Source organism: Vibrio sp. R12-SW3-ISO1 (genome assembly GCF_059834005.1).
Genome location: NZ_JCBDGK010000038.1, coordinates 57,672 through 115,342 on the forward strand (window position 1 = coordinate 57,672; position 57,671 = coordinate 115,342).

The 57,671-nt window shown below is 50.2% G+C and carries 46 protein-coding genes and 1 other RNA gene (2 of these 47 cut by a window edge); 34 read left to right on the forward strand and 13 right to left on the reverse strand.

Features of this window, described 5'->3' with window-relative positions; all coding sequences use genetic code 11:
* The 3 genes from infB to truB form a co-directional block, all read left to right on the forward strand.
* Nucleotides 1–2,107 carry the 3' portion of a translation initiation factor IF-2 gene (infB, locus tag AC6R0R_RS09320; RefSeq protein WP_500626490.1) on the forward strand. Its footprint begins 605 nt before the window's first position, so only the last 2,107 of its 2,712 coding nucleotides appear in the window; the start codon falls outside the window, past its left edge; its stop codon occupies nt 2,105–2,107.
* Nucleotides 2,108–2,216: 109 nt separating this feature from the next.
* Nucleotides 2,217–2,618 carry a 30S ribosome-binding factor RbfA gene (gene rbfA, locus AC6R0R_RS09325; protein ID WP_334554273.1) on the forward strand — a complete coding sequence of 134 codons (402 nt, stop codon included), beginning with the start codon at nt 2,217–2,219 and terminating at the stop codon, nt 2,616–2,618.
* Entirely contained in the window at nt 2,618–3,562 is a 945-nt protein-coding gene (truB, locus tag AC6R0R_RS09330) for a tRNA pseudouridine(55) synthase TruB (protein WP_334554275.1), read from the forward strand. The genes rbfA and truB overlap by 1 nt, the downstream gene beginning before the upstream one ends.
* 77 nt (nt 3,563–3,639) lie before the next feature.
* Here the strand turns inward: truB and AC6R0R_RS09335 are convergent, their stop codons facing one another.
* From AC6R0R_RS09335 to gltB (AC6R0R_RS09355), 5 genes are all read right to left on the reverse strand, one after another.
* On the reverse strand, nt 3,640–4,080 hold the full coding sequence (locus tag AC6R0R_RS09335; RefSeq protein WP_500626491.1) for a DUF1499 domain-containing protein: 441 nt from the start codon (nt 4,078–4,080) through the stop codon (nt 3,640–3,642).
* Between the two features lie 43 nt (nt 4,081–4,123).
* On the reverse strand, nt 4,124–5,536 hold the full coding sequence (locus tag AC6R0R_RS09340) for an FAD-dependent oxidoreductase (RefSeq protein WP_500626492.1): 1,413 nt from the start codon (nt 5,534–5,536) through the stop codon (nt 4,124–4,126).
* Nucleotides 5,537–5,550: 14 nt separating this feature from the next.
* Nucleotides 5,551–10,014, reverse strand: a complete 4,464-nt coding sequence (gene gltB / locus AC6R0R_RS09345; protein WP_500626493.1) for a glutamate synthase large subunit — start codon at nt 10,012–10,014, stop codon at nt 5,551–5,553.
* A 398-nt stretch (nt 10,015–10,412) separates the two neighbouring features.
* Nucleotides 10,413–11,882, reverse strand: coding sequence for a glutamate synthase subunit beta (locus AC6R0R_RS09350; RefSeq protein WP_334554283.1), 1,470 nt, complete (start codon nt 11,880–11,882; stop codon nt 10,413–10,415).
* Complete coding sequence (gene gltB / locus AC6R0R_RS09355) at nt 11,882–16,420, reverse strand: glutamate synthase large subunit (protein ID WP_500626494.1); 4,539 nt, start codon at nt 16,418–16,420, stop codon at nt 11,882–11,884. Before gltB (AC6R0R_RS09355) ends, AC6R0R_RS09350 begins: the two co-directional genes overlap by 1 nt.
* A 513-nt stretch (nt 16,421–16,933) precedes the next feature.
* Between gltB (AC6R0R_RS09355) and mnmL the strand changes: the two genes are divergently transcribed.
* The 3 genes from mnmL to AC6R0R_RS09370 all read left to right on the forward strand — a co-directional run bounded on the left by mnmL (nt 16,934) and on the right by AC6R0R_RS09370 (nt 20,805).
* The gene (mnmL, locus tag AC6R0R_RS09360; protein ID WP_500626495.1) at nt 16,934–17,878 is read left to right on the forward strand and encodes a tRNA modification radical SAM protein MnmL/YtqA; all 945 of its coding nucleotides are present in this window, start codon (nt 16,934–16,936) and stop codon (nt 17,876–17,878) included.
* Nucleotides 17,879–18,011: 133 nt separating this feature from the next.
* The gene (gene arcB, locus AC6R0R_RS09365) at nt 18,012–20,354 is read left to right on the forward strand and encodes an aerobic respiration two-component sensor histidine kinase ArcB (protein ID WP_500626496.1); all 2,343 of its coding nucleotides are present in this window, start codon (nt 18,012–18,014) and stop codon (nt 20,352–20,354) included.
* A gap of 4 nt (nt 20,355–20,358) precedes the next feature.
* Complete coding sequence (locus tag AC6R0R_RS09370; protein ID WP_500626497.1) at nt 20,359–20,805, forward strand: hypothetical protein; 447 nt, start codon at nt 20,359–20,361, stop codon at nt 20,803–20,805.
* Nucleotides 20,806–20,885: 80 nt separating this feature from the next.
* On the opposite strand, the gene tolC is transcribed toward AC6R0R_RS09370, so the two are convergent.
* Nucleotides 20,886–22,211: an outer membrane channel protein TolC gene (tolC, locus tag AC6R0R_RS09375; RefSeq protein ID WP_500626498.1), complete on the reverse strand. Its 1,326-nt coding sequence runs from the start codon at nt 22,209–22,211 to the stop codon at nt 20,886–20,888.
* 231 nt (nt 22,212–22,442) lie between these two features.
* On the opposite strand from tolC, the gene nudF reads away from it, so the two are divergent.
* The 6 genes from nudF (at nt 22,443) to parC (ending at nt 29,322) form a co-directional block, all read left to right on the forward strand.
* Complete coding sequence (gene nudF, locus AC6R0R_RS09380) at nt 22,443–23,078, forward strand: ADP-ribose diphosphatase (protein ID WP_500626499.1); 636 nt, start codon at nt 22,443–22,445, stop codon at nt 23,076–23,078.
* Between the two features lie 16 nt (nt 23,079–23,094).
* Complete coding sequence (locus AC6R0R_RS09385; protein WP_334554536.1) at nt 23,095–23,535, forward strand: DUF1249 family protein; 441 nt, start codon at nt 23,095–23,097, stop codon at nt 23,533–23,535.
* 9 nt (nt 23,536–23,544) lie between these two features.
* Nucleotides 23,545–24,366: a 3',5'-cyclic-AMP phosphodiesterase gene (cpdA, locus tag AC6R0R_RS09390; protein WP_500626500.1), complete on the forward strand. Its 822-nt coding sequence runs from the start codon at nt 23,545–23,547 to the stop codon at nt 24,364–24,366.
* Between the two features lie 2 nt (nt 24,367–24,368).
* On the forward strand, nt 24,369–24,950 hold the full coding sequence (gene yqiA / locus AC6R0R_RS09395; protein WP_500626501.1) for an esterase YqiA: 582 nt from the start codon (nt 24,369–24,371) through the stop codon (nt 24,948–24,950).
* Between the two features lie 205 nt (nt 24,951–25,155).
* Nucleotides 25,156–27,036 (forward strand): DNA topoisomerase IV subunit B, encoded by a 1,881-nt coding sequence (gene parE / locus AC6R0R_RS09400; protein ID WP_500626502.1) that lies wholly within the window; start codon nt 25,156–25,158, stop codon nt 27,034–27,036.
* A 3-nt stretch (nt 27,037–27,039) separates the two neighbouring features.
* Nucleotides 27,040–29,322, forward strand: a complete 2,283-nt coding sequence (gene parC / locus AC6R0R_RS09405; protein WP_500626503.1) for a DNA topoisomerase IV subunit A — start codon at nt 27,040–27,042, stop codon at nt 29,320–29,322.
* A gap of 91 nt (nt 29,323–29,413) precedes the next feature.
* Here parC and degS read toward each other — a convergent pair whose 3' ends face one another.
* The 3 genes from degS to zapG all read right to left on the reverse strand — a co-directional run bounded on the left by degS (nt 29,414) and on the right by zapG (nt 32,586).
* Nucleotides 29,414–30,481 carry an outer membrane-stress sensor serine endopeptidase DegS gene (gene degS, locus AC6R0R_RS09410; RefSeq protein WP_487901332.1) on the reverse strand — a complete coding sequence of 356 codons (1,068 nt, stop codon included), beginning with the start codon at nt 30,479–30,481 and terminating at the stop codon, nt 29,414–29,416.
* A 153-nt stretch (nt 30,482–30,634) separates the two neighbouring features.
* On the reverse strand, nt 30,635–32,002 hold the full coding sequence (locus tag AC6R0R_RS09415; RefSeq protein ID WP_334554305.1) for a DegQ family serine endoprotease: 1,368 nt from the start codon (nt 32,000–32,002) through the stop codon (nt 30,635–30,637).
* Nucleotides 32,003–32,118: 116 nt separating this feature from the next.
* Nucleotides 32,119–32,586 (reverse strand): Z-ring associated protein ZapG, encoded by a 468-nt coding sequence (zapG, locus tag AC6R0R_RS09420; RefSeq protein ID WP_487901331.1) that lies wholly within the window; start codon nt 32,584–32,586, stop codon nt 32,119–32,121.
* Between the two features lie 151 nt (nt 32,587–32,737).
* Here zapG and zapE point away from each other — a divergent pair, with 151 nt between their 5' ends.
* From zapE to sspB, 8 genes are all read left to right on the forward strand, one after another.
* Nucleotides 32,738–33,844 carry a cell division protein ZapE gene (gene zapE / locus AC6R0R_RS09425; RefSeq protein ID WP_500626504.1) on the forward strand — a complete coding sequence of 369 codons (1,107 nt, stop codon included), beginning with the start codon at nt 32,738–32,740 and terminating at the stop codon, nt 33,842–33,844.
* 247 nt (nt 33,845–34,091) lie between these two features.
* Complete coding sequence (gene rplM / locus AC6R0R_RS09430; protein WP_005372872.1) at nt 34,092–34,520, forward strand: 50S ribosomal protein L13; 429 nt, start codon at nt 34,092–34,094, stop codon at nt 34,518–34,520.
* A 15-nt stretch (nt 34,521–34,535) separates the two neighbouring features.
* Nucleotides 34,536–34,928 carry a 30S ribosomal protein S9 gene (gene rpsI, locus AC6R0R_RS09435; protein ID WP_005436094.1) on the forward strand — a complete coding sequence of 131 codons (393 nt, stop codon included), beginning with the start codon at nt 34,536–34,538 and terminating at the stop codon, nt 34,926–34,928.
* A gap of 339 nt (nt 34,929–35,267) precedes the next feature.
* Complete coding sequence (petA, locus tag AC6R0R_RS09440) at nt 35,268–35,861, forward strand: ubiquinol-cytochrome c reductase iron-sulfur subunit (RefSeq protein ID WP_334554311.1); 594 nt, start codon at nt 35,268–35,270, stop codon at nt 35,859–35,861.
* Nucleotides 35,861–37,126 (forward strand): cytochrome b, encoded by a 1,266-nt coding sequence (locus AC6R0R_RS09445; RefSeq protein WP_334554312.1) that lies wholly within the window; start codon nt 35,861–35,863, stop codon nt 37,124–37,126. Before petA ends, AC6R0R_RS09445 begins: the two co-directional genes overlap by 1 nt.
* The gene (locus tag AC6R0R_RS09450) at nt 37,123–37,860 is read left to right on the forward strand and encodes a cytochrome c1 (RefSeq protein ID WP_487901329.1); all 738 of its coding nucleotides are present in this window, start codon (nt 37,123–37,125) and stop codon (nt 37,858–37,860) included. Before AC6R0R_RS09445 ends, AC6R0R_RS09450 begins: the two co-directional genes overlap by 4 nt.
* Nucleotides 37,861–37,956: 96 nt before the next feature.
* Complete coding sequence (gene sspA / locus AC6R0R_RS09455) at nt 37,957–38,592, forward strand: stringent starvation protein SspA (RefSeq protein ID WP_334554316.1); 636 nt, start codon at nt 37,957–37,959, stop codon at nt 38,590–38,592.
* An 8-nt stretch (nt 38,593–38,600) separates the two neighbouring features.
* The gene (sspB, locus tag AC6R0R_RS09460; protein WP_334554318.1) at nt 38,601–39,071 is read left to right on the forward strand and encodes a ClpXP protease specificity-enhancing factor; all 471 of its coding nucleotides are present in this window, start codon (nt 38,601–38,603) and stop codon (nt 39,069–39,071) included.
* 95 nt (nt 39,072–39,166) lie between these two features.
* On the opposite strand, the gene AC6R0R_RS09465 is transcribed toward sspB, so the two are convergent.
* The 4 genes from AC6R0R_RS09465 to AC6R0R_RS09480 are packed head-to-tail and all read right to left on the reverse strand — an operon-like array spanning nt 39,167 to nt 42,512.
* A complete protein-coding gene (locus AC6R0R_RS09465) occupies nt 39,167–39,748 on the reverse strand; it encodes a BON domain-containing protein (RefSeq protein WP_500626505.1) in 582 nt (193 codons plus the stop codon).
* A 3-nt stretch (nt 39,749–39,751) separates the two neighbouring features.
* Nucleotides 39,752–40,342, reverse strand: a complete 591-nt coding sequence (locus tag AC6R0R_RS09470) for a phosphoheptose isomerase (RefSeq protein ID WP_334554322.1) — start codon at nt 40,340–40,342, stop codon at nt 39,752–39,754.
* 3 nt (nt 40,343–40,345) lie between these two features.
* Entirely contained in the window at nt 40,346–40,756 is a 411-nt protein-coding gene (locus AC6R0R_RS09475; protein WP_500626506.1) for a YraN family protein, read from the reverse strand.
* Nucleotides 40,698–42,512: a penicillin-binding protein activator gene (locus AC6R0R_RS09480; RefSeq protein WP_500626507.1), complete on the reverse strand. Its 1,815-nt coding sequence runs from the start codon at nt 42,510–42,512 to the stop codon at nt 40,698–40,700. The genes AC6R0R_RS09475 and AC6R0R_RS09480 overlap by 59 nt, the downstream gene beginning before the upstream one ends.
* 63 nt (nt 42,513–42,575) lie before the next feature.
* Between AC6R0R_RS09480 and rsmI the strand changes: the two genes are divergently transcribed.
* The 14 genes from rsmI to ftsA all read left to right on the forward strand — a co-directional run.
* Nucleotides 42,576–43,436: a 16S rRNA (cytidine(1402)-2'-O)-methyltransferase gene (gene rsmI, locus AC6R0R_RS09485; RefSeq protein WP_500626508.1), complete on the forward strand. Its 861-nt coding sequence runs from the start codon at nt 42,576–42,578 to the stop codon at nt 43,434–43,436.
* Nucleotides 43,437–43,517: 81 nt separating this feature from the next.
* Nucleotides 43,518–43,921: RNase P RNA component class A (gene rnpB, locus AC6R0R_RS09490), an RNA gene on the forward strand.
* 183 nt (nt 43,922–44,104) lie between these two features.
* Entirely contained in the window at nt 44,105–45,055 is a 951-nt protein-coding gene (gene rsmH, locus AC6R0R_RS09495) for a 16S rRNA (cytosine(1402)-N(4))-methyltransferase RsmH (RefSeq protein ID WP_500626509.1), read from the forward strand.
* A gap of 6 nt (nt 45,056–45,061) precedes the next feature.
* Nucleotides 45,062–45,379: a cell division protein FtsL gene (ftsL, locus tag AC6R0R_RS09500; RefSeq protein WP_500626510.1), complete on the forward strand. Its 318-nt coding sequence runs from the start codon at nt 45,062–45,064 to the stop codon at nt 45,377–45,379.
* Nucleotides 45,376–47,103 (forward strand): penicillin-binding transpeptidase domain-containing protein, encoded by a 1,728-nt coding sequence (locus AC6R0R_RS09505; protein ID WP_500626511.1) that lies wholly within the window; start codon nt 45,376–45,378, stop codon nt 47,101–47,103. Before ftsL ends, AC6R0R_RS09505 begins: the two co-directional genes overlap by 4 nt.
* 12 nt (nt 47,104–47,115) lie before the next feature.
* A complete protein-coding gene (murE, locus tag AC6R0R_RS09510; RefSeq protein WP_500626512.1) occupies nt 47,116–48,594 on the forward strand; it encodes a UDP-N-acetylmuramoyl-L-alanyl-D-glutamate--2,6-diaminopimelate ligase in 1,479 nt (492 codons plus the stop codon).
* Nucleotides 48,591–49,949, forward strand: a complete 1,359-nt coding sequence (locus AC6R0R_RS09515) for a UDP-N-acetylmuramoyl-tripeptide--D-alanyl-D-alanine ligase (RefSeq protein ID WP_500626513.1) — start codon at nt 48,591–48,593, stop codon at nt 49,947–49,949. Before murE ends, AC6R0R_RS09515 begins: the two co-directional genes overlap by 4 nt.
* Entirely contained in the window at nt 49,946–51,028 is a 1,083-nt protein-coding gene (gene mraY, locus AC6R0R_RS09520) for a phospho-N-acetylmuramoyl-pentapeptide-transferase (protein ID WP_334554339.1), read from the forward strand. Before AC6R0R_RS09515 ends, mraY begins: the two co-directional genes overlap by 4 nt.
* Before the next feature lie 39 nt (nt 51,029–51,067).
* A complete protein-coding gene (gene murD, locus AC6R0R_RS09525; RefSeq protein ID WP_500626514.1) occupies nt 51,068–52,411 on the forward strand; it encodes a UDP-N-acetylmuramoyl-L-alanine--D-glutamate ligase in 1,344 nt (447 codons plus the stop codon).
* 13 nt (nt 52,412–52,424) lie between these two features.
* A complete protein-coding gene (gene ftsW / locus AC6R0R_RS09530) occupies nt 52,425–53,618 on the forward strand; it encodes a cell division protein FtsW (RefSeq protein WP_487901320.1) in 1,194 nt (397 codons plus the stop codon).
* On the forward strand, nt 53,605–54,669 hold the full coding sequence (murG, locus tag AC6R0R_RS09535) for an undecaprenyldiphospho-muramoylpentapeptide beta-N-acetylglucosaminyltransferase (protein WP_500626515.1): 1,065 nt from the start codon (nt 53,605–53,607) through the stop codon (nt 54,667–54,669). Before ftsW ends, murG begins: the two co-directional genes overlap by 14 nt.
* Before the next feature lie 9 nt (nt 54,670–54,678).
* The gene (gene murC / locus AC6R0R_RS09540; protein ID WP_500626516.1) at nt 54,679–56,139 is read left to right on the forward strand and encodes a UDP-N-acetylmuramate--L-alanine ligase; all 1,461 of its coding nucleotides are present in this window, start codon (nt 54,679–54,681) and stop codon (nt 56,137–56,139) included.
* A gap of 179 nt (nt 56,140–56,318) precedes the next feature.
* Nucleotides 56,319–57,101 (forward strand): cell division protein FtsQ/DivIB, encoded by a 783-nt coding sequence (locus AC6R0R_RS09545; RefSeq protein WP_334554348.1) that lies wholly within the window; start codon nt 56,319–56,321, stop codon nt 57,099–57,101.
* Nucleotides 57,094–57,671, forward strand: partial view of a cell division protein FtsA gene (gene ftsA / locus AC6R0R_RS09550; protein WP_487901317.1) — the 5' portion only. It continues 685 nt past the right edge of the window; only the first 578 of its 1,263 coding nucleotides appear in the window; the start codon lies at nt 57,094–57,096; its stop codon lies beyond the right edge, outside the window. The genes AC6R0R_RS09545 and ftsA overlap by 8 nt, the downstream gene beginning before the upstream one ends.

Consider the following 57,671-nt stretch of genomic DNA (forward strand, 5'->3'; position numbering starts at 1 on the left):
TCAGGAAGAAGAAGCTAAGCGTAAGGCTGAAGAGGAAAGTCAGCGCCAGCTTGAAGAAGCTCGCGAATTGGCTGAGAAGAATAAAGAGCGTTGGTCTGCTGCTGAAAAGAAAAAGGGTGATATGGAAAATACAGATTACCATGTAACGACTTCAACCTACGCACGTGAAGCCGAAGATGAAGCAGATCGCCGTGAAGAAGCGGGTCGTCGTCGCAAGAAGAAGAAACTCTCTAGCAAAAACGATGATCAAGAACGCAACGCTCGCCCTGGACGTGGTAAAGGCCGCGCGAAAGGTCGTCTAGCGAAGCCTTCTTCTATGCAACAAGCGTTCGACAAGACCGCTTCGGTTGCAAAAGCAGACGTTGTGATTGGTGAAACCATCGTGGTTTCTGAACTGGCAAACAAGATGTCAGTGAAAGCAACAGAAGTGATTAAAGCGATGATGAAGATGGGCGCAATGGCGACCATCAACCAAGTGATTGACCAAGAAACAGCGCAATTGATCGCTGAAGAAATGGGTCATAAGGTCGTGTTGCGTAAAGAGAATGAGCTTGAAGAAGCGGTTCTAAACGATCGTGATAGCCACGCTGAAGCGACACCTCGTGCGCCAGTTGTGACCATCATGGGTCACGTTGACCACGGTAAAACATCGACGCTTGACTACATCCGTCGTACACACGTGGCTTCAGGCGAAGCGGGTGGTATTACCCAGCACATCGGTGCTTACCACGTAGAAACTGAAAACGGTATGATTACCTTCCTTGATACTCCTGGACACGCGGCGTTTACCGCAATGCGTGCTCGTGGTGCTCAAGCGACGGATATCGTTGTTCTTGTGGTTGCAGCAGACGATGGCGTAATGCCACAAACGGTTGAGGCTATCCAGCACGCGAAAGCGGCAGAAGTGCCTCTAATCGTTGCAGTGAACAAGATCGATAAAGAAGATGCGAACCCAGATAACGTTAAGAATGAGCTTGCTCAGTACGACGTTATTCCTGAGGAGTGGGGCGGCGAGAACATGTTCGTTCACATCTCTGCGAAACAGGGTACCAACATCGACGGTCTTCTAGAAGCGATCCTTCTTCAGTCTGAAGTTCTTGAACTTACAGCTGTGAAAGAAGGCATGGCGTCTGGTGTTGTGGTTGAATCGCGTCTAGATAAAGGTCGCGGTCCAGTGGCTACAGTACTGGTTCAGTCAGGTACCCTAAATAAAGGCGACATCGTTCTTTGTGGTCAAGAATACGGCCGTGTTCGTGCAATGCGCGACGAGCTAGGTCACGAGATTACTGAAGCTGGTCCATCTATCCCTGTGGAGATTCTAGGTCTATCTGGTGTTCCTGCATCAGGTGATGAAGCAACAGTAGTACGTGATGAGCGTAAAGCACGTGAAGTCGCTAACTACCGCGCTGGTAAGTTCCGTGAAGTGAAACTGGCTCGTCAGCAGAAATCCAAACTTGAGAACATGTTCTCTAACATGGCTGCAGGTGAAGTGGCTGAGCTGAACGTGGTACTAAAAGCGGACGTACAGGGCTCGGTTGAAGCAATTGCAGACTCACTACTGAAACTTTCTACTGACGAAGTGAAAGTGAACATCGTGGGTTCTGGTGTGGGTGGTATCACAGAGACTGATGCAGTACTGGCTGAAGCGTCTAACGCTATCATCCTAGGCTTTAACGTACGTGCGGATGCATCAGCTCGTCGTGCGATTGAAGCGGCAAGTGTTGACCTACGTTACTACTCAATCATTTACCAATTGATTGACGAAGTGAAACAAGCAATGGGCGGTATGCTTGCTCCAGAATTCAAGCAAGAGATCATTGGTCTTGCTGAAGTACGTGACGTATTTAAGTCACCGAAACTGGGCGCAATCGCTGGTTGTATGGTCACGGAAGGCGTGATCAAGCGTAACAACCCAATCCGCGTACTACGCGAAAACGTTGTTATCTACGAAGGTGAGCTTGAGTCCCTACGTCGCTTTAAAGATGACGTTCAAGAAGTTAAGAACGGCTACGAATGTGGTATCGGCGTTAAGAACTACAATGATGTTCGCGTCGGTGACCAAATCGAAGTCTTCGAAACAGTGGAAATCAAACGTACACTGGACTAATTGACTAACATTACTCTCAAAGGTCGAAAGACGAGAGCAATGGGTTGTTGAATACACCATGGGGGGCTGGCTTGACCATCCCCCCATTCTTTCTAACGTGAGAAAAGAGATGTCAAAAGAATTTAGCCGTACTCAGCGCGTTGCGCAGCAGTTACAAAAAGAATTGGCGATGATCCTCCAGCGTGAAGTCCGTGACTCACGTCTGGGCATGGTGACCATTTCCGATGTCGAAGTGTCACGTGATTTAGCCTACGCCAAAGTGTTTGTCACCTTCCTGTGTGTTGGCGAGCAAACCCCAGAATCGTGTCTGGCAGCACTGCGTGAGCACGAAGTACACATCCGTATGATGTTGGGCAAGCGTATTCGTCTGCGTCTGACACCAGAAATCCGCTTCCATTACGACAACACCTTAGTTGAAGGTATGCGCATGTCTAACCTCGTCAGTGAGGTGATTAGTCAAGACAAACGCAAACAACACGACGCAGGTCGTGATGAAGAGGAAGAGAACTAATGGCACGTCGTCGTAAAGGTCGTCCTATTGATGGTGTGATCCTATTGGATAAACCCACAGGGATTTCATCCAACGACGCACTGCAAAAGGTCAAACGCATCTACTTTGCGGAGAAAGCAGGCCATACCGGGGCGCTCGATCCTCTGGCAACCGGCATGCTGCCGATTTGTTTGGGCGAAGCGACCAAGTTTTCTCAGTTCTTGCTCGATTCGGACAAGCGATACCGAGTGATTGCCAAGCTGGGCGAGCGAACCAACACCTCCGATTCAGATGGAGAAGTGGTCGAAACGCGTCCTGTGAATGTGGATCTCCCTACGCTCGAAGCATGTATCGACAAGTTCCGCGGGGAATCAGACCAAGTACCGTCAATGTTCTCGGCCCTGAAATATCAGGGTAAGCCGCTGTATGAGTATGCTCGTCAAGGCATTGAAGTTCCTCGCGAAGCGCGCAAGATCACCGTGTACGAGATTATCCTCCACCGCTTCGAAGGCGATGAAGTCGAGATGGAAATACACTGCTCGAAAGGCACTTACATCCGCACTATCGTAGACGATCTTGGCGAAATGCTAGGTTGTGGCGCGCATGTGACCATGCTGCGTCGCACGGCGGTCGCTAACTACCCGTACGAGAATATGGTGACGCTAGAGCAGCTTAATGAGCTTCTTGAACAAGCGCATCGTGAAGAGCGCGCGCCGCGTGAGTTACTTGACCCGCTGTTGCTCCCGATGGACACCGCTGTTGAAGATCTGCCTGAGGTGAACTTGATTCCTGAATTGGCCGATCTCGTCATGCATGGTCAGCCTGTGCAAGTTTTCGGCGCTCCGACAGAGGGTACGGTTCGCCTGACGAAAGGTGAAGAGAAGTGTTTTATCGGCGTTGGTGAAATGAACGACGACGGTAAGATTGCGCCAAAGCGTCTCGTCGTATTCAGAGACCCGGTTTAATACCGATATAAGCCTCTCTCAACGACAAAAAACCGAAGCACTATCAGCGCTTCGGTTTTTTATTTTAAGCGTCTTGGTTACTCTATGAGCCCTTCGGCTTTCAGGATGTCACGAAGTTGTTCTGCGCGTTTGCGATTGACGCCAAAATCAGAGTAACCCACACGCGACTCTGAGCGCACTATTAGCGCTCCGTCGGTCATTTTTAGCTCCAAGTCATCGACGAAACGCAGGATTTTTGAGGTGCACTCAATACGTAAGTAACCTTCATCGCTGACCGCAGTTTTTGCGCCGGGTAATTGCAGGGCGGCGCGCTCAATCGCATCGATGTTGGCCTCTTTAGTCAGAATAAAGGGTGCGAGAGAAAACTTCTCTCGCGTATCCTGAGTAGAGACACAATTAGGTTTGTCACCACAGGGCTCGGCGCTTCTGTCTGTCATTGTCGTCACTCCTTGGCTGCAACCCGCAAGAGCGATGGACGCGAGCAGCAGAGTGGTTAGGGTTTGCCATTGAGGTTTCATTGGTACTCCTTACTAAGAGGGCGCTTCACGGACTTTAAGAAGGTTATACTTCTAGAAAGTCTAAGATACCTTCTGCGGCTTTGCGTCCTTCATCGATGGCCGTGACCACAAGATCGGAGCCGCGCACAGCATCACCACCAGCAAAAATCTTCTCGTTACTGGTCTGGTAACGGTAAGTTTGTTCAGATGCCGCTTTAATTCGGCCCCACTGATCCAGCTCTACACCGTAGGGTTCTAACCAGCTCATTTGGTGCGGTTGGAAACCAAACGCCATAATGACTGCATCGGCGGCCAGTACGTGTTCGCTGCCTTCGACCGGCTCTGGGCGGCGGCGCCCAGCAGCATCTGGTTCACCCAATGCCGTTTTGACCACCTTGACCCCAGTGACCTGACCGCTTGCGTTGACTTCTAACCCCAAAGGCTGAAGGTTAAACATAAAATCTACCCCTTCTTCTTTAGCGTTTTTCACTTCGCGCCTTGAGCCGGGCATGTTTTCTTCATCACGGCGATAAGCACAAATCACGTTTGCAGCACCTTGGCGGATAGAGGTGCGTACACAGTCCATCGCGGTGTCTCCCCCGCCGAGGACGACGACATTTTTCCCGGCCATATCAATAAACGGTTTGTCGTCTTTAAGGTCCATCACTTTATAGGTATTGGAAATCAAAAACGGCAGCGCGTCATACACGCCAGGCGCGTCTTCATTCTCAAGTCCAGCGCGCATATTTTTGTACGTACCCACCCCTAAGAAGACCGCATCGTAGTCGTTAATCAGCTCACTCATTTGAATGTCTTTACCGACTTCGACATTAAGACGGAACTCAACACCCATGTCACTAAAGATACGACGACGGTTTTCCATCACCCCTTTTTCTAATTTAAAAGAAGGGATACCAAAGGTGAGCAGCCCGCCGATTTCTGGGTAGCGATCAAACACGACCGGTTTCACGCCATTTCTGACTAACACATCGGCTGCTGCGAGACCTGCAGGGCCCGCGCCTATGATGGCGACTTTTTTATCCGTCCACTCGACTTTAGACATGTCGGGCTTCCAGCCCATTTCGAACGCTTTGTCCGTAATGTATTTTTCAATATTGCCGATGGTCACCGCGCCAAAGTCATCATTGAGGGTACAGGAGCCCTCACAAAGACGGTCTTGCGGGCAGACGCGTCCACATACCTCGGGCAAGCTGTTGGTTTGGTGAGACAGCTCAACGGCTTCAAGGATACGCCCTTCATTGGCGAGCTTTAGCCATTGCGGAATGTAGTTGTGAACCGGACATTTCCATTCACAGTAAGGGTTACCACAATCTAAGCAGCGATCCGCTTGGGCAGTCGCTTGCTGCTTGGTAAAGGGTTCATAAATCTCGACAAACTCTATCTTACGGATCTTAATCGGTTTTTTAGCCGGGTCGACACGCTGGACATCGATAAATTGGTATACGTTCTGGCTCATACATCCTCCATGACTTATTGTGCTTGAACGCGAAGTTCAGCAGCGCTACGACTTTGGTGACCAAGCAAGGTATTCAGATCCGCTGCTTGAGGTTTAACTAGGTAGAACTTCGGAATCCATTCATCAAAGTTCGCTAGGATATGCTCGGCGTGTGCCGAACCGGTTTCCTCCAAGTGCTCGGCAATTAAGCCGCGTAGATGCTCTTGGTGGATATAGAGGTCGGCCAACGAAATCGCTTCTACCGACTCGTTATTCACTCGCCCTGCAAAGTCTTGATTATTATCTAGTACATAAGCAAAACCGCCCGTCATACCCGCGCCGAAGTTGACGCCTGTCGCGCCAAGAATCGCGACGATGCCACCAGTCATGTATTCACAAGCGTTATCACCCGCGCCTTCGATGACGGCAATGGTACCTGAGTTACGCACCGCAAAACGCTCACCCGCCGTTCCTGCAGCAAACAGTTTGCCGCCTGTCGCGCCATATAGGCAGGTATTGCCTATGATGGTCGCTTCATGGCATTTGAAGGCCGTACCCAAGTGAGGTTTGATGACCAGTTTGCCACCTGCCATCCCTTTACCCACGTAATCGTTGGCATCACCCGTGAGGATTTGTTCAACGCCGCCAGCGTTCCAGACACCAAATGATTGACCCGCTGTACCATCAAGGTAAATCTTGATGGGTGTGGCAGCCATGCCTTGGTTGCCATAGCGTTTGGCGATTTCGCCCGACAGACGTGCGCCCACTGAGCGATCGGTATTGATGACATTGTAGAAGAAGCTTGCGGGCTGCTGCGCTTCGATTGCGCTCATCGCATCATCGACCATCTGTTGGTTTAAGTGCGCTTTGTCAAACGGCGCGTTCGGCTCAGTCCAAAACAGCGGATGGCCTTCTGGAGAAACCGGCGCTTCGAGGATATTCGATAGATCCAGTTTTGCTTGTTTCGCCGTCATCCCTTCCACCGCTTGCAGCAGATCGGTGCGACCAATCAGATCCGTGAGTTTTTCAACGCCTAATTCGGCGAGTAAGCCTCGCACTTCCTCAGCAAGGCCGGTGAAGTAATTCATTACCTGTTCGGGTAGGCCTTTGAAGTACTGATTACGCAAGGTTTCGTCTTGTGTCGCGACGCCCGTAGCACAGTTGTTTAAGTGACAGATACGCAGGAATTTACATCCCATCGCAACCATAGGCGCAGTACCAAAACCAAAACTCTCCGCACCGAGGATGGCCGCTTTGACCACATCGAGACCGGTTTTTAAACCGCCGTCGACTTGTAGGCGAATTTTATGACGCAAACCATTTGCGACCAGCGCTTGTTGGGTTTCCGCTAGACCGAGCTCCCATGGGCTGCCCGCGTATTTCACTGAGGTGAGTGGGCTGGCGGCGGTTCCGCCGTCGTAGCCAGAGATTGTGATAAGGTCAGCGTAAGCCTTTGCCACACCGGTGGCGATAGTGCCCACTCCCGGCTCAGAGACCAACTTAACGGAAACCAAGGCCTTTGGATTGACCTGTTTCAAATCGAAAATCAGCTGTGCCAAATCCTCGATGGAGTAAATGTCATGATGAGGTGGAGGTGAAATTAGGGTCACACCTTGGACGGAATAACGCAGTTTGGCAATTTCTGCCGTCACTTTGTGTCCGGGCAACTGACCACCCTCTCCGGGCTTGGCACCTTGCGCTACTTTGATTTGCAACACATCAGCATTGGTTAGGTAGTGGGGCGTAACGCCAAAACGGCCTGAAGCAACCTGCTTAATGCGTGAGTTTTTCTCGGTACCAAAACGGCGAGGATCTTCACCGCCTTCCCCAGAGTTGGAGTAGCCGCCTAGTCGGTTCATCGCCGTAGCCAGCGCTTCGTGCGCTTCGGGGCTTAGAGCGCCAATGGACATGGCGGCAGAGTCGAAGCGCTTGAATAGCTCCGTTGTTGGCTCAATGCGCTCAAGTGGCAAAGGCGTCTCGGCTTTTTTCAACGTCATCAAGTCACGCAGCATGGCAACCGGGCGCTCGTTTACTTGCTTGGCGTAGCTTTGGTAATCTTGGCTCTCGCCAGAGCGCACCGCTTTTTGCAATGTGCCGACGACATCCGGGTTGTAGGCATGGTATTCACCACCATGTACGTATTTTAGTAGCCCGCCGTGGTCGATAGACTTACGCTTCGCCCACGCTTTGCGTGAGAGATTAAAGAGGTCTTGTTGGAAGTCGTCAAAGTTGGCCCCTTGAATACGAGTAGTGACGCCTTTAAAGCACAATTCGACCACGTCTTTGTGTAAGCCGACCGCTTCAAACAGCTGCGAGCAGCGATAAGAGGCCACGGTTGAAATGCCCATCTTGGACATGATCTTATACAGGCCTTTATCAATACCGTATTGGTAATTCTGCATCACTTCTCGGTAGCTCTTCTCTACCGCACCGTCATCAATGAGTTTGCCTAGCGCTTCGTAGGCCAGGTAAGGGTAGACAGCAGTGGCGCCGAAACCGAGTAGTACCGCGAACTGGTGTGGGTCGCGCGCAGTCGCCGTTTCGACGATGATATTGGCATCACAACGTAAGTTGGCATTGATAAGACGGGTTTGTACCGCACCCACTGCCATGGCTGCAGGAATCGGCAAACGGCCTTTGACTAACGCGCGGTCTGACAACACCACTAACACCGTTCCTTCACGCACGACTTGCTCTGCCTGTGCACATAAATCATCAATCGCTTGTTTGAGATCTTTCTGAGTCGGATCGTAGTTGATGTCTAAAATGGTGTTGCGGTAGTGGTCATCATCAAGCCCAAGCAACTGCTGCATGTCTGAGTAGAGTAGAACCGGAGAGCCAAACGTGACTCGATGGGCGTGACCATCGGTTTCACAAAAGACATTCATCTCTTGGCCGATACTGGTCGCCAATGACATCACGTGCTTTTCGCGCAGTGGGTCGATAGGCGGGTTGGTCACCTGAGCAAATTTCTGTCTAAAGTAATCGGTCACTAAGCGCTCTTTGGATGACAGCACTGCCATTGGCGTGTCATCACCCATAGAGCCGACGGCTTCTTGCCCCATATCGCCGAGTACGCGCAGCACTTGATCGACTTCTTCATTGCTCATCGCAAACTGCTTTTGATACGTTTTTAAAAGATCGTTATCGAAGCTGCGTTGGCCGACTTGATCGTCTGATAACTCAGCAAATGGCGTCAGCTTGCGAACGTTGTGCTCCATCCATTCGCGATAAGGGTGACGGCTCTTGAGATCGTTGTCTATCTCGCTCGATTGCCACAACTTGCCTTGGCGCGTATCGATCACCAAGAGCTCACCGGGGCCGACACGACCTTTTTTCGCCACTTCATCTGGGGCGTAGTTCCAAATGCCGACTTCAGAGGCGAGGGTGATCAGCTTATCTTTAGTGATCACATAGCGGGCAGGGCGCAAACCATTGCGGTCTAAGTTACACGCCGCGTAGCGTCCATCGGATAGAACGATGCCTGCTGGGCCATCCCAAGGCTCCATGTGTTTGGAGTTGAAGTCATAGAATGCGCGCAGATCGGCATCCATATCTGGGTGGTTTTGCCATGCAGGCGGCACGAGCATACGCATCGCGCGGAAGATATCCATTCCACCAGCAAGGAACAAGTCCAGCATATTGTCTAGACTCGAGGAGTCTGAACCGGTTTCATTGACAAAAGGTGCCGCCGTTTGCAAATCCGGAAGAAGCGGCGAGGCAAATTTGTACGCACGTGCGCGCGCCCACTGGCGGTTGCCTTCAATGGTGTTGATTTCACCATTGTGCGCCAGGTATCTAAACGGCTGCGCCAATGGCCAACGAGGTTGGGTGTTGGTAGAAAAGCGCTGGTGGAACAAACAGATAGCCGATTCCATGCGCAGATCCGCTAAGTCGAGGTAAAAGCGCGGTAAGTCTGCTGGCATACACAGACCTTTGTAGACAAGGACCTGAGTCGACAAGCTACAAATGTAAAAATCGCTGTCATCGTGAATCTGTTTTTCGATGCGGCGGCGTGCAATATAGAGGCGGCGTTCAATGTCGCGCTCACGCCACCCTGCCGGTGCTGAAATAAACACCTGTTGAATGTTCGGTAATGAGTTTAAGGCGATGGGACCAAGGACCGCAGAGTTGGTTGGCACTTCGCGCCAGCCAGCGACTGATAAGGTTTCTTTGGCTAACTCTTTGTTAATGATGTCTTTTGCAGATTGTGCTTTGACAGGATCTGGGCTGAAAAAAATCATCCCGATGGCGTATTGCTTACCGAGATTGAAACCTTTCTCTTTGGCGATCAGACGCAGATAGGAATCGGGTTTTTGCAACAACAACCCACAACCATCGCCGGTTTTTCCGTCGGCGGCGATGCCACCACGGTGGGTCATGCGATCCAATGCTGAAATTGCGGTACGAACTAGCTTGTGGCTAGGTTCACCTTCCATGTGTGCAATTAAACCAAATCCACAGTTGTCTTTTTCAAGACGAGGATCATATAGAGCCATTGCAATTCTCCCTTTGCTTCGCTGTCTTCCAGACAGTACTACCAACGTATCCAGCTTGAACTCAAAAAGGGTTGGTAAATATGACTAACTATGCTTTCAAATTGTTAAATTTTGCATAAATATACACAAAATTATCTTTTATTATTTTACAAAATTGGATGAATTCATTTTCATCGACTTCACAACGTATAGCTTATGATGAAAAAGGTCAAGTTTTTGGTGAATGATCACGCTAGGCGACTATTTACCAAGTAATTGACTGAAAAAAGTGCGCCAAATCAGAGGGATAGAATTCTTGTTGTTACATTTTTGTAACAATGAAAATGTGAGGGATAAAAAAAGACCAGCACAATGTGCTGGTCAACTGGATAGGTTTGGAAGGATGTCAGTGTAAGCGGTTATGCAGAGAGCATAAGTGAATCCGCTTTCGCTTCAAGGTGGGTTCCCCCCATCAGGTACTGGTCGATAGCACGTGCACACTCTCGACCTTCATTGATACAACGTACCACCAAAGATTGGCCGGTACGCATATCACCTGCGGCAAAGACACCCGCTTGATTGGTGGCGAAGTCTTGTGTGGCGACGTTGCCACGCTCATCAAGCGCTACATCAAGCTGAGCAAGAACGCCGGTCGGTTCTGGATGCAAGAAACCCATTGCCAAGAACGCCATATCACATGGAATCACGCGCTCACTGCCTTCGACTTCTTTGAAGCTCGGGCGCTCGCCCGGTTTTGCGTCTTGCCAAACAATGTCAGCGATACGCAGACCGGTGACGTCACCTTGGTCATTACCGATAAACTCTTTGGTCAGAATATTCCAGTGACGATCAACGCCCTCTTCGTGTGAAGTCGAGGTACGTAGGATCATTGGGTATTGTGGCCAAGGCATGTTCGCTGGACGTTTCTCAGGCGGAATCGGCATGATTTCCACCTGGGTGACGCTGGCAGCGCCGTGACGGTTAGAAGTGCCGACACAGTCTGAACCTGTATCACCACCACCAATCACCACCACGTGTTTACCGGCGGCATGAATCTCTTCACCTTTGAGATCCATGTTGTTGGCGCGGCGGTTATTTTGTGCGAGGAACTGCATCGCAAAGTACACACCGTTAAGCTCGCGCCCCGGGACTGGCAAGTCGCGCGGTACGGTTGAACCACCGGTGAGCAACACCACATCGTACTCTTGACGAAGCTGCTGAGCGTTGACATCAACACCCACGTGTTGGTTGACTTTAAACTCAACGCCCGCTTCGGCCATCAGATTGATCTTGCGATCAATCACTTCCATGCTCAGTTTAAAGTCTGGAATGCCAAAGCGTAGCAATCCGCCCACTTTTTCATCACGCTCAAACACGGTGACACTATGGCCGGCGCTGTTCAGCTGCTCGGCTGCTGAGAGACCCGCCGGGCCACTACCGATGATCGCCACCGTTTTACCTGTGCGAGAGCGTGGCGTTTTCGGTTTGGCGTACCCTTCACGATACGCCGTTTCTACGATGGTTTTCTCAATGTTACAGATGGTGATAGGGTCTTGGTTGATCCCCAATACACATGCACTTTCACACGGCGCAGGGCAGACTCGACCAGTAAACTCTGGGAAGTTATTGGTGGAGCTTAGAATGTTCCACGCCTCTTCCCAGCTATCACGGTACACAGCATCATTGAACTCAGGAATGATGTTGCCAATGGGGCAACCGTTATGACAAAACGGCACACCACAGTCCATGCAGCGTGATGCTTGCGTATTGATCTTGCTACCAAATTCGTCGTTCAGGACGAACTCTTTGTTGTTCTTGATGCGCTCTTTGGGGTCGATCTTTTGTGGAAGTTCACGACCATGCTCTAAAAATCCAGTCGGCTTACCCATTACACTGCCTCCGTTTCTGCTTGTTCTGCCTCAGCTTGACGTTTTTGAAGCACCGCTTTGTAGTCACGTGGCATGACTTTCACCATCGCCGCTAAGCTTGCTTCAAAGTTGTCTAAGAAAGACTGAGCCACTTCACTTCCTGTGAATTGAACGTGTTTCGTCAACATATCTTGTAAGAAGGCTTTGTCTTCTTGTTCGATAGGATCCAAATCGACCAACTCTGGGTTGAGTTTGGATTCAAAGTCACCCGACTTATCCCAAACGTAAGCGACACCGCCACTCATGCCCGCGGCAAAGTTGCGACCAGTCGATCCGAGGATAATCGCCGCGCCACCTGTCATGTATTCACAGCCGTGGTCACCCACGCCTTCGACAACCACTTTCGCGCCCGAGTTACGTACACAGAAGCGCTCACCGGCCATACCGCGAATGAAGGATTCTCCGGAGGTTGCTCCGTAGAAACAGACGTTACCTACCACAATGTTGTCTTCGGCAATAATGCTTGATTTGGCATCTGGGTAGAGCACCAAGGTACCGCCAGATAGGCCTTTACCCCAGTAATCGTTCGCATCGCCTTCGACTTCAAATTTGACGCCTTTCGCAAGGAACGCACCGAACGACTGGCCAGCACTACCGGTAAACTTAACGTTCATCGGTTGAGGCAGACCTTGATCCTTATACACCTTGGAAATCTCGTTAGACAACATGGTGCCAGCAGAGCGGTCAGTGTTGACGATCGGGAACTCAGCGTTGACCGCTTCGCCTTTTTCGAGCGCAGGGATCGCCGCTTGAATCAGTTTACGGTCAAGCACTTGCTCTAGGTTGTGATTCTGTACGGTCTGGTTGTAGACGCCGTCTTGCTCGCGCGGTTGCTCAACGTGTAGCACAGGAGATAAGTCTAAGTTCTTGTATTTCCAGTGCGATACGTCTTGACGAATCTTCATTTTCTGACCTTGACCGACCATCTCATCAATGGTTCTAAAGCCAAGTTCTGCCATGATCTCGCGTAAGCCTTGTGCCATATATTGGAAGAAGGTCACGACGTCTTCGACGCGGCCGTCAAAACGCTCACGCAGCGTTTTGTTTTGTGTCGCAATGCCCACAGGACAGGTGTTCTTATGACACTTACGCATCATAATACAGCCTTCAACTACCAGTGCCGCGGTTGCGACACCCCACTCTTCAGCGCCCAGCAATGTGGCGACAGCGAGGTCACGAGGCGTTTTCATCTGACCATCCGCTTGAACGACGATACGGTTACGTAGGCCGTTTTTCAGTAGTGTTTGGTGCGTTTCCGCCAAACCTAATTCCCAAGGAAGGCCCGTATGGCGAATCGATGACATCGGAGAGGCTCCGGTACCGCCGTCGAAACCTGCGATAAGCACAACGTCTGCTTTGGCTTTCGCAACGCCTGAGGCAATCGTGCCGACACCCGCTTCGGAGACCAATTTGACGTTCACACGGCCAGCGCGGTTCGCGTTCTTCAAGTCGTAGATCAGCTGAGCCAAATCCTCGATAGAGTAAATATCGTGGTGTGGCGGTGGAGAAATCAGACCGACGCCCGGTGTTGAGTGACGAGTGGCGCCGATCCAATCATCGACTTTGTCACCCGGAAGCTGACCGCCTTCACCCGGTTTCGCGCCTTGCGCCATCTTGATTTGCAGTTCATCTGCGTTGGTGAGGTAGTATGAAGTTACCCCAAAGCGACCGGATGCGACCTGCTTGATAGCTGAGCGTTCCCAGTCACCGTTTTCTTTGCGCTCAAAGCGCATTGGGTCTTCACCACCTTCGCCCGAGTTAGACTTTGCGCCCAATCGGTTCATCGCAACGGCCAGCGTTGAGTGCGCCTCGTAAGAGATCGAACCAAACGACATCGCGCCGGTAGCGAAGCGTTTCACGATGCTTTCAATCGGTTCTACTTCGTCGATGGGAATTGAGCCAGCAGGGTGCTTAACAAACTCCAACTGGCTACGCAGCGTCACCGCGTTGTCGCCTTGCTTATCCACCGCGGCCGCGTATTGCTTGAACTGCTCGTAATCTTTGTTGCGTGTTGATTGTTGCAATAGCGAAATCGTCTCAGGGTTGAAGAGGTGCTTTTCACCGCGCTGTTTCCACTGGTAGACGCCGCCAACATCCAACATTTGCACTGGGATTTCGCGTTGGGGGTAACCGACACGGTGACGAATGAGGACTTCTTTTGCGATGTCATCGAGCGTCAAACCTTGAATACGAGAGACGGTACCCGTGAAGTATTTGTCGACCACGGATTTGTGGATACCAAGCGCTTCAAAGATCTGTGCGCCATGGTAAGACTGCAAGGTTGAAATGCCCATTTTAGAGAAGATCTTCAGCAGGCCGCCGTTGATCGCCTTGCGATAGTTATCAAACAGATCGCGTGGGCTGGCTTCTGGATCGAGCTTCTTGGTGCGTTGCAGCTCAACAATGGTCTCAATCACCAAGTACGGGTTGACGGCATTGGCGCCGTAGCCAAGTAGCGTCGCGAAATGGTGCGTTTCACGCGCATCACCGGTTTCAACCACAATGTCACACTTCGCGCGTAGACCTTTGCGGATCAGGTGATGGTGAACGGCGCCGACGGCCAACATGGCTGGAATAGCCGCGTGGTTTGAGTTCACTGCGCGGTCTGTGAGTAGGATGATTGAGTAGCCATCGACCACCGCATCTTCGGCGTATTGACAGATACGCTTCAATGCACGCTCTAGTTTGCCTTGATCTTCATTGGCTTGGAACACGATATCGAGCGTTTTCGCCTGTAGGTGTTCGTTGTCGATCGCACGCAATTTCTCTAGCTCAGAGTTCGCGAGCACTGGCGATTCCAGTTCCACTTTTTGACAGTGAAGCGGAGTTTCAGTCAGCAGGTTATGATCTTTACCTAGGTAGGTATTGAGTGACATCACCATACGCTCACGGATCGGGTCGATCGGTGGGTTGGTAACCTGAGCAAACAACTGCTTAAAGTAGTTGGATAGATGCTGAGACTGGTGAGACAAGACAGCCAATGGCCAGTCTGCGCCCATGGCAGACAGTGGCTCTTTGCCTTCTTTCGCCATTGGAACGATGATTTCATTCACTTCTTCAGTGCTGACACCAAACGCTTGTTGACGATGGAGAAGGCGCTCTGGAGAAGGCTGGCTGAACTGGTTGCTCGCATCAGGCAGTTTCTTCAGGCTAAGTAGGTTATCTTTCACCCACTGTTCGTAAGGTTGAGCACCTGCGATGGTATCTTTGACTTCTTCGTCAGAGATAATGCGACCTTGTTCTAAATCCGCAACGAAGATACGACCAGGCTGCAAGCGGCCGCGGAACTCGACGTTCTCTGGGGCAATATCCACAACACCAGACTCAGACGCCATCACAAGGAAGTTGTCTTTAGTCACGGTGTAGCGAGACGGGCGCAGGCCGTTACGATCGAGCGTTGCGCCTACTTGGACACCATCGGTAAAGCAGACTGACGCTGGGCCGTCCCAAGGTTCCATGATGTTCGCGTGATACTGGTAGAACGCGCGACGTGTCGGATCCATGGTTTTGTTTTCTTGCCACGCCTCTGGGATCATCATCATCAATGCGTGTGGCAGGCTACGACCAGAGAGGACCAGTAGCTCAAGTGCCATATCGAAGTTTGAAGAGTCCGAGCTGCCTTCTTGACAGATAGGCAATAGCATGTCGATTTCTGCTTGTGTAAACAGATCCGACTCGATGATCGCCTCACGGGCTTTCATCCAGTTTAAGTTACCGCGAACGGTGTTGATCTCACCGTTGTGGGCGATATAACGGAAAGGTTGCGCCAGACGCCATTTCGGGAAGGTGTTGGTAGAGAAGCGAGAGTGTACCAAGGCTAGCGCCGTCACCATGGTTGGGTTTTGCAGGTCGAGGAAGTATTGAGGCACTTGCTCTGTGGTCAACTGACCCTTATACACCAAGGTTTTGTAAGACATGGAGTTGATGTAGAAATCATCACCAATGTTCGACACGCTCTCAAGGCAGACGCGTACCGTGTAGTTACGCAGCACGTACAGCTTGCGCTCAAGCTCTTCTGGCGTCATACCTGGGCCGCCAGTGACAAACACGTGCTCGAACTGAGGCTCAGTGCTGAGAGGATCGGCGCCTATCATGGAGTTGTCGGTTGGCAGTACGCGGTAGCCAATGATTTCTAGGTCGAGACGCTTGGCGTTTCGCTCTAAAATGTCACGACATTGCTCGCGTTTGTATTCATCTTTCGGGAAGAGAACTACGCCAACGCCGTATTTTTCAAAAGAAGGCAGTTTGATACCGAGCTTTACTGCTTCTTCTAAAAGAAATTCATGGGGTTTTTGCAACAAGATACCCGCACCATCACCACTACAAGGGTCACAGCCTTGACCACCGCGGTGTTCCATGCGAGCGAGCATATCGAGTGCTTGAGTCACAACTTCGTGTGATTTACGGTTTTTCAGGTGAGCAACAAAACCGATACCACAGGCGTCATGCTCCAGTTCTGGAGTATATAGACCCTGAGAACTTTGCTCTCTATCTACCATAGATACATCCTTCCAGTTCAATTAGACGCAATTACCCTATTCCGCAGGGGCGTCTTGTCCTTGATTTGTATGATTCGAAGTCAACCGAGGTGGGAGACTTAGATTCCGTTCCGTATCTCGCAGGAAAAATATTGCGAGAAAAACAATCCTTGGTGATATCCGTGTTTTTATTGTCACTATGTAGTGATTTATATAGGTGGGAGGTGGATACCGCCGATGATTTTGCAATTTTGTCTGTAATAAAAATCACAAAAACTGTAAGTATCCTACAATTTTGTCAGCAGCAAATGCAATGAAAACTCGCCCTTGTCGCCCACTTTTTTCGCATGAACATGCACCATTGCGTTTAACTTTTGCGTAACATTTAGCGAAATGCCTGTATTTAATGAATGTTTATTGACTCTGATTAAAGATGCACCTGTTTGAAATCGGTAGATTCCTCTCCGAATTATTTTCATGATTGTAATTTTTTTACATAAATCTTAATGAGATTTATTTACGTTTGGGTGAGAGATGCAGCTACACGAATTAGTCAATACCATTGGTCAAGATCTCCAGCGTCGCTATAAAGAGAAAGTGCACAAGCTGACCTTGCACGGTGGGTTCAGTTGCCCGAATCGCGACGGGACGATTGGCCGTGGTGGCTGCACCTTTTGCAATGTCGCTTCGTTTGCTGATGAGCAAGCTCAAGTAAAAAGTATTCAAGCCCAGCTCACTGACCGAGCGGGGGAGATTCGTCGCGCGAACAAGTATCTGGCTTATTTTCAGGCTTACACCAGTACCTACGCTGAGGTGCAAGTGCTCAAGTCGATGTATGAAGAGGCGCTCAAAGCGGCGGACATCGTCGGATTGTGCGTAGGAACGCGGCCAGATTGTGTGCCTGATGCGGTGCTTGAACTGCTCTCTGACTACGTGGAGCAAGGCTATGAAATCTGGCTAGAGCTTGGCTTACAAACCGCCAACAACGACACCCTTAAACGCATCAACCGTGGCCACGATTTTGAGTGTTATGCGCGTATCACCGAGCGCGCTAGAGCGCTCGGGATCAAGGTGTGTACTCATCTGATTGTGGGCTTGCCGCGCGAAACACGCGATGACAACCTGGAGACTTTGCGCCAAGTGTTGGCGGTGGGTGCCGATGGCATCAAACTGCATGGGCTGCACATTGTCGAAGGCAGTACCATGGCTAAAGCGTGGCGAGCAGGTAAACTGCAGGCGCCTGAGCTTGATGAGTATGTTGCTATTGCCAGTGAAATGATCCGCATGACGCCACCGGAAGTGGTCTATCATCGCGTCTCTTCGGCGGCACGCAGACCTACCTTGTTGGCACCGCTTTGGTGTGAAAACCGCTGGCTGGCGATGACGGAAATTGGGCGCTCACTCAATGCGTTGGGTGCGCAAGGCTCGTTGATTGAGCGTCCATTCGTTTACACAGCGCCGCAACTTGCCACGCCCTAAGCCTTGTCGCTTCACACATCCCACATTTAAACGTTCACGAGTCAGAGAAGCCTTAGCAGCCCAAGGGCAAAACAGGTAGTATGAAACCACTGTCCATCATGAGGCAGTGGTGATTCTAGGCTCGGAGCGTTTAATGAAACCGATAAAAAACCTCGCTCAGTATTATGTCGACCTCTTGGTCAAACTTGGCATTTTACGTTTCTCAATTTTGCTTGCTTTGGCGTTGGTGGCACTGGCCGTTGTGGTCCAGGTGGGGATCACGCTGGTGTTAAGTGGCCACGTGGATGATATTGACATCGTTCGCTCAGTCTTCTTTGGTCTACTTATCACGCCTTGGGCGGTCTATTTTCTTTCTGTGGTGGTGGATCAGCTTGAAGAGTCTCGTCAACGTTTATCCAAGCTCGTCTCTAAACTCAAAGACATGCGTTCAAGAGACCAAGAGCTGAACTACAAACTTCAACAAAACATCGAAAAACTCAATCAAGAAATTGAAGAGCGGATCAAAGCCGAATCGGCGCGCGAAGAAGCGATGAAAGATCTTGAAAATGAGGTCTATCAACGTGAGCGCACTCAAGTCGAGTTGGCGGAGCGAACCGCGCTGCTGCGATCCTTCATCGATGCCTCACCCGATCTTATCTATTATCGTAACGCCGATGGGGTCTTTTCTGGATGTAACCGAGCGATGGAAGAGTTGACTGGTAAGAAAGAGAGCCAGTTGGTCGGTTTAACCCCTTGGGATGTTTATAGCCGAGAAATCGCGGAACCGATTGTCGATACCGACCAAAAGGTGTTTGCTGACAATCGCGCGTTGACCTACGAACAGTGGCTGGAATACCCAGATGGACGCAAAAATTACTTTGAGCTGCGCAAAGTACCGTTTTACAGCAAGGACGGTCGTCATTTAGGGTTGGTGGGTTTTGGCCGCGATATCACCGAGCGTAAACGTCATGAAGAGTCGCTGGAGAAAGCCAGTCGCGATAAAACCACGTTTATCTCCACCATCAGCCATGAACTGCGCACCCCGCTGAATGGCATTGTGGGGTTGAGCCGAATGTTGCTTGATACGCAGCTCAGTGAAGAGCAGCGCAAGCACATGCAAACCATTAACGTCAGCGCGATTACGCTCGGGAATATCTTCAACGACATCATCGACATGGATAAGTTTGATCGTCGCAAATTGGAGCTCTACCCAGAGCCGATGAACTTTGAAGAGTTTGTGGCAGAGATGGAGAGTATCTCTGCGCTGATGGCCTCGCAAAAAGGCCTACGTTTTGATCTTGAGCGGCTAAGCGAACTGCCTCACGGTATCGAAGTGGACGCGACTCGTCTGCGTCAGGTGTTGTGGAATTTGATCAGCAACGCGATGAAATTTACCAAAGAAGGTGGGGTGGTGATGAGCGTCAGTGCAGAAACAGACGACGCCCATGCCTACATTAGCTTTGAGGTGGAAGACAGTGGCATCGGCATTCCAGAGGCGGAGCTCGATAAGATCTTTGCCATGTATTATCAAGTCAAATCGGAAACGGACAACCTGCACGCAGTCGGGACGGGGATTGGTCTTGCGGTCTCTAAACAACTGATCAACATGATGGAAGGTGACATTACCGTCAGCAGTGAAGAGGGCTTTGGCAGTACCTTTACTGTGACGCTCAAAGCGCCGCTTGTCTCTTTGAATGAACCTGAGTCTGTGACGCAAGCCGCGTCACAAGAGCTTAATATCTTTATGGTGGAAGATATCGAGCTGAATGTCACCGTAGCACGTTCATTACTTGAAAGCCTCGGCCATGAAGTGACGATTGCGATGGATGGTGCTGAAGCGATGGAGATGTTTGATCCAGAGATCTATGATCTGGTGTTCCTCGATATTCAATTGCCCGATATGACCGGTTTTGATGTGGCGAGTTATTTCCGTCGCACATACTCTCACCTGCCGCCTTTGGTCGCGCTCACGGCTAACGTGATAAAGGATAAGAGCGAGTATCTCAATCAAGGGATGGACGATGCGATCAGTAAACCGCTGTCGGTGAAAGCGGTGTTAGATGTGATCGCTAAGTTCTCCGAGGTGCCATCGGGCAGTGAGCCAACAGAGAGCGAAACCGCGCCTGACACCCACGAGCATCTTGAAGCCTATCAGCAGCTACTCGATATCGATATGTTGGAGTCTTATGTCGGCATCGTCGGGCCACAGCCCGTGCTTGACAGCATCACCATGTTTGAAGAGATGATGCCAGAGTATTTGCAAGTGCTCGATTCCAATATGACTGCCAAACATCAAGAGGGTATCGTCTCTGAAGCGCATAAGATCAAAGGGGCAGCCGGCTCGATAGGTTTAAAACGCATTCAAAGTGTGGCGCAAAAGGCGCAATCACCCCAATTACCCGCTTGGTGGGAAAACATTGATGATTGGGTTGAGGAAATGAAAAACGAATACCAGTATGATATTCAAGTTCTCAAAGACTGGTTAGCACAAAGGTAACGTGATGAAAAAGTTAGTCTCTCTTGTATTGGGCAGTGCTTTGCTGCTCGGATGTGCGGCACAAGATGTGGTGTGGAACAGCAGCGATCAACTCGACGTCGCTGAGGCAACCGTGGTGCTCGAAAGCAACCTCTGGTTGGATAAAATGCCCACTGTGGGTGATGACATCAAAGATACGCTGCACGGGGCCTTGTACCTCAGAAGCAATGCCGTTTTACCTGCGGAGCTTGATGTGGAAACTGTCACGCTCAAGCAGGGCGATCAGCTTTGGCAGTTGACGCCAGACCAATTTGATTTGCGTACTCAAGATGAGCATCACTGGGAAGTGGCCTTCAGTCAGCCGTTCGATGTGGGCAGCGAAGAGCCGATTGATGTAGCCGTCGCTCTTACCTACCAAGGTATGGTGAAGTGGCTGGTGCAAAACCAAGTGACGGTTGATAAGGTCTACTAAACGCTATTAGGTTAGAAGAATCGAGAAAAAAATGGTTGGCCCAAAAGCCAACCATTTTTTATTGTCAGTCACGTGTGGGCTTAGCTTGACGCTTTCAAACCCGCGTTGATATCAAGAATGTCTTGCTCACTCAAGGTACCAACAGCTTGACGCAATTGAAGTACGCTTAGGATGTAATCGTAACGTGCATTGGAGAGGTTTTTGTTGGCATCGTACAGACGACGTGTTGAATCAAGTACGTCAACAATGGTACGTGTCCCGACATCAAAGCCCGCTTCTGTCGCTTCCAGCGCGGATTTTGCAGAGACGACGGTTTGTTCGTAAGCACGTAGGGCACCAATCGAAGCGCTGATGTTGTTGTTGAACGCACGGACATCTTTCACCACGCTGCGGTAGGTCGCTTCAAGTTGTTGGCTGGCAGCAACGTAGTTGAATTCCGCTTGCTTGGTGAGCGAGGTCGTCGCGCCACCGGTGTAGAGTGGTACGCTAAGGTTAACGCCGATATTAAAGTCGTTAGTGGTGCCGTTGGCGCTGACATGTTTATCTAGGTCTGTGTAGCTGTAACCGCCGTCGAGGGTCAATGACGGTAGGTGACCAGAGCTTTGCAAAGAGATGTTGTCTTTTGCCACATCTTGCGCGATGCGCGCTGAGAGTAAGCTGAGGTTCTTCTGCTGCGCTTCTTCCACTAGGGCGTCAATGGCCGCTTGAGTTTTCGTTGCCGAGAAACGGTCAGTATCGAGCACGTACAGTTCAGAGTGCGATTGACCCGTGATTTCACGTAGCCCTTCATAGCTGTTGGTCAATGTGTTTTGCGCCAGCACTTCATCAGCCAGCACTGAGTCGTATTGTGCCTGGGCATCATGCACATCTGTAATCGCTGACAGGCCCACTTCAAAACGCTGCTTAGTCTGCTCAAGCTGACGACCAACCGCGGCTTTTTCCGCTTGGACAAATTCGAGGTTGTCTTGTGCGCGCAACACATCAAAATAGGCAGTGGCAACACGTAGGATCAACGCTTGTTGGATCGCCGCATAAGAGGCGTCTTGTTGACGGGCGCTTTTCTCCGCGGTGTCCAATGTAATCCAACTGGTGCGGTTATAAAGTTGCTGTGAGAAACCAATACCCGCCGTCAACGAGTTCACATCTGTATCGTATGACGAGTCCGCATCGGGTTCTTTTTCACCACGGGTCAGGTTGTAACCTGCCGTTAAGTTAATTTGTGGCAGTAGCGTGGCGCGACTGGAAGTCACCGCTTCAAACGCTGCATCACGCTGAGCCGCTGCACTCAAAAGGGTGGGATCATTCTCTTTTGCCTGATCGTAGATTTCTGCCAGCGTGTCAGCTGATACTTGAGTGCTTAAGCCGCCTAACGCTGCGCTAATAAAAAGGGGAAGCAGTTTCTTCATTGGTCCTATTCCTGCCTATATATGAAAAAGTTGACTCATGGAGTTTAACCCAATTTGTTGTCATTTTGCTCGAATCTTTTCAGAGTTTTACATGTAATTGTCCAGCTGTGCAATATAAAAAATTAATCAATTTAAATAAATCTATAAATTTTGCACAAAAAGTTGAGCTAGGCCCTTGGAAGTTCAGCAATTGACTGAGTAAACTATAAGATTCACTCAGAGAGGTGCCAAATGCAACAACCGAGCCCGCAGAAAACGCATTTTACCCGACGCGATATTGAAATCATCTCGAAGAAGACGCTATTCGACGGTTTCTTTAAAATGGTCAAATATTGTTTTAGACATAAGCTATTTGAGGGTGGCTGGAGTGAACCCATTGAGCGTGAGATGTTTGAACGCGGCCATGCCGCGGCGATGCTCCCTTACGACCCAGAGCGGGATCAAGTGGTGATCATCGAGCAGATTCGTGTTGGCGCTCTAGAGCATGATTGCCCTTGGCAGTTAGAAATTGTCGCCGGCATGATTGAGCCTGGCGAGCACGCCGAGTCGGTGGTGCGCCGGGAAGCGGTGGAAGAGGCAGGGATTGAAGTAGGGCGCCTTGAGAAAGTGACCTCTTATTACCCATCGTCTGGTGGATGCTCTGAAAAGCTGGATGTTTTTGTTGGAGAGGTGGATGCCTCTAAAGCGCATGGCGTTCATGGTTTAGACTATGAAGGAGAGGACATTCGAGTGCACGTGATGAATCGTGAGCACGCGTACCAAGCGGTGTTGGATGGTTCGATTGAAAATGGTGCCTCGATCATCGCGCTACAATGGTTGCAATTGAACCAGCAACGAGTCCGAGCCAACTGGGCCACTAAGGCATAACTCACTTGAGAGAATGATGACACAAGTAGCAATGAAGAAACCGTATCATGTTGATTTAGCGGATCTGATGCGGACTTATGAGACCAATTACGCCAAGTTGAATGCCTTGCTGCCTGCGCAGCCGAGCATCGACGACGTTCGCTGCTATGAAGCGGCGAGCATGACGTATCAAATTCAAGTGTGCGAAGTCACAAAGTACACAACTTTGGTCGATATTTGTCAAAGTGATGACGTTCCAGTATTTCCATTGCCAAAAATGTCTGTCAGGCTCTACCACGATGCTCGCGTGGCGGAAGTGTGTGGTTGCGAGCATCTAAAACGGGTGAACCCTCGTTACGACTATCCGAACGATAAGATGGTTCAACAAGATGAAAAAGTGCAACTCAACCGCTTTTTAGGCGATTGGCTGTCGTTTTGTTTGAAGCAGGGCATTAGTAAAGCTCCGTTAAATATCTAGGTTTATATTTTGAAAGTAGTGTCTAATACAGCGCAGAATGGCAGTATCAAATTAGTTCAGATTACCGATACGCATCTTTTTGAACCCGAAGATGGCAGCTTACTGAGCGTAAATACGCGCGACAGCTTCCACGCAGTGGTCAACGCCATTGTCGAACGTCACGTCGAGTTTGATGCCATTCTGGCGACTGGCGATATCTCTCAGGATCACACCGAAAAGTCGTATCAACGCTTCGTCAATGGTATTGCTCCGCTTGAGAAAACGTGCTTTTGGCTACCGGGCAATCACGACTTTAAGCCCAGTATGACTTCGGTATTGCCAACCTCACAAATTCAGCCTGCTGAGCATGTGCTGCTCGGTGAACACTGGCAACTTATCTTACTTGACTCGCAAGTGGTTGGCGTTCCTCATGGCCGTTTAAGCGACAGTCAGTTAGATCTGCTCGATAGCAAGCTGGCACAATACCCAGACAAACACGCTTTGGTGCTATTGCATCACCACCCAATTCTGGTTGGTAGTGCATGGCTTGATCAGCACTGCTTAAAAGACGCAGACAACTTTTGGCAGGTGGTGAGTAAACACAACAACACCAAAGCGGTACTGTGTGGTCATGTCCATCAAGATATGAACGTGAATCATCAGGGCGTACAAGTGATGGCGACGCCGTCTACTTGCGTGCAATTTAAACCCAACTCGAACGACTTTGCGCTTGATGTGCGCTCACCAGGCTGGCGAGAACTGATTCTTAATGCCGATGGCTCGTTTGAGACTCGTGTTCAGCGATTGCCAGAAGGGCAATTTCAACCGGACTTTAGCTCAGCAGGATACTGATCATGAAACCTTCAATGCTCTTGTACATTCACGGCTTTAACAGCTCACCTCAGTCGCTAAAAGCCAATGTGATGCGAGACTATTGCCAGTTTCACCGCCCTGATATTCGAGTGGAGATCCCCCGTCTGCCCAGCTTTCCTGAGCAAGCGGCCGCGCATTTGCTGGCGATTGTCGAACAGCATCGACATGACTATCAGATAGCCCTGGTGGGCAGCTCGCTCGGTGGCTATTTGTCGATGTGGCTCAATCAAAAGTTTGGCTTTAAAGCGGTGGTGATTAACCCTGCTATCAAGCCCTATCAACTATTGGCGGATTTCTTAGGCCCTCAGAAAAACCCCTACACTCAAGAAGAGTATTGTTTACAAGCGTGCCATATCGAGGAGCTTAAAGCGCTCGAGACTGAGGTGATTGCAAATCCGAGTGATTTTTGGCTGCTGCAACAAACCGGCGATGAAGTGTTGGACTACCGTCAAGCCGTGAGCAAATTAGCTGGCGCGAAACAGACCGTTATCGAAGGCGGCGATCACAGTTTTGTCGGCTTTGAATACTACCCTGCGGCGATTGTGGAGTTCCTAGCGCTCTAGCCCTCATTGAGGGAAGAGTCATAAATTTGCTTGTTACTTCGCTGTCTCACTTGACATAGTTGATACTCTTCCAGACTATGTTCCACCTATACTTGTGCGGTTTTGGCAAAAGTGTTGATTTGTCACACGAGCCACTTTTTCAATTCGAAGCCTGATTTCATCAGCGCACAGTCATGTTTTCATTCTTTATAACGAACTCCGTATTATGACTGAACAATATAATGCGAAAGACCTCTCGGTTCTTGAAGGTCTCGACCCAGTACGACATCGTCCTGGCATGTATACCGAAACAGAGCGACCCAACCACTTAGCGCAAGAAGTGATTGATAACTCAGTGGATGAGGCTCTCGCTGGACATGCTAAGAAGATCAAAGTCATTCTGCACGCCGATCAATCATTAGAGGTGATTGATGATGGCCGCGGCATGCCGGTGGATATTCACCCAGAGAAAGGAATTTCTGGCGTAGAACTCATCATGACCAAGCTTCACGCGGGTGGTAAGTTCTCCAACGACAACTACAAATTCTCTGGCGGTCTCCACGGGGTGGGGATCTCTGTGGTAAACGCGTTGTCAAAACGCGTGGAAGTGATCGTTAGGCGTCAAGGGCAAGTGCACGAAATTGCCTTTGAACATGGCGCCGCCGTCACCGAACTCACGGTGACGGGCACCTGTGGTAACCGTAATACGGGTACCGCCGTTCACTTCTGGCCAGATGCCAAATACTTCGACAGCGCTAAGTTCTCTGCCCTTCGCTTGGTCAACAACCTGCGCGCAAAAGCGGTACTTTGCCCAGGACTTGAGATCACTTTCGTCGATCAAGTTAACAACGAAGAGCATAAATGGTTCTACGAAGATGGCCTAAAAGATTATCTCGCAGAAGGGGTAAAAGGCTATCCGGTCTTGCCTGAGGAACCGTACATTGGTGAATTCGTCGCTGAAACGGAAATGGCCAATTGGGCCGTGATTTGGCAGCCAGAAGGCGGCGAGATGATCACGGAAAGTTACGTCAACTTGGTGCCGACCAAACAAGGCGGTACGCACGTCAATGGTTTACGCCAAGGCTTGTTGGATGCGATGCGTGAATTCTGTGAGTTCCGCAACTTGCTGCCACGCGGCGTCAAACTGACGGGCGATGATATTTTTGATCGCTGTTCTTACGTGCTCTCGGTCAAGATGCAAGATCCGCAATTTGCAGGCCAAACTAAAGAGCGTCTCTCTTCGCGCCAAACCGCAGCGTTTGTCTCTGGGGTGGTCAAAGATGCCTTCAGTTTGTGGCTGAATGAAAAGCCGCAATTGGCGGAGCAACTGGCTGAAGTTTGTATTGCCAATGCTCATCGCCGCATGCGAGCGAGCAAGAAGGTCGTGCGTAAAAAAGTGGCCTCTGGCCCAGCCTTACCGGGTAAACTAACCGATTGCTCGGTGCAAGATCTCAACCGAACCGAAATTTTCTTTGTCGAGGGTGACTCCGCGGGCGGCTCTGCCAAACAGGCGCGTGATAGAGAGTTCCAAGCGGTGATGCCACTGCGGGGTAAAATTCTCAATACGTGGGAAGTCTCGGCTGACCAAGTGCTCGCTTCGCAAGAGGTGCACGATATTTCCGTGGCACTAGGCATTGACCCAGACAACGACAATCTAGAAGGACTGCGTTATGGCAAGATCTGTATTCTTGCCGATGCGGATTCCGATGGTCTGCATATTGCCACGCTTCTGTGTGCGCTGTTTACTCGCCACTTCCGTGCGCTGGTGGAAGCGGGACACATCTATGTTGCTATGCCTCCTTTGTATCGTATCGATTGCGGAAAAGAAGTGTTTTACGCGCTGGATGACGATGAAAAAGAAGGCATCTTGGAGCGTTTGTCGAAGAAAAAAGCCAAGATCAACGTACAGCGATTCAAAGGTCTGGGTGAGATGAACCCACTGCAATTGCGTGAGACCACTATGGACCCGAACACCCGCCGTCTGGTGCAGCTAACCATTGATGACAATGAAGCGACATTAGAGATGATGGATATGTTGTTGGGTAAAAAGCGTGCGGATGACCGCCGCTCATGGTTACAGAGCAACGGCGATTTGGCAGAGGTATAGTGAATGTCGACAGAAATTACCTATGATGGTGTCGAACAGTTGCCAATGCGCAAGTTCACGGAAGACGCCTATTTAAACTACTCAATGTACGTCATTATGGACCGTGCGTTACCTTATATCGGTGACGGATTAAAACCGGTTCAAAGACGCATTATATACGCCATGTCGGAGCTCGGTCTCTCGGCATCGGCGAAATACAAAAAATCCGCTCGTACGGTGGGTGACGTGCTGGGTAAGTATCACCCGCACGGCGACTCAGCCTGTTACGAAGCGATGGTGTTGATGGCTCAGCCCTTCTCTTACCGTTATCCATTGGTGGACGGTCAAGGGAACTGGGGTGCGCCGGACGATCCGAAATCCTTCGCTGCGATGCGTTATACCGAAGCGAAATTATCAAAGTTTGCGGAAGTATTGCTGGGTGAGTTAGGTCAAGGCACCGTTGAGTGGCAGCCTAACTTTGATGGCACGATGAAAGAGCCGAAAATGCTGCCGGCACGTTTACCGCATATCTTGCTCAATGGCGTCACCGGTATTGCAGTAGGTATGGCCACTGATATTCCGCCGCACAATGTGCGCGAAGTGGCTGAGGCAACCATTCACCTGATTGACCACCCGAAAGCGGACCTCAATGATGTGATGGGCTTTGTGCAAGGCCCCGATTACCCAACCGAAGCTGAAATCATCTCGCCCAAAGCGGACCTAGAGAAGATTTATCGCACCGGTCGCGGCAGTGTTAAAATGCGCGCGGTTTGGCACAAAGAGGGCAGTGATATTGTGATCACCGCGCTGCCACACCAAGTCTCTGGCGCGAAACTGCTTGAGCAAATCGCCGCCCAGATGCGAGCGAAAAAACTGCCGATGGTGGATGACTTGCGTGATGAGTCGGATCACGAGAACCCAACGCGTATCGTGGTGGTGCCACGCTCCAATCGCGTTGACTGCGACCAATTGATGAATCACTTGTTTGCCTCAACGGATCTCGAGAAAAACTATCGTGTGAACTTAAACATGATCGGTTTGGATAACCGCCCTCAAGTGAAAGGGTTGGTGCAGATCCTCTCTGAGTGGATCGAGTTTCGTCGTTCGACGGTGCGTCGCCGCCTGCAATATCGCCTGGATAAAGTCATGGCGCGTTTGCATATTTTGGAAGGCTTGCTAGTCGCTTATCTCAACTTGGATGAAGTGATTGAAATCATCCGCACGGAAGATGAGCCAAAAGCCGTGTTAATGGCACGTTTTGGCATCACCGACATTCAAGCTGACGCGATTTTGGACACCAAACTTCGTCATCTCGCCAAACTGGAAGAGATGAAGATCCGTGGTGAACAAGATGAGCTACAAAAAGAGCGAGAAAAACTGGAGCAGCTGCTGGGTTCTGAACGTCGTCTCAACACCTTGTTGAAGAAAGAGATCAAAGCCGATGCTGAGAAGTACGGTGACGACCGCCGTTCACCTATGGTCGAGCGTGAAGAAGCCAAAGCGCTGACAGAGCGTGATTTAGTACCAAGTGAACCGATCACGGTCGTATTGTCAGAGAAAGGCTGGATTCGCCACGCGAAGGGCCATGATGTGAACGTGGAAAGCTTGAACTACAAGTCTGGCGATAACTATTTCGCTCATGCCTGTGGTAAGAGCAATCAGCCGGCGGTTTTCCTTGGCAGTGATGGTCGCAGTTACTCACTTGAATCGCACTCGTTACCTTCGGCGCGTAGCCAAGGTGAGCCGATCACCGGTCGTTTGAATATCAGTGCAGGTTCGACTGTTCGTCAGGTTGTGATGGGCGAAGAAGATCAGCTGTGGTTGGTGGGCTCTGATGCCGGTTACGGATTTGTTTGTAAAGGCAGTGATTTATTGTCGAAAAACCGCAGTGGTAAGGCGCTGGTCACCTTGCCTGCCAACTCGGAAGTGATGCCACCTCATGCCGTGGGCGATTTAGACAATGATGAAATTTTGGCCATCACCAACCAAGGTCGCATGCTCTTGTTCCCAATTAAAGACTTGCCTCAGCTTGGTAAAGGTAAAGGCAATAAGATCATTAATATCCCTGCCGCCAAAGCCAAAGAGCGTGAAGAGATTGTCTCTCACCTTATCGCAATGCCAAAAGGGGCAACCGTGACGCTGTACGCCGGTAAGCGCAAGTTGGGCTTGAAGCCTAACGACCTCGACAACTACCGTGGTGAGCGTGGTCGTCGTGGTGGTTTGCTGCCACGTGGCTTGCAACGAGTGACAGCCATTGAGATTGATGTAGGCAACGTCAGTTCGGACAGCGATACGTCGGAGTCTTAACGCTAAGATTATCGTGAAAGAAAAGCAAAATGCCCACCTTATTCGATAAGGTGGGCGTTTTATTTGGTTTATGTGTGGTCTAAAAGTCGCGTTAATTGAGACGAGTATCTTCGGCAATGGTCACAGACAGTGTCTTCTCTTCCCCTTTACGCAGAATGAGAACATCCACAACCGTACCCGGACGAAGTTCTGTCACTATGTCTAACACACTTTGACGACCATTGATCTTATTGCCGTCGATTTTCAAGATGATGTCTTGCGATTCAAACCCAGCTTGCGCGGCAGGTCCATTCGGGTCGACCCCCAACACCACGATGCCACCGAGATGCTCATTGCCGAGTAAACGCGATGTCACTGAGTTGATGTCTTGACCATCGATGCCGATATAGCCGCGAATTACGCGTCCATCGGCGATGATTTTTTGCATGATTTTATTTGCTAACGAGTAGGGAATCGCAAAAGAGATACCGTAGGTTTCGAGCTCGGTTGCTTGTTGGAAAGAGGCCGTATTGATGCCTACCAATTCACCACGAGTATTGACCAAAGCGCCCCCCGAGTTCCCCTCGTTGATCGCCGCATCGGTTTGAATAAAGGCTTGGTGACCATCGGCACTGATGGAGGAGCGACCGGTTGCGGAGATAATTCCAAATGTGGTGGTTTGCCCGAGATTGTATGGGTTACCGATGGCAAGCACCACATCACCAACTTTTGGTGTGTATTCTGGATTGAGTGGAATAACCGGCAGGTTACTGCCTTCGATCTGCAATATCGCGATGTCCGTACGGCGATCTTTCCCGACTAATTGCGCAGCGGCAACGCGACCATCTTGTACTGCGACGATGATTTGATCCGCCTGAGCGACAACATGATAATTGGTGATGATATAGCCTTTTTCACTGACGATAACCCCAGAACCTAGCCCCTGTGTCGAGAGCTTAGTGCGATCGGATTCGGTGTATTTTCGACTGTAAATGTTGACCACGGCTGGCGCAGCATTTCTAACCGCTTGGTTAAACGAAATTTGTTCACGGGAGAAGAGAGGAAGGTCAGTTGGCACATGTTTCGGTAAAATATTGGAGCGCAACGACGGAATCGCCAATAACAAGAGCAATGCTGTGATTAACCCCAATCCGACTGAGCGCAATAAAAATCGCAGCATGCTTTCCTCATTTGTTATTCATTTTCAACAGGTAAGTTGGCCAAGAATAGCACTAACCCCGTCAGACGTGAAGTTAGTGAGCGGCGCAGTGCGAGCATCAACAAAAAGGCAGCCGTGAGAAGGCTGCCTTAACGAAAGAAAATTTCGAACGGGTTAGCGAATCACAAGGTACAAGGTACGCTCACCACGTTGGATATTGAGTGCCAATACGCCCGGTTGTTTTTCCAGTGCGCTGCGGAACTCAGCCAAGTTTTTCACTCGTTTGCGATTGACGCCGATGATGATGTCGTCCGCTTGAAGCTGATACGCTTCCGCTTTCGAGCCTTTTTCAACCGAAGCCACTTTCACCCCTTGAACGGTGTCGCTCGCATTGGTGTTGGTCAGTTGAGCGCCCGATAGTCCTTCGTGCAGCTTATCGGCGGTGGTTTTCACATCGGTTTGTTCGCCTAGGGTGACATCGAAGGATTTTGACTTACCGTCACGCACGATACCCAAGGTGATCTGTTTGCCCGCGCCTAAGGTGGCGACTTTCGCTCTCAGTTCACTGAACGAGTTGATCTCTTTACCATTGACCGACACGATCACATCACCGGCTTGCAGCCCCGCGTCATCGGCAGCACTGTCCGGCACCACTTGTGAGACAAAGGCGCCTTTACTTGACTCATAGCCTAGTGCTTCTGCCAGCTCTGAGGTGATTTCACCGCCTTGTACACCCAACATGCCGCGTTTCACTTCACCGAACTCAAGAATTTGATCGGTTAAGTTGGTCATCATATTCGATGGAATCGCAAAGCCAATCCCGACGTTGCCGCCGTTAGGACCCAAAATAGCAGTGTTGATACCAATCAACTCCCCCTTGAGGTTGACCAAAGCCCCCCCAGAGTTGCCACTGTTGATCGCCGCATCGGTCTGAATAAAGTTCTCGAAGTTTTCGATATTGAGACCACTGCGTCCCAAGGCCGAGACGATACCCGAGGTCACGGTTTGGCCGAGGCCAAACGGGTTACCTATCGCGACGGTAAAGTCGCCGACGCGCAGCTGATCAGAATCCGCGATGGTGACTTGAGTGAGGTTCTTGGCTTTTTCTAGCTTGAGCAGGGCTACATCTGACATCTGGTCGCCCCCGACCAGCTCGGCATCATATTCACGACCATCATGCAGTTTTACGCGAATTTTTTCCGCGCCGTTGATGACGTGGTAGTTGGTCACGACGTGCCCTTTTTTAGCGTCAATAATGACGCCTGAGCCTAAGCCACGAAATGGACGCTCTTGCAGTTGCTCGGTAGGGAAGTCTGGACCAAAAAAGAAGCGGAACTGATCGGGGATCTGTTGACGTGATACTTGGGTACCTTCAACAGAAATGCTCACCACAGCGGGCGTCACTTTCTCAAGCATCGGGGCAAGAGAAGGAAGCTGCTCTCCATTGACGGAGAGTGGTAGGGCAGCGCTCGCCGGCATGGGGGCGATGATGGAACTTAAGCTTAAGGATAGAACGGTTAAGGCAAGCAAAGGTTTTTTCATCGGATACTCCTATTAAGTGAAGGCTCTCGTCTGATATTTGTACGTCAAAATCAAAACTCAATGGCCACTCATGGGAGTTATGACTCAAAAACCTTTGTAAAGTTCATGAAATTCAATCAAGAAGCTTTAGCAGACAGCACTTCTTTTTCATCGACGACAGGTTTCTTTTGTTCTTTAAGAAGACCCGTCGCACCTTGAGCGTAATCTTTAGGTGCCTCATCCATTGGTGTATCCACACTGTGTGTTTGCTCGGAAATTACCTCAGATTCTGTACTGGCTTGCTCTGTGATTTTTTTAACAAAAGGATTGTCTTGTTCAGGAATATTCGGCAAAAGCTCGCCAGAAGTCTTAGCCATGTGCTGGTAAAGCTTGGTGTACTCTTTGCCGAGGGCATCAAGCATTTCAGCCGTTTGGGCAAAGTGATCGGTAAGGTCTTGCTTTTGTTGCTCGAGTTGAAACTTAGTGTTGTCGAGGTCTTTTTGGATGTTCTTCTGTTTTTTGTAACCTGGAGTGCTGATACGGGAAAAAAGCACGCCTAAAACAGCACCAACAAGCAAACCTACGAGGGCGTAAATCCAAGGCATAATGGCTCCTTATGATTGTTATTTAACATGTTTTTTACGGATTGATTACACATGCTGTTTTGACATGGTACTATGACTTCCTGAGCCGATAAAGAAAAATGCGTGTGCTCTCGTTAGCAGTTTCAACGACTCCCTAATAGGCCGTGAAGTCATGACACCACTAGAGATTTACCAAAACGATATCCAAAAAAACGGTTTTCAGTCTGACCCTGCTCAGTTGCAAGCGGTGACAGCGCTGGATCGTCTCTATCACCAATTTATTGATTATCAAGCGCAGCCCCAGCCTCAAGTCACCGGCTGGAAAGCATGGTTTGGCAAGCGCGCTGCCACGCCTGTGATAGCGCCGAAAGGTCTCTATTTTTGGGGGGGCGTCGGACGAGGAAAAACCTATCTGATGGACACGTTTTTTGATGCGCTGCCCTCTGAGAAAAAAATGCGTGTGCACTTTCACCGTTTTATGTATCGAGTTCATGATGAGTTGAATCGACTAGGGGAAAGGAACGATCCGTTAGAGGAGGTCGCCGACATCTTCAAGGCAGAAGCGGAGATCATCTGTTTTGATGAGTTTTTCGTGTCGGATATCACTGACGCGATGATCTTGGGTACCTTGTTTCAAGCGCTGTTCAAACGCGGCGTCATTTTAGTGGCCACGTCCAATATTCCTCCCGATGATCTTTATCGAAATGGTTTGCAACGTGCGCGCTTTATGCCTGCTATTGAACTAATCAAAACGCACTGTGACATATTGAATGTCGACAGCGGCATTGATTATCGCTTGCGCACCCTTGAGCAAGCGGAAATTTACCATTTCCCTCTGGATGATAAGGCCAGTCAAAACCTGGACCACTACTTTCATCAACTGGTGGGTGATGGCAAGGTCGGTGAAGTGCGCATTGAGATCAACCACCGTCAGATAGACGTCGTACAAAGCGCTGAAGGTGTCCTGCATGCGACGTTTGCGCAGCTGTGTCAAAGTGCACGCAGTCAAAATGATTACATTGAGCTCTCTAAACTCTACCACACAGTGTTGCTGGCTGATGTGAAACAGATGGGCCACACCATAGACGATGCGGCGCGGCGTTTTATCGCGTTGGTGGATGAGTTTTATGAGCGTCATGTCACCTTGATTATCTCGGCGGAAGTGCCACTCGATGCGCTATACACCGGCGGGCAATTGGCGTTCGAATTTAAGCGCTGCCAGTCTCGTTTGATCGAAATGCAAAGTCATGAGTACCTAGCGCGCGAGCATTTAGCGTGACACGCTTGCGAGGGAAGGGAGAGGCGAAAAAAAAATGCAATTTTCACTGAAAAAAAGGTGATTTTTTCTACTGACTTCTCTATAATCTTGCGACCCACCGTTACTGCAGACCTTGATTATCGAAGGTATTTCGAGATAACGGGTCGAGAGAACCAACCACTCGAAGGGGTGTTGACTGGACTCTTAGTCAGTGGGAGCGAAAGCTCCTTTAAGTGTAAATTTAATAAATTAACGGGTTATTGTTAGCATGAAAACTTTCGTTGCTAAACCAGAAACTGTAAAACGCGACTGGTACGTTGTAGACGCTGAAGGTAAAACTCTTGGCCGTCTAGCAAGTGAAATTGCATCTCGCCTACGTGGCAAACACAAAGCTGAATACACTCCTCACGTTGACACTGGTGATTACATCATCGTTATCAACGCTGAGAAAGTTGCTGTAACAGGCAACAAGGCTAAAAACAAAGTTTACTACCGTCACTCTGAGTTCCCAGGTGGCCTAAAATCAATCACTTTTGAAAAGTTGATCGATCGTAAGCCTGAAATGGCGCTTGAGCTAGCGGTTAAAGGTATGCTTCCACGTGGTCCTCTAGGCCGTGCTATGTACCGTAAGCTTAAAGTTTACGCTGGCGCTGAGCACAACCATGTTGCTCAACAACCACAAGTACTAGACATCTAATCGGGGATTTCGAAAATGGCAGAGAATCAATACTACGGCACTGGCCGTCGCAAAAGCTCAGCTGCACGTGTTTTCATCAAACCAGGCAGCGGCAACATCGTAATCAACAAGCGTAGCCTTGATGAGTACTTCGGTCGTCCAACTTCTCGCATGGTTGTTAAACAGCCTCTAGAGCTAGTTGAATTGACTGAGAAACTAGACCTATACGTGACTGTTAAAGGTGGCGGTATTTCAGGTCAAGCAGGTGCTATCCGTCACGGTATCACTCGCGCTCTAATGGAATACGATGAGTCTCTACGTCCTACTCTACGTGCAGCAGGTTACGTCACTCGTGACGCTCGTTGCGTTGAACGTAAGAAAGTTGGTCTACGTAAAGCACGTCGTCGTCCACAGTTCTCTAAGCGTTAATCTTTCTCGCAAAGATTGGCGTCCAGTTTTTACTGGATTGTGGTCTCAAAAGCCTGGCTTCACGCCAGGCTTTTTGTTTTTTAGCCTCCCCCATTCTGGCTTTCCTACTACGCTTCTCAACTCTGCTTCAGCCGCTGTTCATCTTTTGTGACGTCATAGGCGAATTACTTGATGAATGTTACAAAAAGGTAGCTTTATCTTGTCAAAAAGTAGGGTTTTATTTATCATTTGCCATCAAATAAATACAACTAAATTCGTATTTTGTTAGCCATGCTCTTTAAGGGATTTTAATAGGGTCACGAGGCCCAGACCATAGGGAGCAAATGGGAGAATGTTTGGATGAGCAATGCGCCTTTAAATAACGGCCGCAGACGTTTCTTGACTGCGACAACTGCGGTTGTCGGTGGTTTAGGAGCTGCTGCTGTCGCCGTTCCTTTTATAAAATCTTGGAACCCAAGTGAAAAAGCAAAAGCTGCGGGTGCCCCTGTTGAAGTGGAAATCGGAAAGCTCGAAGAAGGGCAGATGGTTCGTGTTGAGTGGCGTGGTAAGCCTGTCTGGGTTGTCCGTCGTGCACAAGCCGTCGTCGATGGATTGAAAAACCTCGAAGGCCAACTTCGAGACCCGCAGTCAGGCGAAGAACAACAGCCTGAATATGCACAAAATGCCTACCGTTCTATCAAACCAGAGTACTTCGTTGCTGTGGGGATTTGTACACACCTAGGTTGCTCGCCGACTTATCTACCCGACACTTTTAGTGAGCAAGTGCAAGGCGTGAAATCCGGTTTCTTCTGTCCATGCCACGGTTCAAAATTTGATATGGCTGGTCGAGTATTCCAAGGCGTTCCGGCACCACTAAATCTAGTGGTCCCTAAACATATGTACCTGAGTGATACCAAAATCATTATCGGTGTTGATGAAACTGGGGAGGCATAATGCAAGCTCTACTTGATTGGGTAGAAAAACGCATACCCGCAATGAATGCGTACAAAAAGCACCTGTCTGAGTATCCAATGCCGAAGAACTTTAACTTTTGGTATCTGTTTGGCTCTCTAGCAATGTTGGTGTTAGTGAACCAGATCCTGACGGGGATTTGGTTAACCATGAACTACGTGCCATCAGGCGATGGGGCGTTTGCATCGATTGAATACATCATGCGTGACGTGGAGTACGGTTGGTTACTTCGCTACATGCACTCCACAGGCGCGTCTGCGTTTTTTGTTGTTGTCTACCTGCACATGTTCCGTGGTTTGATCTACGGCTCATATCAGAAGCCTCGTGAGCTGCTTTGGATCTTCGGTATGTTGATCTTCTTGGTCTTGATGGCCGAAGCATTCATGGGTTACCTGCTGCCTTGGGGTCAAATGTCCTACTGGGGTGCTCAGGTTATCATCTCACTCTTTGGCGCGATTCCGGTCATTGGTGATGATCTCACCCTTTGGATTCGTGGTGACTACGTTATCTCTGGCGCGACATTGAACCGTTTCTTTGCCTTGCACGTTATCGCTCTGCCAATCGTGTTGCTGCTGCTGATTGTGCTGCACGTTCTTGCGCTGCACGAGGTGGGTTCAAACAACCCAGATGGTATCGAAACTAAGCTGCCAAAAGGCTCAATGGGTGACGATTACCAACCTCAATTTAAATTCCATGAGTACTACACGAAGAAATACGACATCATCGACTCTATCCCGTTCCACCCTTACGGCACGGTGAAAGATCTGATTGGTGTAGCTGGCTTCTTGTTCCTGTTCTGTTATGTGTTGTTCTTCAACCCAGAAATGGGCGGTTACTTCCTTGAGCCGCCAAACTTTGAAGCGGCAAACCCACTGAAAACGCCAGAGCACATTGCCCCTGTTTGGTACTTTACGCCATTCTATGCCATCTTGCGTGCGGTGCCAGATAAGCTTATCGGTGTTCTTGCTATGGGCGCATCGATTGCTGTGCTGTTCATTTTGCCTTGGCTTGACCGTTGTAAAGTTCGCTCTTACCGCTACCGCAGTAAGTTCCATTTATTCAATATCATCCAGTTCACCATTAGCTTTATCGCCTTGGGTATTTTGGGTGCGCTTCCAGCGACCCCGACGTACACACTCCTTGCGCAGATCTTTAGCTTGGGTTACTTCATGTTCTTCGTCTTGCTGTTCTTCTACAGCAAAAATGAAGCGACGAAACCATTACCAGAAAGGGTGACATTCAAATGAAAAAATGGATTGTAGTTTTATTTGCAATGCTGCCATCGTTGGCAATGGCAGCGGGTGTGAGCGTTCCACTCGATAAAGCGAACAACGACATCTCAGATCAAGCGTCGTTGCAAAACGGTGCCAAGCTCTTTATGAACTACTGTTTTGGCTGTCACTCAGCTCAGTATCAGCGTTATGAGCGTGTTGGACGTGACATTGGCATTCCAGTGGATCTGCTCAAAGAGAACTTGATTTTTGACCCAGAAGCCAAGGTTGGCGACTTGATGGAAAATGCCATTCCTGAAGAGTCGGCCGCTAAATGGTTTGGTGCGCCACCGCCTGACTTGACGCTTGTCGCTCGAGTGCGTGGTACGGATTGGTTGTACACTTACCTACGTTCGTTTTATGAAGATCCCGCACGCCCATTTGGGGTCAACAACGTCGTGTTCCCAAGTGTCGGCATGCCGCATGTATTGGAAGAGCTGCAAGGCATTCCTAAACCCGTTTATGGAACCAAAGTCGTGAATGGTGAAGAGGTACAAGTGGTCGTCGGTATTGAATCGGATGGGACCGGCGAGCTTAACCAAGAAGAGTACGACAACGCGGTACGCGATTTGGTGAACTTCCTTGAGTACTCCGGTGACCCAGTCAAACTTGAGCGCCATGCGCTAGGTTGGTGGGTAATGGGCTTCCTAGTGATCTTTAGTATCGTGGTTGTGCTGCTCAAGAAAGAGTATTGGCGTGATGTGCATTAATTGTGCTATCATACTGCGCTAATTTCCAAATTTTTATGTTGACAATGGAGGCTTAGCCTCCATTGTTTTATTTATGTAAGTGTGCTGGAGGGCTCCATGGCTGTAGCTGCCAATAAACGTTCTGTGATGACTCTATTCTCAAGTGCATCTGATATGTATAGCCATCAGGTACGTATTGTTCTAGCAGAGAAAGGCGTAAGTGTTGAAGTAGAGCTTGTTGATGAAGCAAACCTACCTGCGGAACTTGGTGAACTGAACCCATACAAATCAGTACCAACCTTAGTGGATCGTGAGTTGTCACTGTATGACTCAAAGATCATCATGGAATACTTGGACGAGCGTTTCCCTCATCCTCCATTGATGCCGGTTTACCCGGTTGCTCGCGGTAACACGCGTTTGATGATCTACCGTATCGAGAAAAACTGGTACTCATTGGCTGAAAAAGTGCTTAACGGCACAGCTGATGAAGCAGAATCTGCACGTAACAAACTCAGAGTGGATCTTTTGACTCTTGGCCCAGTCTTCGCGGAATACGAATACTTCATGAGCGAAGAGTTCAGCTTGGTCGATTGTTACCTTGCTCCTTTATTGTGGCGTTTACCACAAATGGGAATCGAACTGGTTGGCCCAGGCTCAAAAGAGCTGAAGGTTTACATGAACCGTGTCTTTGAGCGTGATTCATTCCTAGCATCCTTGACTGAAGCTGAACGTGAAATGCGTCTAATGCGTTAATGGTTGGCATGGATATCGAGAAAATGACCCCACGCCGACCGTATATGCTTCGTGCATTTTATGACTGGTTGGTGGACAACGATTTAACGCCTCACCTTGTTGTTGAAGCAACATTACCAGGCGTTCGTGTACCGGAAGAGTTTATTCAAGATGGCCAAATTATCCTCAATATTGCGCCTCGCGCTGTGGGTAATTTGGAGCTGGGCAATGAGGCGATCACCTTCAGCGCCCGTTTCAGTGGCCGCCCACACTCTGTGATTGTGCCTCTTTATGCTGTTCAGGCCATCTATGCCCGTGAAAATGGTGCAGGGACAATGTTTGAACCCGAAGATGCTTACCTTGGTGAGATTGAAGAAAGCTTGGAAGATGAACCTCTATTCCCACTGTCTGTAGCGACTGAGGAAGAGGTCGAAGAGACTGAGCCAAGTGATGAACCACCTAGGCCCAAAGGTCGACCGAGTTTGCGTGTCATCAAGTAACGCGAATGAAACGATAGCAAAAAGCCGCATTCTGATGCGGCTTTTTTTATATATCGATTAGGGAACAGCTCGATTAGGGATAAGCGACGAGTCGTTTATTCGTTGCTTTCTGCAATCTGGAAGGCGCGGATGACTTGTTTTACCCCAGAGATATTGCGCGCAATGTCGGTCGCTTTATCGGCATGTTGTGGTGAGACATAGCCAAGCAAGAAGACCTCTTTATCCTCTGTGATCACTTTGATTTTGATGCCGCTCAGCTCAGAGTCGGTCAAGATCGCTGATTTCACTTTGGTTGTGATCCAACTGTCATGACTCACTTCGCCAGCACTCAGCGGTGCTTTGATGCGAATTTGGTTATAGACGGTTTTGACGCCTTTCACTTCACGAGCTTTTTGTTCAATTTGCTCACTCAACGCCGCATCGTTTGCTTGCCCCATTAGGACAACTGTTCCTTCGTAGGAGCTGGCGGTAACACGAGCATTACCGCGAACTGGCTCTTTGTTTGCGATTCCCGCCACTTCGAACTCAATATTATTATCGTTCCAGATCTCTTGTGTGGTGCGTGGGTCAATCACAATGGCGGCCGTTGTTGCAGCGCCAGCAATAAACAACCCGGCACAGCCTGTCAGGGATAGGCTGGCAATTAAAACAAAGATAATCGTTTTCAATGACTTCATGGCTTACTCTTCGTGAGCAGGAAACAACACTTGGTCAATAAGATCGCACAAGCAGTGCAAAGTCACCATATGAACCTCATGAATTCGCGCGGTTCTGTGAGATGGAATGCGAATTTCCACATCATGCTCACCCAGTAACCCAGCCATCTCGCCACCGTCTTTGCCGGTTAACGCGATGATGGTCATATCGCGAGTCACTGCCGCTTCCATCGCTTTGATGATGTTCTTGCTGTTACCGCTGGTTGAGATCGCCAGTAAAATATCGCCAGGTTGGCCAAAAGCACGCACTTGTTTTGAGAAAATCTCAGTGTAGTGGTAATCGTTGGCGACGGCGGTCAGCGTTGTGTTGTCGGCAGTCAGCGCCATCGCGGGCAGGCTAGGTCTTTCTGTTTCAAAGCGATTGAGCAAGCAAGAGACAAATTGTTGTGCGTTCGATGAGGATCCACCATTACCGCAACATAGAATCTTGTTACCGTTGAGTAAGCTTGCCACCATACCTTGCGCTGCGTGAGTGATCGCATCGGGTAGCGCTTCTGCGGCGGCAATTTGAATTTGAATGCTTTCTTTGAAACTGTCTTTAATGCTCTCTAGCATTGATTATCCTTGAGTGATTGCGTTTTTTATCCATTCGATTTGGCTACCTTGCTCATGAATTGCCACTAGGTCAAATCGAAAATGGGTATCGTGCACCGAAAGGCCATGCTTGAGGAGCCACACATTGGCGGCTCGCACGAGTTTTTGCACTTTACTGTAGGTCACGGTTTCAGCCGCATGACCAAACGAAGTGCTCTTTCGGTAACGAACTTCAACAAATACGATGGCGTCGCCATCGCGCATGATCAGATCTAACTCGCCGCTTTTCGCAGTAAAGTTGCGTTCAAGCGCGACTAACCCCTGATTCAGCAGGTGCTGCTCAGCCAGGCGTTCATAGTGTTCGCCGTGCGCGCGTTTATTGCGCACTACCGAGTTGAGCCCAGCTGATTTCACGTTGTACGACACAGTGCTCATCGATACTCAGAATTCCTGTTTGTCCTTCGACTGAGTAGCCTTCGATCACTTTCATTTGTGGCAGCACTTCCATCAGGGTGTAGGCGTCCATCCCCATCGCTTGAAGTCGTTTCTCCGCGTGTGAGCTGTTGGCCCACAGACTGTCCATCTGCTGCTTCAGGTGGGCATCAGGGTGGATAAGGAGTGGAATATCACTGTAGCTGACGCCCGTCAAATCCTCGTACTGACGTTGGCCGCTGTTGCTGCGAGAGTTAGAGTAGAGTGCAGGAGGCGTCGTGTCTGGGTTGATCGCCACTTCGATGAAGGGTTTGATTAGGGTAATTTCGGCACTGGTCGCCACGATGTACACCGCATCCACATCTCGACGGCTACGTGGCTGTGTTTCAAGTGGGACATTCAGTAGTGATTCCATTTGTGCGATGTTTTGCTGGCTCTCTTGCAAACCAAAAATGGTGTTGATGTTCTTTTGCAACTGGCGCTTGTCACCGAAGAGGCTCACTGCCACTTTATTCTCACTGTATTTATCCCACTCTTGTTCGAAGGACTCGACGACGCGCTCGCCCAAACGACCTTGCGGCGCAAGGATGAGTGGGTAGCGAGCGCCTTGTTCAAACAAGTGCTTCGCCGCTTGTGCCACCTCCTGTTCAGGAGAAAGCGCTAAGTAGCAGGTGTTGTGACCCAAGTTGGTTTCATCTGGAATATTGAGAGCCAACATCGGCAGTGAGTGGGCACTGGCTTGTTGTGCTTCTTGCAGCGCTTCGATGTTCTCTTTCAATAGCGGACCAACGATAAAGTCGATGTTCTTTTCGATTAGCGTCGCGTCTAAGTTCGCCATATCCAGTGTATTGGTATCAATGACGGTCAGGGTCGCGTTCTCATCACGCGCATCATCATTCATCATATTGAAAATAAACCCATCGCGAATCAATTGCGCTTGTTTAGCAAACTTGCCAGATAGAGGCAGCAGCAGCGCAGTGTTTACGGGTTTTGTAATATCGAGTGCCAGAATATCGCTGAGGGCTTGTGGCGTGTAAAGCGCGGCTGGATGGTCAGGATTACTCGCCATCCAACGTTCCAAGCGTGATTTTAATTGCGGAATGTTGCTGGCAAACGCTTTACTGTCATTGGCCAATTCTAGCCAACCTGTCAGTACGGTTTCATTCGGTGCCACGCGCAGTTTGGCAAGTTCAGACAGCGAGTACTGCGACAGGTTCTGCCAGACGCCATCGGCGATAGAGGCTTGCTCTGAGGCATTGAGTAGTTCGCTTTGGGCAATTAAGGATCGCGACGCGTCAAGGTAGAGACCTTGCTTGCTCTGCAGCGCGGCGCGTTTTTGATAGTACTCTTGCCACTGCTGACGAGGCAGTGACCAAGACACTGGAAAATTCAGCTGAGACAAGGCATCGCTGTGCTGACCTTGACTGATGAGCAAGTCGGCACGAGTCAATTGCCACTCTGCTTGCTGCTGTGGCGTGAGGCTTTGTCTCGCAAGGCGCTTAATCAGTAACTCTGACTGCACCACGTCACCGGCCTCAACGGAGGCTTTCAGTGCCATGATCAACCAATCCACTTGCAAACTGCCGGTCGTGCTGTCTGCCCGCATTAGGTAGGTTTCTACCGGTTGAGAGGGATCGAGTAAAATATCGACAGACTGCGGCGTTTTCGGCGATGAGGAACACGCAGCCAATGTAATAGCGAGTGCTACAGGAGTAAGTAAGCGTGTTACACTTGGGCGCTTATGGTGATTGTTAGCCATGAGTTCTTTCGTAATTCCGTATAAAATTGTGTCTATATTAATCGTTGAAGTGATGGTAAACAAATGACAGATAGCAAAACCTTACCGACAGAGGTGCCAACCCTCTACATTGTACCCACCCCGATCGGTAATCTGGGCGACATTACTCAGCGAGCGATAGAGGTGTTGTCATCGGTGGATTTGATTGCTGCAGAAGATACCCGTCACACGGGTAAGCTGCTGTCTCACTTCAATATCCCAACTCGAACTTTCGCCCTCCATGATCATAATGAACAGCAAAAAGCGCAAGTGTTAGTTGATAAATTGTTAGCTGGGCACTCCATTGCGCTGGTCTCGGATGCAGGAACGCCACTGATCAGTGACCCAGGTTACCATTTGGTCACTCAATGTCGTCAAGCGGGCGTCAAAGTTGTGCCTTTGCCTGGAGCATGTGCGGTGGTCACAGCATTAAGCGCCTCCGGTCTCCCCTCTGACCGTTTCAGTTTTGAGGGATTTCTGCCTGCCAAAAGCAAAGGTCGTAAAGACAAGTTCTTAGAGATCGCAAAGGCAGAGCGAACCTGTATTTTTTATGAGTCGCCACACCGCATTCTTGACTCTCTTGCTGACATGCTGGAGATCTTAGGCCCTGAGCGTGAAGTGGTGTTAGCGCGAGAGCTGACGAAAACGTTCGAAACCATTCAAGGCATGCCACTCGGTGAGCTCGTTGATTGGGTGCGCAGTGATGAAAACCAACAAAAAGGCGAAATGGCGCTGTTGGTTCATGGTTACCGTGCCGACAGTGATGACGGCCTGCCGGATGAAGCTACCCGCACCCTGGCTATTTTGACCCAAGAACTGCCGTTAAAAAAAGCTGCGGCGCTGGCGGCTGAGATCTACAACCTGAAAAAAAATGCACTCTATAAGTGGGGGCTGGAACACCTCTAATCTAGCCAAGTTGTTGGTTATTTGGGCGCTCACACACATTCCCCTAGACAGGATGATGGCTTCTCTATACAATCCGCCACCGGAGTCGACTCGGTAGCCGCTGCTTTATTGATGTCCCCTTACCTTGTGTGGGGGAGACTGATGAAGGGGAGGAAAGTCCGGGCTCCATAGAGCAGGGTGCCAGGTAACGCCTGGGGGGCGTAAGCCTACGACAAGTGCAGCAGAGAGAAGACCGCCGATGGCTCAATTTCTTCGGAATGAGCACAGGTAAGGGTGAAAGGGTGCGGTAAGAGCGCACCGTGCGACTGGCAACAGTTCGTAGCAAGGTAAACTCCACCCGGAGCAAGACCAAATAGGCCTCCACATTGCGTTGCTCGCGTAAGGGGGCGGGTAGGTTGCTCGAGCCAGTGAGTGATTGCTGGCCTAGACGAATGGCTACCACCGTGCAAACGGTACAGAACCCGGCTTATATGTCGGCTCCACCTTTTTAAGACCCATCGTAACTTAGGTTATGATGGGTTTTTTGCTTTACGCTGACGAAATTTATTTTGTAAGCAATAAACTTAGCGCAAAATCACGCCTTCCTTGTGTCTAAAGGTGGCGAATGAGCGTTAAATCAGTACACTGGAACCCTTAGCGCGTGAATGCGAGAGCAAACCGAGATAACTATGACCGAAGCATTTAAACACATATCCGTCTTACTTCATGAATCGATTGATGGATTGGCCATTAAACCTGATGGCGTCTATATCGATGGCACATTTGGACGAGGTGGTCATAGCCGTACGATTTTATCTCAGCTTGGTGAAAACGGACGCCTTTATAGTATTGACCGTGATCCACAAGCGATTGCAGAAGCCAACAAGATTGATGATCCGCGATTTACCATCATCCATGGCCCATTTTCAGGCATGGCTGAATACGCGAAACAGTATGATCTCGTGGGTAAGGTGGATGGTGTGCTGCTTGATCTTGGCGTGTCATCGCCACAGCTTGACGACGCAGAACGCGGCTTCAGCTTTATGAAAGATGGCCCCCTCGATATGCGTATGGATCCTACTTCCGGCATGCCTGTCTCTCAATGGCTCGCACAAGCAGACCTTGATGATATTACTTGGGTGATTCGTGAGTTTGGCGAAGATAAGCATGCTCGCCGCATCGCCAAAGCCATTGTTGCCTATCGTGAAAACGAAGAGAACGAGCCCTTGGTGCGCACCGGTCAGCTGGCGAAGCTGATTTCCGACGCGGCTCCGAAAAGCTTCAAAGAGAAAAAACACCCAGCGACGCGCGCCTTCCAAGCCTTTCGAATCTACATCAACAGTGAGCTTGAAGAGATCGACACCGCACTCAAGGGCGCCGCGAGCATTCTTGCGCCGCAGGGACGCCTGTCAGTGATCAGCTTCCACTCTCTTGAAGATCGTATGGTGAAACGTTTTATCCGCAAAGAGAGCAAAGGCCCAGAGGTGCCACATGGCATCCCAATGACTGAAGCGCAGATTCGTGCGCTTGGTAGTGCCAACCTCAAAGCGGTGGGTAAGGCGATTAAACCGAGCCAACAAGAAGTTGAGCTCAATGCGCGCTCGCGCAGCTCGGTGCTAAGGATTGCCGAGAAACTGTAACCTCCTATGAGTCAGGCAAAAGGGAACCTCGCTAAAATTATCGCACTCGATCTACTGACTGTAGGTCGAGTGCCGCTGCTTTTATTGATGTTGATTTTTTCCAGCGCTATGGCGGTGGTCTTTACTACCCATCACACGAGACAGGCGGTCACTGAGAAAGATAGTGCTCTTGGTGAGCGAGAGCGCCTTGATAACGAGTGGCGCAACTTGATCTTGGAAGAGACGGCTCTGGCTGAGCACAGCCGAGTCCAAGATGTGGCGATCAAAGAGCTCGAGATGAAGCGCCCCGATTCAGACAAAGAAGTCATCATTACACTCCCATGAGCAAAAAGAACGTCGAACCCATCAAACCGCAAGAAACGGACACTCCGGCGAGCCTAATTCGCTGGCGCTTTTATTTGGTGCTATTTATTGTGTTCTGCATTTTTATGGCGCTCGTTGCTCGTATTGCGTTTATTCAGGTGGTTGAGCCGGGTAACTTGATCAAACAGGGCGATCTTCGCTCAGTGCGCGCGAAAACCTTACACTCGGCGCGCGGCATTATTTCTGATCGTAATGGTGAGCCGCTGGCGGTCAGTGTGCCCGTTGAGGCTGTGTGGGCCGATCCGGTCAACATTTTCAAACATGGTGGCCTGAGCGATATTGATCGTTGGCACGCGCTGGCCGATGTATTGGGCCTTAAGCGCGAGGAGCTGATCGACAAAATTAATCGTAACCGCTCAAGGCGCTTTGTCTATTTGCAACGGCAAGTTAGCCCAGCCATGGCCAATTACGTGCGAGAGCTGAAGCTGTCTGGCGTAGGATTAAAAGCGGAATCACGTCGCTATTACCCCGCGGGCGAAGTCAGTGCGCACTTAGTGGGGGTGACGGGAATTGATGGTCACGGCCTCGAAGGGGTTGAGCGCAGTTATGATAAATGGCTCACCGGAGAGGCGGGTAAACAGATCATTCGTAAAGACCGTTATGGCCGAGTTGTTGAAAATATTTCACTCGAAGAGCGTGAAGAGGGCAAACCGCTTGAACTGACCATCGATCAGCGCATTCAAGCGATTGCGTATCGAGCGATTAAGCAGTCGGTCGCCGATCACCGTGCGACGTCAGGATCGGCTGTGGTGCTTGATGTACAAACGGGCGCGGTGTTGGCGATGGTGAATGCGCCGTCCTACAACCCCAACAATCGAAGTGACCTTCAATCAGCGAAAATGCGCAACCGCGTGATCACCGACGCATTTGAGCCGGGCTCAACCGTGAAACCCTTTGTGGTATTAGCGGCACTTGACAATGGCAGCGCCGATGCCAATACAGTTATCGATACCGGCAATGGCGTGTTTGAAATTGGTGGCAGCAAGGTTAGAGATACGTCGAAAGTGGGCAAAGCCGATCTGACGACCATCTTGCAGAAATCGAGTAACATCGGCGTGACCAAACTGGCACTCGATATGCCGCTTGAGGCTCTGCTTGGTATGTACAGTTCGGTCGGATTTGGTCAACCTTCGGGATTAAACTTGGTCGGTGAAACCTCCGGTATCTTCCCCAATCGCCGTCGCTGGTCGAAGTTTGAAATTGCGACCTTATCATTCGGGTATGGCTTGACCATTACCCCGCTCCAACTGGCGCATGCGTACTCCACCTTGGGCAACTTCGGCGTCTATCAGCCCGTGCACATCATAGAGAACAACCAACAAGATTTTTCACGTCAGGTCATTGACAGCGAGCACGCGAAAATGGTGTTGAGAATGCTAGAAACTGTCACACAGCCGGGCGGCACTGCAACCAAAGCGGCAGTACCGGGCTATCGAGTTGCGGCGAAAACCGGCACATCACGCAAAGCGATCGCGGGGGGATACGGAGATGAATACTTCGCCTATACCGCGGGGGTAGCGCCGGCCAGTAAACCGCGAGTGGCGCTGGTGGTAGTGATTAATGAGCCTCAAGGTGATAACTACTACGGAGGCTCGGTCGCGGGTCCCGTGTTTGCTGAAATTCTCAAAGGGACATTGCAACTGCTCAATGTCGCCCCTGATGAAAACCGATTTAAAAATGAGTAAGTGAGAGAGCCAATGCCAACAACACTCACATTAACGCAATTATTACGACCTTGGCTTGAGTTGGGCGATGAGCTCGCGATACCTGTTCGCCAACTTGAGCTCGACAGTCGCCAAGTGACCAAAGGATTGACCTTCGTTGCCATCCAAGGTCACGCTTTGGATGCGAGGAAGTTTATTCCGGCTGCGATTGCTCAAGGGGCCAATGCCGTTATTGCACAGGCGTGTTCGCGTGCTCCGCATGGTCTGGTGGAATACATTCAGTCGGTGCCCGTAGTCTATGTTGATGCACTTGATCAGCGTTTATCTCAGTTGGCGCTCTCCCTATATCCAGTCGCAGGGAATCATCTGATTGGCGTCACTGGTACGAACGGCAAAACCACAGTGACGCAGCTCATCGCTCAATGGTTAGAGCTGCTAGGGCAGCGCGCGGCGGTGCTCGGCACTGCGGGTAATGGTTTTCTCGAGAACTTGCAGCCTGCGGTCAATACCACAGGCAGTGCCGTGACGATTTGTCAGATGCTGTCTCAGCTTCAGCAGCGAGGTGCACACTACACTGCGATGGAAATCTCCTCTCATGGTTTGGTTCAAGGCCGGGTGAAAGCGCTTCCGTTTGCAGCGGGCGTGTTTACCAACCTAAGTCGTGATCACCTCGATTACCACGGCACGATGGATGAATACGCTCGTGCTAAGCAAATGCTCTTTACTGATCATGCCTGCCAGCACGCGATCATCAATGCCGATGACGCCGTCGGTGCTCAGTGGCTGACTGAGCTTGATCACGCGACGGCGGTTTCTCTCTCTCCAACGACCCACAAACGTGCCGTGTTTGCTCATCATGTATTGTATTCAGAGCAGGGTATCGAGCTGCACTTTGATGGTCTCTATGGCCAAGGTGAGCTTCAGGTGCCCCTCATCGGCCAGTTCAATGCCAGTAACGTGCTTGTGGCGATGACGACGCTGCTTGAATTGGGTTTTGATAAATCCGCCTTGATGGCGACGGCGCCTCAACTAGAGCCCGTCATTGGACGTATGGAGCTGTTCGCTTCACCCGGGAAAGCGAAAGTGGTGGTCGATTATGCGCATACGCCAGACGCATTAGAAAAAGCATTGCAAGCGCTGCGCGTTCATTGTCACGGCAAACTGTGGGCGATTTTCGGTTGCGGCGGCGATCGGGATACGGGTAAGCGTCCAATGATGGCTTCGATTGGTGAACAACTGGCTGATCAGGTCATTTTGGCCGATGATAACCCACGTAGCGAGGATCCTAAGGCCATCGTGCAAGATATGCTGGATGGCATGGCGAGGCCACATCTAGCGATTGTCGAGCATGATCGCTATCAAGCCTTGCGTTACGCGCTCGCCAACAGCCAAGCGCAAGACATTATCTTGCTTGCAGGCAAAGGCCATGAAGATTATCAAGTTCTGGCAGATAAAACCGTGCACTACTCTGATCGTGAGTCGGCGGCAGAGCTATTGGAGTCTCCTTTATGATCACTATGATGTTATCTCAATTAGTCGAGCCACTGTCGGCGGAGTTGATTGGCCAAGATGTGGCGATCGAGAGTGTGTCAACTGACACGCGTGCCATCGAAACGGGCGCGCTGTTTGTTGCCTTGGTCGGTGAGCGTTTTGATGCGCACGATTTTGCGGCCAAAGCCGTTGATTCCGGCGCGGCGGCGCTGTTGGTCAGTCGAGTTTTGCCGCTTGATATCCCTCAGCTATTGGTCAAAGACTCCAAAGTGGCGCTAGGGCAGTTAGGCGCCTTCGTTCATCAGCTATGCCAAACCCCGACGGTGGCGATCACAGGAAGCTGCGGTAAAACCACGGTGAAAGAGATGGTCGCTAGCATCATGACTCTTCAAGGACAAGTGCTGTTTACTGCGGGTAACTTCAACAACGACATTGGTGTGCCGTTGACCTTGCTCCGTTCGACACCGGAAGATGATTATGCCGTGATTGAACTCGGCGCCAACCACATTGGTGAAATCGCCTATACGACCGCCTTGGTCAAACCCGATGTTGCCCTCGTGAACAACGTTGCGGCGGCGCATTTAGAAGGCTTTGGTTCGATTGAGGGCGTGAAGCAAGCAAAAGGGGAGATCTACCAAGGGCTTGCGCCTGGCTCTGTGGCGATCGTCAATCTCGATAGTCATGGTGGTGAGCATTGGAGCGGTGTCTTGGCCGATAAACAGGTCAAAACCTTTTCTATGACCGATGCAAGCGCAGATTACTTTGCTACTCACGTGGTGTTAAACGCGATGGGTGAGGCAAGTTTTATTTTGCGCACTCCAAGTAGTGAGCTGAGCGTCAAACTCGGTATTATTGGTCAGCACAATGTTGCCAACGCACTGGCTGCGGCGGCTCTGGCGAAAGAGTTAGGTGCCAGCGATGAGATGATTGTCAAAGGGCTAGAAAGTCTTGCCAAAGTGAAAGGGCGCGTTGAAACCGTCGCATTGACCGACGAGATTCGTCTGATCGATGACAGCTACAACGCCAGCGTCCCCGCCATGAAAGCGGCGGTGGATCTCTTGTCGAGTTTTGATGGGACGCGCTGGCTAATTTTGGGGAATATGGCAGAGCTTGGTGACGAAAGCCTTGCACTTCATCGTCAAGTCGGTGAACATGCTGCCCCCTTTAACTTCCCTTATGTGTTGACCTATGGTGATGACGCAGAGGTTATCAGCCAGGTTTGCCAGGGGACACATTTTTGCTCTCATGAGAGCATGATTGATTATATTAAGCAGCAGATAAAGACGCACCAAGGGCCACAAACTTTGCTGGTCAAAGGTGCCAATAGCGCCGGTATGTTTAAAGTCGCGGCTGCTGTGAAGGAGATGTTTGCATGATTATTTGGCTTGCGGAGCTGCTACAGCCATACTTTTCATTTTTTCGCCTGTTTGAATATTTGTCGTTCCGAGCCATTGTCAGTGTATTGACGGCCTTAGCGATCTCTTTGTGGATGGGGCCTCGTATGATTCGCCGATTGCAGATGTTGCAAATTGGTCAGGTGGTGCGTAACGAAGGGCCAGAGTCACACTTTAGTAAGCGTGGCACGCCAACCATGGGCGGTGTGATGATCTTAACAGCGATCATGACAACGGTTCTGCTTTGGGCGGATCTGGCTAACCCATATGTTTGGGCTGTGCTCGCCGTACTTGCGGGCTACGGCGCCGTGGGGTTTGTCGATGACTATCGCAAAGTCGTGCGCAAAAACACCGATGGCTTGATCGCGCGCTGGAAGTATTTCTGGCAATCCGCGATCGCATTAGTGGTGGCGTTTGCACTTTATGCTCACGGTAAAGATACCGCAGCGACACAACTGGTGGTGCCCTTTTTCAAAGATATTATGCCGCAGTTAGGTCTGTTCTATATCGTGCTGACTTATTTTGTGATTGTCGGCACTAGCAACGCGGTCAATTTAACCGATGGTTTGGATGGGTTGGCGATCATGCCAACGGTACTGGTTGCTGCAGGTTTTGCAGCCATTGCCTGGGCCACTGGTAACGTTAATTTTGCCAATTACCTGCACATTCCATACGTGCCTCACGCATCAGAGCTAGTCGTCGTGTGTACGGCGATCGTGGGAGCGGGGCTAGGCTTTTTATGGTTTAACACCTACCCTGCACAAGTCTTTATGGGCGATGTCGGTTCACTGGCTCTTGGCGGTGCGCTTGGTACGATTGCCGTGTTGGTGCGTCAAGAGTTTGTATTGGTGATCATGGGCGGCGTGTTTGTGATGGAGACCTTATCGGTGATCCTTCAAGTGGGCTCATACAAACTGCGTGGACAGCGTATTTTCCGTATGGCGCCGATTCACCATCACTACGAGTTAAAAGGCTGGCCGGAACCTCGGGTTATCGTTCGTTTTTGGATCATCTCTATCGTACTTGTTTTGATTGGGCTGGCGACGCTGAAAGTTCGCTAATCCCCGCTTTGTTTCGCCAATAGGATAAAAGGAATGGCCATGCGCGAGTCTATTCATGCCAATCTCTCTCGATGGGAGTCGATTCACCACGTCGTCGTGGTTGGCTTGGGTATCACCGGTTTGTCGGTGGTGAATTACCTTAAGCGTTTACCGAATGCGCTCGACATTAAGGTGATCGATACGCGCCAGTGCCCGCCGGGTCAAGAGTCGCTGCCGAGTGATGTTGCATTGCACAGTGGTGGATGGCAAACGCAATGGCTAGAGCGTGCAGACTTGGTCGTGGTCAACCCGGGTATTGCGTTGGCAACGGCTGAAATTCAGCAAGTGATTGCTAAAGGCACGCCAGTCGTGGGCGACATTGAGCTTTTTGCTTGGCATGTCAGCAAACCGGTGATCGCGATTACTGGCTCGAATGGCAAAAGTACCGTCACGGATCTGACGGGGTTGGCGGCGAACGCTGCGGGCGTCAAGACCGCCGTGGGTGGAAACATCGGCGTTCCCGCACTGGATCTGCTAAAGCAAGAGGCGGATCTTTACGTTCTTGAACTGTCGAGCTTTCAATTAGAGACGACCTCTTCTTTGCATCTAGTGGCCGCGGCTTTTCTCAATCTGAGTGAAGACCATATGGACCGCTACTCTGGAATGGCGGCGTATCGTGCGGCCAAACTGCGCATTTTCGACCATGCCATCAAAGGGGTTGTGAATGCAGACGACAAGCAAACCTACCCAGATCACAACGCTTGCGACCTAGTGACGTTCTCACTCAAGCAAGAGGCGGATTACCATTTACGTCAATCTCAAGGTCGTGACTGGATTGTATGTCAAGATAGTCCTATTTTAGCGACCGATGAGCTTGCTCTGGTGGGCCAACACAATGTTGCGAATGTGATGGTGGTATTGGCGCTGCTAAATCAAGCGGGTATAGAGCTCCAGGGAGCCTTACCGGCTATCAAGGCTTATCAAGGTTTAACACATCGTTGCCAAGTGGTGGCTGACAAACGCGGCGTTAAGTGGGTCAATGATTCTAAAGCGACCAATGTTGCCAGTACGTTGGCGGCGCTATCTGGGCTATCCTTGACAGGACGACTCTACCTACTTGTCGGCGGTGTCGGTAAAGGGGCGGATTTTTCCGAATTGGCATCGCCACTGTCGAAGCTCAACGTGCAGCTTTGCTGCTTTGGCGTGGATGGTGAGGCGTTTATGCCCTTGCATCCTAGTGCCAAACGATTTGACCGTATGAGTGATGTGATTGAGTGGGTCGCCCCTCAGCTCAGCGAGGGTGACATGGTGATGCTTTCACCGGCTTGTGCGAGCTTTGATCAGTTCAACAACTTTATGGTGCGCGGTGATGCATTCCGCGAGCTTGCTCTCACCTACGCATAACAGCAAGGACGATATGCCGATTTCCAGTGCCATCCACAGAGTGCAACATTGGCTCACCAGTGACAGCCCAGACTCACTGTACGATCGACAATTGGTCTGGATTGCGCTTGGGTTAATGTTGACAGGTCTGGTGATGGTGACATCCGCATCGTTTCCTATCAGTTCACGTCTGACTGACCAGCCTTTCCACTTTATGTTTCGCCATGCGCTGTTTCTTGTCCTCGCGCTCGGAACGTCCGCGGTTATTTTACAAGTTCCGATGCGAAAATGGCTCGACTACAGTACTTGGTTGCTGCTGCTGTCTATTTTCTTGCTGTGCGTGGTGCTGGTGGCGGGAAAATCAGTCAATGGCGCTTCACGTTGGATTCCGCTAGGGCTGTTTAACTTACAGCCTGCCGAAGTGGCGAAATTGTCACTGTTTATTTTTATGTCCGGATACTTAGTGCGTAAACGCGATGAGGTTCAATCGAGCTTCTTTGGTGGGTTTATTAAGCCCATCATCGTGTTTGGGACATTAGCCGGTTTGCTACTTCTTCAGCCCGATTTAGGCACCGTTATCGTGATGTTGGTGACGCTGTTTGGCATGCTGTTTATCGCCGGAGCCAAGCTGACTCAGTTTCTTGCCTTGATGGTGGTCGGCATTTCAGCGGTAGTCGGATTGATTTGGATCGAGCCTTACCGCATGCGCCGCGTCACCTCGTTTCTCGACCCGTGGGAAGACCCTTTCGGCAGCGGTTACCAATTGACGCAGTCATTGATGGCTTTTGGCCGAGGTGAGTGGTTTGGTCAAGGCCTTGGTAATTCAATTCAAAAGCTCGAATACTTACCTGAAGCGCACACAGATTTTGTGTTTGCCGTGTTAGCCGAAGAGTTGGGCTTTGTCGGCGTTGTGCTCGTGCTAATGCTGATTTTTAGCTTGGTGATCAAAGCCATTTTTATTGGCAGAAAAGCGTTTGAGCACCAGCATCTTTTTGGCGGCTATCTGGCATTTGGTATCGGCATTTGGTTTGCGTTTCAAACCTTAGTCAATGTCGGTGCGGCGGCCGGTATGGTACCGACCAAAGGTCTCACCTTGCCGCTTATCAGTTACGGCGGATCTAGTTTGATTATCATGGCGGTGGCCGTCTCTATCTTACTTCGCATTGACTTCGAATGCCGGGTTGATGCGCCTGACTCAACACAGAAATCGAATAATGACTCAGACTAAAAAACTTATGGTCATGGCCGGCGGTACGGGCGGTCATGTTTTCCCTGGCTTAGCCGTTGCCAAAAAACTTCAGCAGCAAGGTTGGGAAATTCGCTGGCTAGGGACTGCGGATCGAATGGAAGCCGAGTTGGTACCGAAACACGGTATCGATATCGACTTTATCAAAGTCAAAGGCTTGCGTGGACAGGGGGTAGCGAAACTTCTCGCGGCGCCGTTTCAAATCATCAATGCGATCTTTCAGGCCAAAGCGCATATGAAACGCTGGCAACCGGATGTGGTATTGGGCATGGGCGGCTATGTCAGTGGCCCAGGTGGCGTGGCAGCGAAACTGTTGGGCATTCCAGTAGTACTGCACGAGCAAAATGCGGTTGCAGGTCTCACCAATCAATGGTTATCACGTATTGCGAGCAAGGTGTTTCAGGCGTTTCCGGGTGCATTTACTCATGCAGAAGTGGTGGGGAACCCCGTGCGTGAGGATGTAATTTCACTGCCAAGCCCGACAGTGCGCATGAGTGAGCGTAGCGATGAGATTCGTATTTTGGTTATGGGTGGCAGTCAAGGTGCGCGGATTTTAAATCAAACCTTACCTGAGGTGATGGCCAACCTAGGAAGTGGTTATCAAGTTCGCCATCAAGCGGGTAAAAATAACGCGGATTCTGTGAAAAAAGCCTATCAAGATCAAAACGTCGATCAGGCTGAAGTGGTGGAATTCATCGATGATGTTGCCGCGGCATACGCTTGGGCCGATCTTCTGGTATGCCGCTCTGGTGCGTTGACGGTGTCGGAAGTGTCAGCGGCGGGGGTCGGGGCGATTTTTATTCCCTTTATGCACAAAGATCGCCAACAAGCGTTGAACGCGGATCATCTGGTAGAATGCGGCGCCGCAAAAATGATTGAGCAGCCGGCGCTCAGTGTGGTGTCATTGACCGAAGGTATTCGCCATCTGAGCCGTGATGATCTTCTCTCTATGGCAGAGAAGGCACGCGCGGCCGCCAAACTTGACGCTGATACAGTGGTGGCAACGGCGATCATCGAACTGGCACAGAAATAGAGAACGATTATGACAATTCAACATACACAAGATTTGGCGCAGATTCGTGCCATGGTGCCAGAAATGCGCCGCGTGAAATGCATTCACTTTATCGGCATCGGTGGTGCGGGTATGAGTGGCATCGCAGAAGTGTTGCTCAACGAAGGCTACCAAATCACGGGGTCAGATATCGCAGAGAATCCGGTTACGCAGGGGCTCGCGCAAAAAGGGGCGACGATTTATATCGGTCACAATGCAGACAACGTCGCCAACGCCAGTGTGGTGGTTGTCTCTACTGCCATCAACGAGCAAAACCCAGAAATTAAGGCTGCCCGCGAAGCCCGTATCCCTGTGGTTCGCCGCGCAGAAATGTTGGCTGAGCTGATGCGTTTTCGTCACGGTATTGCGGTGGCGGGCACACATGGTAAAACCACCACAACGGCCTTGGTCACGCAGATTTATTCTGAAGAAGGCTTAGACCCGACGTTCGTCAACGGTGGCTTGGTCAAAAGCGCGGGAACCAATGCGCGATTGGGCTCTAGCCGTATCTTGATTGCGGAAGCGGACGAAAGCGACGCTTCGTTTCTCCATTTGCAGCCTATGGTCAGTATCGTTACCAATATTGAAGCGGATCATATGGACACCTATGGCGGCGATTTTGAAACGCTCAAACAAACGTTCATCGATTTCCTGCACAACCTGCCGTTTTATGGCCAAGCGATTTTGTGTGTCGATGACCCGGTCGTGCGTGAACTGATTCCTAAAGTGAGCCGCCAAGTGATTACTTACGGTTTTTCAGAAGATGCCGATGTGCGCATTGAAAACTATCGCCAAGAAGGCCAGCAGGGCAAGTTTACTGTCGTACGTAAACATCGCGCTAACCTAGACATTACCCTGAATATTCCAGGGCGCCATAATGCGCTCAATGCATCAGCGGCCATCGCCGTCGCAACGGAAGATGATGTCAGCGATGAGGCGATTTTACGCGCCATGGCAGGCACTCAAGGAACCGGCCGCCGCTTTGATCATCTAGGTGAGTTCGAAACTGGCAAGGGACATGCAATGCTGGTTGATGATTATGGCCACCACCCGACAGAAGTGGATGTGACCATTCAAGCCGCGAGAAATGGTTGGCAAGAAAAACGCTTAGTGATGATCTTTCAGCCCCACCGTTACAGCAGAACGCGAGACCTCTACGATGATTTCGCCAACGTGCTGGAACAAGTGGATGTCTTGATCATGCTGGATGTCTATGCGGCAGGTGAAAAGCCCATTGCTGGTGCAGATGGTCGATCATTGTGCAGGACGATTCGTTCACGTGGTCGTATTGACCCCATTTTTGTCCCAGACAGCAGTACGTTACCTTCCGTCCTTGCGAATGTCTTACAAGACGGTGACTTAGTGCTTACTCAAGGGGCGGGGGATGTCGGTAAAGTGGCAAAACAGTTGGCGGCTTTTGAGTTAAATATCGATAAGATGCGTCAGGCGTAGATTTAAGGGTGAAAAATCGCGGTTTGATGCACTTTCTGTGTTTTAAGCGGCGATTTCTCACTTTCAGTATTTGATACTTTCAGTGACGCCAGTATAATCCGAAAGTTAAAATAAGTGCTTTTGCCTTATTGCAAAAGAAGATAGGGAAAATTGCGAACAAATAGCAAGGACTATGGACTTTGATTAAAAGTGCTTTTAATGAAAGCCGTCATCTAACCTCTTCCCCACTTGTTAAAAACCACGCGGTTGGCGGTGGGTTTTTACTGGTGGTTTTGCTGTTAATTGGCTCCCTTCTTTATTCGACGATTTCATGGATGTGGGATGACCAGCGTCTGCCACTCTCTAAAATTGTCTTGCAAGGTGATTTGCACTACGTCTCTGCCCTCGATGTCCAACGTGCTTTTGCGCATTTGGATCATGTCGGAACCTTTATGTCACAAGATATCAAGGTGTTGCAGACGATGGCTGAAGCGATCCCTTGGGTCTCTCACGCCTCAATACGCAAGCAATGGCCAGACACCGTCAAAGTGTTTCTTACTGAGCACCAAGCGGCGGCAATTTGGAATGGCAACGCATTGCTGAATGAGCAGGGAGACGTCTTCAATGGTGACATCGGCCAACTAGAAGAGGAGCGGGTAAAGCTCTACGGCCCACAGGGTACCAGCCAAGAAGTGTTGGACGTGTGGCGTCGAATTAGCCCGAAATTTACCGCGCTCAATTTGTCGATTACGTCCTTGGTGCAAAACGAGCGCCGAGCGTGGCAAATTATTCTAGATAACGGCATTCGTTTGGAATTGGGTAAAGAGTCGTTAGAGGAACGCATCAATCGATTTGTTTCTCTGTATCAGAATTTAGGTAGCGACACGTTAAGAGTGAGCTACATTGACCTCAGGTATGACACGGGAGCATCTGTTGGATGGTTCCCTGATCAAGAGTTAGAACAAGAGAGTACAGATGACTAAGACCGCTGATGACAACATTATTGTTGGTCTTGATATAGGCACTGCAACCGTATCGGCTCTGGTGGGCGAAGTATTGCCTGATGGTCAAATTAATATTATTGGCGCTGGGATTAGCCCGTCGCGTGGTATGGATAAAGGCGGAGTCAACGACCTAGAGTCGGTAGTGAAATCGGTTCAGCGCGCGGTGGACCAAGCGGAGTTGATGGCTGAGTGCCAAATTCGCAACGTCTACATTTCGCTGTCTGGTCGCCATATTGCTAGCCGTATCGAAAAGGGGATGGGCACTATCTCCGAAGAAGAAGTGTCACAAGAAGACATGGATCGTGCGATTCATACCGCTAAGTCTATTAAAATTGGCGATGAGCAGCGTATTTTGCATGTCATCCCACAAGAGTTTACGATTGACTACCAAGAGGGAATCAAAAATCCACTCGGTCTGTCAGGGGTGCGCATGGAAGTCAGCGTGCACCTCATTTCTTGCCACAATGATATGGCGAGAAACATTATTAAAGCGGTTGAGCGTTGCGGCTTAACGGTGGAGCATTTGGTCTACTCTGGCCTTGCGTCAAG

Excerpts from the sequence above, each read along its gene's own strand:
- rbfA (WP_334554273.1), top strand. The coding sequence starts at position 2,217 with ATGTCAAAAGAATTTAGCCGTACTCAGCGCGTTGCGCAGCAGTTACAA.
- truB (WP_334554275.1), top strand. The coding sequence starts at position 2,618 with ATGGCACGTCGTCGTAAAGGTCGTCCTATTGATGGTGTGATCCTATTG.
- AC6R0R_RS09335 (WP_500626491.1), bottom strand. The coding sequence starts at position 4,080 with ATGAAACCTCAATGGCAAACCCTAACCACTCTGCTGCTCGCGTCCATC.
- AC6R0R_RS09340 (WP_500626492.1), bottom strand. The coding sequence starts at position 5,536 with ATGAGCCAGAACGTATACCAATTTATCGATGTCCAGCGTGTCGACCCG.
- gltB (WP_500626493.1), bottom strand. The coding sequence starts at position 10,014 with ATGGCTCTATATGATCCTCGTCTTGAAAAAGACAACTGTGGATTTGGT.
- AC6R0R_RS09350 (WP_334554283.1), bottom strand. The coding sequence starts at position 11,882 with ATGGGTAAGCCGACTGGATTTTTAGAGCATGGTCGTGAACTTCCACAA.
- gltB (WP_500626494.1), bottom strand. The coding sequence starts at position 16,420 with ATGGTAGATAGAGAGCAAAGTTCTCAGGGTCTATATACTCCAGAACTG.
- mnmL (WP_500626495.1), top strand. The coding sequence starts at position 16,934 with ATGCAGCTACACGAATTAGTCAATACCATTGGTCAAGATCTCCAGCGT.
- arcB (WP_500626496.1), top strand. The coding sequence starts at position 18,012 with ATGAAACCGATAAAAAACCTCGCTCAGTATTATGTCGACCTCTTGGTC.
- AC6R0R_RS09370 (WP_500626497.1), top strand. The coding sequence starts at position 20,359 with ATGAAAAAGTTAGTCTCTCTTGTATTGGGCAGTGCTTTGCTGCTCGGA.
- tolC (WP_500626498.1), bottom strand. The coding sequence starts at position 22,211 with ATGAAGAAACTGCTTCCCCTTTTTATTAGCGCAGCGTTAGGCGGCTTA.
- nudF (WP_500626499.1), top strand. The coding sequence starts at position 22,443 with ATGCAACAACCGAGCCCGCAGAAAACGCATTTTACCCGACGCGATATT.
- AC6R0R_RS09385 (WP_334554536.1), top strand. The coding sequence starts at position 23,095 with ATGACACAAGTAGCAATGAAGAAACCGTATCATGTTGATTTAGCGGAT.
- yqiA (WP_500626501.1), top strand. The coding sequence starts at position 24,369 with ATGAAACCTTCAATGCTCTTGTACATTCACGGCTTTAACAGCTCACCT.
- parE (WP_500626502.1), top strand. The coding sequence starts at position 25,156 with ATGACTGAACAATATAATGCGAAAGACCTCTCGGTTCTTGAAGGTCTC.
- parC (WP_500626503.1), top strand. The coding sequence starts at position 27,040 with ATGTCGACAGAAATTACCTATGATGGTGTCGAACAGTTGCCAATGCGC.
- degS (WP_487901332.1), bottom strand. The coding sequence starts at position 30,481 with ATGCTGCGATTTTTATTGCGCTCAGTCGGATTGGGGTTAATCACAGCA.
- AC6R0R_RS09415 (WP_334554305.1), bottom strand. The coding sequence starts at position 32,002 with ATGAAAAAACCTTTGCTTGCCTTAACCGTTCTATCCTTAAGCTTAAGT.
- zapG (WP_487901331.1), bottom strand. The coding sequence starts at position 32,586 with ATGCCTTGGATTTACGCCCTCGTAGGTTTGCTTGTTGGTGCTGTTTTA.
- zapE (WP_500626504.1), top strand. The coding sequence starts at position 32,738 with ATGACACCACTAGAGATTTACCAAAACGATATCCAAAAAAACGGTTTT.
- rplM (WP_005372872.1), top strand. The coding sequence starts at position 34,092 with ATGAAAACTTTCGTTGCTAAACCAGAAACTGTAAAACGCGACTGGTAC.
- rpsI (WP_005436094.1), top strand. The coding sequence starts at position 34,536 with ATGGCAGAGAATCAATACTACGGCACTGGCCGTCGCAAAAGCTCAGCT.
- petA (WP_334554311.1), top strand. The coding sequence starts at position 35,268 with ATGAGCAATGCGCCTTTAAATAACGGCCGCAGACGTTTCTTGACTGCG.
- AC6R0R_RS09445 (WP_334554312.1), top strand. The coding sequence starts at position 35,861 with ATGCAAGCTCTACTTGATTGGGTAGAAAAACGCATACCCGCAATGAAT.
- AC6R0R_RS09450 (WP_487901329.1), top strand. The coding sequence starts at position 37,123 with ATGAAAAAATGGATTGTAGTTTTATTTGCAATGCTGCCATCGTTGGCA.
- sspA (WP_334554316.1), top strand. The coding sequence starts at position 37,957 with ATGGCTGTAGCTGCCAATAAACGTTCTGTGATGACTCTATTCTCAAGT.
- sspB (WP_334554318.1), top strand. The coding sequence starts at position 38,601 with ATGGATATCGAGAAAATGACCCCACGCCGACCGTATATGCTTCGTGCA.
- AC6R0R_RS09465 (WP_500626505.1), bottom strand. The coding sequence starts at position 39,748 with ATGAAGTCATTGAAAACGATTATCTTTGTTTTAATTGCCAGCCTATCC.
- AC6R0R_RS09470 (WP_334554322.1), bottom strand. The coding sequence starts at position 40,342 with ATGCTAGAGAGCATTAAAGACAGTTTCAAAGAAAGCATTCAAATTCAA.
- AC6R0R_RS09475 (WP_500626506.1), bottom strand. The coding sequence starts at position 40,756 with ATGAGCACTGTGTCGTACAACGTGAAATCAGCTGGGCTCAACTCGGTA.
- AC6R0R_RS09480 (WP_500626507.1), bottom strand. The coding sequence starts at position 42,512 with ATGGCTAACAATCACCATAAGCGCCCAAGTGTAACACGCTTACTTACT.
- rsmI (WP_500626508.1), top strand. The coding sequence starts at position 42,576 with ATGACAGATAGCAAAACCTTACCGACAGAGGTGCCAACCCTCTACATT.
- rsmH (WP_500626509.1), top strand. The coding sequence starts at position 44,105 with ATGACCGAAGCATTTAAACACATATCCGTCTTACTTCATGAATCGATT.
- ftsL (WP_500626510.1), top strand. The coding sequence starts at position 45,062 with ATGAGTCAGGCAAAAGGGAACCTCGCTAAAATTATCGCACTCGATCTA.
- AC6R0R_RS09505 (WP_500626511.1), top strand. The coding sequence starts at position 45,376 with ATGAGCAAAAAGAACGTCGAACCCATCAAACCGCAAGAAACGGACACT.
- murE (WP_500626512.1), top strand. The coding sequence starts at position 47,116 with ATGCCAACAACACTCACATTAACGCAATTATTACGACCTTGGCTTGAG.
- AC6R0R_RS09515 (WP_500626513.1), top strand. The coding sequence starts at position 48,591 with ATGATCACTATGATGTTATCTCAATTAGTCGAGCCACTGTCGGCGGAG.
- mraY (WP_334554339.1), top strand. The coding sequence starts at position 49,946 with ATGATTATTTGGCTTGCGGAGCTGCTACAGCCATACTTTTCATTTTTT.
- murD (WP_500626514.1), top strand. The coding sequence starts at position 51,068 with ATGCGCGAGTCTATTCATGCCAATCTCTCTCGATGGGAGTCGATTCAC.
- ftsW (WP_487901320.1), top strand. The coding sequence starts at position 52,425 with ATGCCGATTTCCAGTGCCATCCACAGAGTGCAACATTGGCTCACCAGT.
- murG (WP_500626515.1), top strand. The coding sequence starts at position 53,605 with ATGACTCAGACTAAAAAACTTATGGTCATGGCCGGCGGTACGGGCGGT.
- murC (WP_500626516.1), top strand. The coding sequence starts at position 54,679 with ATGACAATTCAACATACACAAGATTTGGCGCAGATTCGTGCCATGGTG.